Annotated in this window: 37 protein-coding genes and 1 tRNA gene; 24 read left to right on the top strand and 14 right to left on the bottom strand. The window is 44.0% G+C overall.

The window, feature by feature from the left end:
* From VIN08_RS03335 to VIN08_RS03355, 5 genes are all read left to right on the top strand, one after another.
* Window positions 1-834 (top strand): GMC family oxidoreductase (locus tag VIN08_RS03335; RefSeq protein WP_331960202.1); only part of this gene is annotated, 834 nt, incomplete at its 5' end.
* A gap of 53 nt (window positions 835-887) precedes the next feature.
* Entirely contained in the window at window positions 888-1,469 is a 582-nt protein-coding gene (locus tag VIN08_RS03340; protein ID WP_331960205.1) for a gluconate 2-dehydrogenase subunit 3 family protein, read from the top strand.
* A gap of 627 nt (window positions 1,470-2,096) precedes the next feature.
* Window positions 2,097-2,639, top strand: a complete 543-nt coding sequence (locus VIN08_RS03345) for a ferritin-like domain-containing protein (RefSeq protein WP_331960208.1) — start codon at window positions 2,097-2,099, stop codon at window positions 2,637-2,639.
* 25 nt (window positions 2,640-2,664) lie between these two features.
* Window positions 2,665-4,854 carry a catalase gene (locus VIN08_RS03350; RefSeq protein ID WP_331960211.1) on the top strand — a complete coding sequence of 730 codons (2,190 nt, stop codon included), beginning with the start codon at window positions 2,665-2,667 and terminating at the stop codon, window positions 4,852-4,854.
* 130 nt (window positions 4,855-4,984) lie between these two features.
* Complete coding sequence (locus tag VIN08_RS03355) at window positions 4,985-5,134, top strand: hypothetical protein (RefSeq protein ID WP_331960214.1); 150 nt, start codon at window positions 4,985-4,987, stop codon at window positions 5,132-5,134.
* Between the two features lie 3 nt (window positions 5,135-5,137).
* Here VIN08_RS03355 and VIN08_RS03360 read toward each other — a convergent pair whose 3' ends face one another.
* From VIN08_RS03360 to VIN08_RS03370, 3 genes are all read right to left on the bottom strand, one after another.
* The gene (locus VIN08_RS03360; protein ID WP_331960217.1) at window positions 5,138-5,527 is read right to left on the bottom strand and encodes a putative quinol monooxygenase; all 390 of its coding nucleotides are present in this window, start codon (window positions 5,525-5,527) and stop codon (window positions 5,138-5,140) included.
* 194 nt (window positions 5,528-5,721) lie between these two features.
* Entirely contained in the window at window positions 5,722-7,185 is a 1,464-nt protein-coding gene (locus VIN08_RS03365; RefSeq protein ID WP_331960220.1) for an alpha-L-fucosidase, read from the bottom strand.
* A 259-nt stretch (window positions 7,186-7,444) separates the two neighbouring features.
* The gene (locus VIN08_RS03370; RefSeq protein WP_331960223.1) at window positions 7,445-9,310 is read right to left on the bottom strand and encodes a gamma-glutamyltransferase family protein; all 1,866 of its coding nucleotides are present in this window, start codon (window positions 9,308-9,310) and stop codon (window positions 7,445-7,447) included.
* A gap of 206 nt (window positions 9,311-9,516) precedes the next feature.
* Here VIN08_RS03370 and VIN08_RS03375 point away from each other — a divergent pair, with 206 nt between their 5' ends.
* The 5 genes from VIN08_RS03375 (at window position 9,517) to VIN08_RS03395 (ending at window position 12,761) form a co-directional block, all read left to right on the top strand.
* Window positions 9,517-9,939 (top strand): hypothetical protein, encoded by a 423-nt coding sequence (locus VIN08_RS03375; protein WP_331960226.1) that lies wholly within the window; start codon window positions 9,517-9,519, stop codon window positions 9,937-9,939.
* Between the two features lie 86 nt (window positions 9,940-10,025).
* Complete coding sequence (locus VIN08_RS03380) at window positions 10,026-10,379, top strand: hypothetical protein (protein ID WP_331960229.1); 354 nt, start codon at window positions 10,026-10,028, stop codon at window positions 10,377-10,379.
* Between the two features lie 23 nt (window positions 10,380-10,402).
* Window positions 10,403-11,245 carry a sulfurtransferase gene (locus VIN08_RS03385; protein WP_331960232.1) on the top strand — a complete coding sequence of 281 codons (843 nt, stop codon included), beginning with the start codon at window positions 10,403-10,405 and terminating at the stop codon, window positions 11,243-11,245.
* 363 nt (window positions 11,246-11,608) lie between these two features.
* Window positions 11,609-12,118, top strand: a complete 510-nt coding sequence (locus tag VIN08_RS03390; protein ID WP_331960235.1) for a hypothetical protein — start codon at window positions 11,609-11,611, stop codon at window positions 12,116-12,118.
* Window positions 12,119-12,413: 295 nt separating this feature from the next.
* The gene (locus VIN08_RS03395; RefSeq protein ID WP_331960237.1) at window positions 12,414-12,761 is read left to right on the top strand and encodes a DUF1801 domain-containing protein; all 348 of its coding nucleotides are present in this window, start codon (window positions 12,414-12,416) and stop codon (window positions 12,759-12,761) included.
* A gap of 49 nt (window positions 12,762-12,810) precedes the next feature.
* Here the strand turns inward: VIN08_RS03395 and VIN08_RS03400 are convergent, their stop codons facing one another.
* Window positions 12,811-15,120 (bottom strand): family 20 glycosylhydrolase, encoded by a 2,310-nt coding sequence (locus VIN08_RS03400; RefSeq protein WP_331960240.1) that lies wholly within the window; start codon window positions 15,118-15,120, stop codon window positions 12,811-12,813.
* Window positions 15,121-15,569: 449 nt separating this feature from the next.
* On the opposite strand from VIN08_RS03400, the gene VIN08_RS03405 reads away from it, so the two are divergent.
* Window positions 15,570-16,799, top strand: a complete 1,230-nt coding sequence (locus VIN08_RS03405; RefSeq protein ID WP_331960243.1) for an ectonucleotide pyrophosphatase/phosphodiesterase — start codon at window positions 15,570-15,572, stop codon at window positions 16,797-16,799.
* 11 nt (window positions 16,800-16,810) lie between these two features.
* On the opposite strand, the gene VIN08_RS03410 is transcribed toward VIN08_RS03405, so the two are convergent.
* The 5 genes from VIN08_RS03410 to VIN08_RS03430 all read right to left on the bottom strand — a co-directional run bounded on the left by VIN08_RS03410 (window position 16,811) and on the right by VIN08_RS03430 (window position 20,769).
* Window positions 16,811-16,999 (bottom strand): hypothetical protein, encoded by a 189-nt coding sequence (locus tag VIN08_RS03410; RefSeq protein WP_331960246.1) that lies wholly within the window; start codon window positions 16,997-16,999, stop codon window positions 16,811-16,813.
* Between the two features lie 69 nt (window positions 17,000-17,068).
* Complete coding sequence (locus VIN08_RS03415; protein ID WP_331960249.1) at window positions 17,069-17,962, bottom strand: aldo/keto reductase; 894 nt, start codon at window positions 17,960-17,962, stop codon at window positions 17,069-17,071.
* 46 nt (window positions 17,963-18,008) lie between these two features.
* The gene (locus VIN08_RS03420; RefSeq protein WP_331960251.1) at window positions 18,009-19,376 is read right to left on the bottom strand and encodes an amidohydrolase family protein; all 1,368 of its coding nucleotides are present in this window, start codon (window positions 19,374-19,376) and stop codon (window positions 18,009-18,011) included.
* Window positions 19,377-19,432: 56 nt separating this feature from the next.
* Window positions 19,433-19,825 carry a thioesterase family protein gene (locus tag VIN08_RS03425; RefSeq protein ID WP_331960254.1) on the bottom strand — a complete coding sequence of 131 codons (393 nt, stop codon included), beginning with the start codon at window positions 19,823-19,825 and terminating at the stop codon, window positions 19,433-19,435.
* Window positions 19,826-19,917: 92 nt separating this feature from the next.
* Window positions 19,918-20,769 carry a DUF2911 domain-containing protein gene (locus VIN08_RS03430; RefSeq protein WP_331960257.1) on the bottom strand — a complete coding sequence of 284 codons (852 nt, stop codon included), beginning with the start codon at window positions 20,767-20,769 and terminating at the stop codon, window positions 19,918-19,920.
* 123 nt (window positions 20,770-20,892) lie between these two features.
* Here VIN08_RS03430 and VIN08_RS03435 point away from each other — a divergent pair, with 123 nt between their 5' ends.
* From VIN08_RS03435 to VIN08_RS03455, 5 genes are all read left to right on the top strand, one after another.
* Window positions 20,893-21,483 carry a DNA-3-methyladenine glycosylase gene (locus VIN08_RS03435; RefSeq protein WP_331960260.1) on the top strand — a complete coding sequence of 197 codons (591 nt, stop codon included), beginning with the start codon at window positions 20,893-20,895 and terminating at the stop codon, window positions 21,481-21,483.
* 89 nt (window positions 21,484-21,572) lie between these two features.
* On the top strand, window positions 21,573-23,162 hold the full coding sequence (locus tag VIN08_RS03440) for an OmpA family protein (protein WP_331960263.1): 1,590 nt from the start codon (window positions 21,573-21,575) through the stop codon (window positions 23,160-23,162).
* A 261-nt stretch (window positions 23,163-23,423) separates the two neighbouring features.
* Complete coding sequence (locus VIN08_RS03445; RefSeq protein WP_331960266.1) at window positions 23,424-25,157, top strand: CHASE3 domain-containing protein; 1,734 nt, start codon at window positions 23,424-23,426, stop codon at window positions 25,155-25,157.
* Window positions 25,154-25,573 carry a response regulator gene (locus VIN08_RS03450; RefSeq protein ID WP_331960269.1) on the top strand — a complete coding sequence of 140 codons (420 nt, stop codon included), beginning with the start codon at window positions 25,154-25,156 and terminating at the stop codon, window positions 25,571-25,573. Before VIN08_RS03445 ends, VIN08_RS03450 begins: the two co-directional genes overlap by 4 nt.
* A gap of 21 nt (window positions 25,574-25,594) precedes the next feature.
* Window positions 25,595-26,743 carry an ATP-binding protein gene (locus VIN08_RS03455; RefSeq protein WP_331960272.1) on the top strand — a complete coding sequence of 383 codons (1,149 nt, stop codon included), beginning with the start codon at window positions 25,595-25,597 and terminating at the stop codon, window positions 26,741-26,743.
* On the opposite strand, the gene VIN08_RS03460 is transcribed toward VIN08_RS03455, so the two are convergent.
* From VIN08_RS03460 to ggt, 3 genes are all read right to left on the bottom strand, one after another.
* Complete coding sequence (locus VIN08_RS03460; protein ID WP_331960275.1) at window positions 26,731-27,435, bottom strand: LytTR family DNA-binding domain-containing protein; 705 nt, start codon at window positions 27,433-27,435, stop codon at window positions 26,731-26,733. The genes VIN08_RS03455 and VIN08_RS03460 overlap by 13 nt on opposite strands.
* A gap of 23 nt (window positions 27,436-27,458) precedes the next feature.
* Window positions 27,459-28,508 (bottom strand): sensor histidine kinase, encoded by a 1,050-nt coding sequence (locus tag VIN08_RS03465; RefSeq protein WP_331960278.1) that lies wholly within the window; start codon window positions 28,506-28,508, stop codon window positions 27,459-27,461.
* Between the two features lie 187 nt (window positions 28,509-28,695).
* Complete coding sequence (ggt, locus tag VIN08_RS03470; RefSeq protein ID WP_331960281.1) at window positions 28,696-30,387, bottom strand: gamma-glutamyltransferase; 1,692 nt, start codon at window positions 30,385-30,387, stop codon at window positions 28,696-28,698.
* A gap of 98 nt (window positions 30,388-30,485) precedes the next feature.
* Here ggt and VIN08_RS03475 point away from each other — a divergent pair, with 98 nt between their 5' ends.
* Complete coding sequence (locus VIN08_RS03475) at window positions 30,486-31,115, top strand: TetR/AcrR family transcriptional regulator (protein ID WP_331960284.1); 630 nt, start codon at window positions 30,486-30,488, stop codon at window positions 31,113-31,115.
* 270 nt (window positions 31,116-31,385) lie between these two features.
* On the opposite strand, the gene VIN08_RS03480 is transcribed toward VIN08_RS03475, so the two are convergent.
* The gene (locus VIN08_RS03480; protein WP_331960287.1) at window positions 31,386-31,556 is read right to left on the bottom strand and encodes a hypothetical protein; all 171 of its coding nucleotides are present in this window, start codon (window positions 31,554-31,556) and stop codon (window positions 31,386-31,388) included.
* Window positions 31,557-31,665: 109 nt separating this feature from the next.
* Here VIN08_RS03480 and VIN08_RS03485 point away from each other — a divergent pair, with 109 nt between their 5' ends.
* From VIN08_RS03485 to VIN08_RS03510, 6 genes are all read left to right on the top strand, one after another.
* Window positions 31,666-33,123: a caspase family protein gene (locus VIN08_RS03485; RefSeq protein ID WP_331960290.1), complete on the top strand. Its 1,458-nt coding sequence runs from the start codon at window positions 31,666-31,668 to the stop codon at window positions 33,121-33,123.
* Between the two features lie 79 nt (window positions 33,124-33,202).
* Entirely contained in the window at window positions 33,203-34,108 is a 906-nt protein-coding gene (locus tag VIN08_RS03490) for a hypothetical protein (protein ID WP_331960293.1), read from the top strand.
* 35 nt (window positions 34,109-34,143) lie between these two features.
* Complete coding sequence (locus VIN08_RS03495; RefSeq protein ID WP_331960296.1) at window positions 34,144-35,532, top strand: caspase family protein; 1,389 nt, start codon at window positions 34,144-34,146, stop codon at window positions 35,530-35,532.
* An 83-nt stretch (window positions 35,533-35,615) separates the two neighbouring features.
* A complete protein-coding gene (locus VIN08_RS03500) occupies window positions 35,616-35,930 on the top strand; it encodes a phosphoribosylpyrophosphate synthetase (protein WP_331960299.1) in 315 nt (104 codons plus the stop codon).
* Window positions 35,931-36,019: 89 nt separating this feature from the next.
* Window positions 36,020-36,093, top strand: a tRNA-Asp gene (locus tag VIN08_RS03505).
* Window positions 36,094-36,271: 178 nt separating this feature from the next.
* Window positions 36,272-36,631, top strand: a complete 360-nt coding sequence (locus tag VIN08_RS03510; RefSeq protein WP_331960302.1) for a cupin domain-containing protein — start codon at window positions 36,272-36,274, stop codon at window positions 36,629-36,631.
* 36 nt (window positions 36,632-36,667) lie between these two features.
* On the opposite strand, the gene VIN08_RS03515 is transcribed toward VIN08_RS03510, so the two are convergent.
* Window positions 36,668-37,453 (bottom strand): porin family protein, encoded by a 786-nt coding sequence (locus VIN08_RS03515; protein ID WP_331960305.1) that lies wholly within the window; start codon window positions 37,451-37,453, stop codon window positions 36,668-36,670.
* Between the two features lie 286 nt (window positions 37,454-37,739).
* On the opposite strand from VIN08_RS03515, the gene VIN08_RS03520 reads away from it, so the two are divergent.
* On the top strand, window positions 37,740-40,931 hold a 3,192-nt coding region (locus tag VIN08_RS03520; RefSeq protein WP_331960308.1), incomplete at its 3' end, for a VCBS repeat-containing protein.

The raw sequence follows: 40,931 nt of genomic DNA on the forward strand, positions 1-40,931 counted from the left end.
GGTGAACAGGTAGAGTTCTATGCGAAAGTTATATTCCTCTGTGCTTCAACATTTGGTTCTGCCTTTATTATGTTGAACTCGATCTCCAGCCGTTTCCCGAATGGTTTTGGGAATGACAGCGGAGAGCTTGGTCGTAACATCATGGATCACCACCTGAGTGTAGGTGCTCATGCACAAGTAGATGGTTTTGAAGACAAATACTACTTCGGAAGAAGAGCGAATGGTTTCTATATACCTCGTTATCGTAACGTGGGTAGCGACAAGCGCGATTATCTCCGCGGATTTGGTTACCAGGGGGGCGCGAGCCGTCAGGGATGGTCAAGCCTGGTAGCAGAGTTAAGCCTCGGATCTGAATTGAAAGATGCTGTAGGTAAACCAGGAGGCTGGACGATCGGTATGGGAGGCTTTGGTGAAATTCTTCCGTATCACGATAACAAAGTAACGCTCAATAAAGAGAAGAAAGATAAATACGGTTTACCAACACTTACGTTCGATGCCGTATTGCGCGATAACGAATTCAAGATGCGTAAAGACATGGCCAACGATGCAGCAGAGATGCTCGAAGCTGCCGGGTATAAAAATGTCGGCACGTACGATAACAAGATCGGTATAGGTTTAGGGATACATGAGATGGGTACAGCCCGCATGGGTAAAGATCCGAAGACCTCGGTGCTGAACAAGTTCAACCAGGTGCATGCCTGCAAGAATGTATATGTAACAGACGGATCGGCTATGGCCTCTTCTGCATGTCAGAACCCTTCACTTACTTATATGGCGTTAACAGCCCGCGCGGTTGATCACGCTGTGAATGAGCTGAAGAAGCAAAACCTGTAACCGGTATATATACTTAAAGGAATTTATCACAGATCAAAAAACTATAAAATAGTATGGATCGCAGAGAAGCATTAAGACGCGCAGCCTGGATCATGGGTGGAGCAATTTCCGCTCCCGCTGTCATGGGTATATTAAAAGGTTGCGCTGCTAAACCTACCATCGATTGGAAACCGGCTTTCCTCACCGAAGAGCAAGGTATACTTGTAACCCAAGTGGCTGATATCATTATTCCGAAGACCGATACTCCGGGTGCTAAAGAAGTTGGCGTTCCCGGCTTTATCGACCTGATGCTGAAAGATGTATATACCAAAGAAGATCAGGAAAAGTATATCAACAGCCTGAAAGCATTTGATGAAGAAGCGAAGAAAGAACACGGTGATCCGTTCATCGAGCTTTCTCCGCAAGATCAAACTGCCTTTGTGAAAAAACTGCACGATGCTGTTGTAAAAGATAAGAGCGAAAATGCACCGGCATATCGTTCGTTCATCATGACTACAAAAGAACTCACGATGCTTGGCTTCTTTACATCAGAAGTAGGAGCAACCAAAGTTCTGCAATATGTAGCAGTGCCAGGTTCTTACAAGGGATGTATACCTTTGTCTGAAGCCGGCAATGGCAAAACCTGGGCAACCTAGGCGCTAGACGATTTTTTTATAAGTTAACCGTTAATAGTGATTTACTGTTAACGGTTATTTTTTTGTGGTGATGGATATGAATAACGGACGGCCGAATTGAATATAGAACAGGGAACATCGATTAATGAATGTTGAAGTATGTAGTATTCGTCAGTTGTTCCCAACTGACATACTGAAAAAGGAAAACTATATTTCTTAGTATAAGGTGAGAACGTCTTACTACACCTTAGCAAAGAACACCTTAGCAAAAATATACCGACTCTAGTCCTGCTTCCATTAGCACCACTAATGCCGTGTGTAGGGCACCTTAACCCATTACGCATATAGCTTTGAACTCAGCTGCGAATGATACACTTTCTGAGACGCTGTAGCCCAACCGTTATGGCATTCTGAAGTGCGACTAATCTGTGTTGTAAATGAGTCAACCAGAATTCTATTCATGAGGAATTAATTGCCGCTAGGCGAAGACGGTGTGGGTTATTCACCTCAGATACCTTGCCTGATAATTCTTCGCATACAAACCGCCTGTTATGGAATGGCCGTCTTCTGTCAATAGCATTGATCGGCATGCTTTTTACCCTGTCCGCTTACTGTAAATCCATGAAGACTATGAAAAAATCTGAAAAAATGAGTTCTACCAAATCTGTCCCAACGCTACCCACAGGAGAAATACAGTCCGCGTTGTTGGAACTGTTTACTAGTGAGATCAAGGACATCTATTGGGCTGAAAAGCATCTCACACAAGCGTTACCCAAAATGCAATCCGCGGCATCGTCAACAGAACTGCAGGATGCATTTGCTACCCATCTGAGTCAAACAGAAGAACATATTACACGTCTCGAGCAAATATTTGAGCTCTTGAGCAAAAAGCCTCAGGCAAAGAAATGTGATGCCATGGAAGGTTTAGTTCAGGAAGGTGAAGCCATCATTGAAGATACCACAGAAGGCACTGCCACCAGGGATGTAGGGTTAATCCTGGCAGCACAGAAGGTGGAGCATTACGAAATTGCTGCCTATGGAGGATTAGCACAGCTGGCCAAAACATTGGGTCGCAAGGATATAGCCGATATTCTGAGTTTGACGCTGTCGGAAGAAAAGGAAACGGACGAGCTTCTCACAGAGATCGCTCTACACGATATTAACTATCAGTCATCCGAGGAAGAGGCGTAAAAATTCTCGCATATCCCCCTATATCATGGCTAAAAATACAAAAACCAAAGCCGCTGAAAGCCCGGCAGAAACATCCAAATCAAAAGATTTAGAAGTTAACATTGAAGAAAGTACCGGTCAGTTTCTCACCACGAATCAAGGCGTGAAGGTCAACGATGACCAGAATTCGCTAACGGCAGGAGAACGTGGTCCTACACTGCTGGAAGATTTTATTCTCAGGGAAAAGATTACGCACTTTGACCATGAGCGAATACCTGAACGTGTGGTACACGCACGCGGTTCGGCAGCGCACGGTGTTTTTAAAGTTTATGAATCGTTGAGCGCTTACACGCGCGCTGATTTCCTTCAGAATCCATCGAAGGAAACACCCGTATTTGTACGCTTCTCTACAGTTGCTGGCTCCCGAGGTTCTACCGACCTTGCCCGCGATGTTCGCGGATTTGCTGTCAAGTTTTATACTCAGGAAGGAATCTTCGACTTGGTGGGTAATAATATGCCAGTCTTCTTTATTCAGGATGCCATTAAATTCCCTGATTTGATCCACGCTGTAAAACCGGAACCCGATAATGAAATACCACAGGCTGCATCAGCACATGATACCTTCTGGGATTTCATATCTCTGATGCCAGAGTCAGCGCATATGATCATGTGGGTAATGAGCGACCGCGCGATACCCAGAAGCTACCGGATGATGGAAGGCTTTGGTGTACACACCTTTCGCCTGGTGAACCAGAAGAATGAAAGTCATTTTGTAAAATTCCATTGGAAGCCTTTGCTGGGCGTACACTCGGTGGCGTGGGATGAAGCACAAAATATTTCCGGCAAAGACCCGGACTTTCATCGCCGTGATTTATGGGACGCCATTGCCTCCGGAAATTTTCCCGAGTGGGAACTCGGCATACAGATCATCCCGGAAGCCGATGAACACAAATTCGAATTTGATTTGCTGGATCCGACCAAGATCGTTCCCGAAGAACTTGTTCCCGTGCAACGCATTGGAAAATTGACACTCAACAGGAATCCCGATAACTTCTTTGCCGAAACCGAACAAGTAGCCTTCCACGTAGGCAACGTTGTGCCTGGTATAGATTTCACAAACGATCCACTCATGCAAGGACGTTTATTCTCCTACACCGATACACAGCTTATTCGCCTGGGTGGACCTAATTTTCACGAAATTCCTATTAACCGCTCGATTGCCCCCATACACAACAACCAACGCGATGGTCATATGCGACAGACCATTAACAAGGGAAAATCAAGCTACCATCCCAATAGTCTGGGTGGTGGATGTCCCTTTCAGGCAAAGGCCATGGAAGGAGGTTTTGTCTCTCATGCCGAGCGGATCGATGCGAAAAAAATAAGGGCAAGAAGTGCAAGCTTTCTTGACCACTTCAGCCAGGCAAGGCTTTTTTATAACAGTCAATCCGAACCAGAAAAGAATCACATCATTGACGCGCTCCGGTTCGAACTTGGAAAGGTAAAAACAGTGGCTATCCGTGAGCGGATGCTTGTTGTACTAGCTAATATAGACAAAGGTTTAGCAAATGAAGTGGCTTATGGATTAAGTTTATCAATTCCCAAAGAACTGGATACCACCCTCAATCAAAGCATTCCGGCTGACGCAAGACCGCAAGATTATGAATCGGTAAATAAGGAATCCGGTTTAGCCAAGTCAGCCGCTTTAAGTATGGCTAATACTGTCAAAGGATCAATTGCAACGCGTAAGATTGCATTCCTGGCCGCAGATGGCGTAGATGAGGTGTCTGTTAGCAGCGTGCGCGATGCCCTTGAAAAGAATGGTGCGCTGGTGGAGATCATTGCGCCTAAACAGGGATTCATCACGAGCTCTGATGGTAACTCCATTAACGTTCATCATAGCTTACTCACGGCAGCATCTGTTTTTTACGATGCGGTATATGTACCCGGAGGAATAAACAGCACAGCAACGTTGGCGGCTGAAGCCAATGCCATACATTTTCTCAACGAGGCTTTCAAGCATTGTAAGGCTATTGCCTGTGATCAGGCATCAAAGCAGGTACTCGAAGAAACATATTTCAATAAGAAGCTGCCGGCCGATGCAAAAGAGGAAACGGTCATGCGAGAAGGTATCGTGATGAGCGATGATCTTGATGCATTAGGCGAACGATTTATCAAGGCCATCGGTCAGCACCGGTTCTGGGAACGTGAGAAACCGCGCAGGGTTCCTGCCTGATAGGCTAAAAGGCCTGTTAAAATATAGGCCTTTAGCAATAGCCCGTTAGACCAGGCACAAAAAGAATCTTAATAAGCACATATAATACTTTATTAGCTGAGAATTAGAAATGAATCAAATGGTTTTACTCATGGCTAAAGACAATAATAAAAAGCTGGAGCCGCCTCAAACAACACAGGATGATCAGGCGCCACAAGATGAAAACCCAATGGCTACACCACAGCAGTCAAAGAAAAAGAAGGATTCAGAAAAGACGTTGAATCAACGGAACAAAAAGTAACGCCTACTTTGTACGCAATTCTATTGCGCTTACATCAATTAATTCTAAAGACTTCACCATGTGTGCTGTTTCTGTTTTATACTTTTTGAAATGAGCTGTTTGGAGATGTGACTGATAAGCTGCCGTATCAGCATATATTTCAAAAACGGTTATGTTCGTAGGCACTTCTTTATCATTGACAGCGTATAGCGTTAGCACACCAGGTTCAACGCGCACTGCAGTTTCAATCTGTTCCTTAACGGCTATTCTATAGGCTTCCAAATAAGTCGGTTCTATTTTGATTTTTGCAATGCGTATGATGCGCTTGTCTTGAGCAGAAGTCCCACTGGTAAATATCAATAAACAAAATATAGTAACTATATAAACAACGTGCGAATGTTTTTTCATTTCCATACTGAGTTTAATATTAGTTCCTTAAACAATACCCTTACAGTAATTTAGATAATTGATCTGCGACAGTCAAGACGATACACCCCCTTATAGTCTATTTCATTTTCTAACTGGCCAGAGCCGTATGAGCTGCGTATACCGGCTGCTAGATATCCAATAAAGCCTACCGTAATTACGAATTACTACAGAGGCGTTATTTACTTCATTACTGGTTGTTTGTATATTCCAAATGTATGTATAGCAGCACTGGCGCGGCCTTCGGTGATACGTAGTCGAACATATTTTGCCTGTACAGGTTTAAACTTGACAAGCCATTTATATCCTATAGATTGTTTATTGGTTGCTTCAGGAATAGACGTCCACTGTTTGCCATTGACAGAGTAATCAACGGACCAACCCGTGGTACGATGACCGAGTTCAATTACTTCCTGTAACATAAGCACGTCAAATACCTGTGTTGAGCCGAGATTGAATGTTAATGTATCTGTTGAAAAACCTTCTGCTGAAGCATAATATGTATTTTCAGCGCCATCGATAAGATTGGCGGGTTTATATGTATCTCCTCGCGGATGCATAGCTTTGATACTCGCCTTGCGGGCGAGATTATTTTGAAAGGTAGCATTAATAAAATACCGCAGACTGTCTGTACGCTGTGCATCGATTATGGGGATCAGTCCTTCCTTGTTCGGAGCATAGTTTAGAAGTAAAGCACTGTTTCGTCCCACCGAGTTAAAGTATATATCCCATAGTTCAGCAACAGTCTTTACACGCTTGTCTTCTTCCGGGTGATAGAACCAACTGGGCCGGATCGATACATCTACTTCGGCCGGTATATATGCCTGGCCATTTATTTCTCCATGATTCAAATCTTGTATATGGCTGGATTCATCACGTATGGAAAACGGATTTATAGTCGACCAGCAGGGATCGCCCGAGAACCCCGATTCATTTCCAACCCACCGGCAGTCGGCAAAAAGATATGAGTTCTTGGTTCCGAATATAACACACTGTGGTTGATATCTTCGAACCGTATCAGCCCAGCGTGTATAGTATGATGTAGTCAGTTTATCAGCGCCCGCACCATCCCACCAGATTTCCCATATAGGACCGTAATTCCGTAATAACTCGGATAACTGACTGGCATAGTAATCACTATAATCATCCGTACCATAACGTGAATCGTGACGATCGTGCGGTCCAAGATATATAGCTGCTTTTATACCTGATTTTTTACAAGCTTCCGTAAACTCTTTTACTACATCGCCCTTGCCGTCTTTCCACGAACTGTTTTTTACAGAGTAGTTAGAATGCTTCGTGGGCCAGTTACAAAAGCCATCAGCATGCTTTGCTACCAGTATACCGGTTGTTATACCGGCTCGTTTCAAAACATTTGTCCATTGGTTGCAATCCAGTGCCGTAGGATTAAATACTTCCGGGTCTGCGGTGCCATCACCTTCGTTATCGTTGGTAAACGTGTTCATACCAAAATGGAAGAACGCAATAATTTCACGATGATACCACTCGATCTGTCGTGCATTTGGTACGGGGCCGACTGGTTGGGGAGGCGCTTGTGCAGAAGCTATGATTGGAGTGGCGGCCAGGCAGCCAGCCAGATATATACATGCGATGGTCCGGACGCTGGAGACTAGTATTATGTGCATGGGATAATGGGTTCGTCATAATTAATACAACCGACCAGCGAATTACCCTGACAGCTAACATTAGTTTAATCCATTTATGAATTGACCACGCGCAATCTTCTACTCTATAAGTAATGTATCTAAATCTGAGATTTCAAAACAAAAACCAAGCTTTCACCACTGAAGTTAGGCCAGTTATTTAAGATGCTAAATTGAAGTGAAAGGTATATTACTACACCTTTCACCATTAACATATAACGATTAACGAATAACTAATTTTTCACCATCCTATACCATAGTCTTCTCCATGGTTGCTCGATCCTCCCCAGAATGTTCCATGTTCCCAATCGAAATATATAGCATTTATAGGGCCGGCGGTGCGTTCATCCAATCCTATACTATATCCCATCTGGCGTAATTCTTTCATTACATAGTTAGGTGTTTCGGTGTTGAGCATCACAGCACCCGGTTTACTGTCATGATTACCGAACGAAGAACGCATCTGGTAGCTTACTATATTGGCAGCTTCAACAGATTCCTGTATCGTCATACCAAACTCAACAACATTTAAAAAGCACTGTAGTAAATCCTGATCCTGACTATCGCCACCTTGCACAGCAAAGGATAAAAATGGTTTGCCATTCTTTAACGCCATGCCTGGTGTAAGTGTAACACGTGGGCGTTTACCGGGCTCAAGTACATTGAACGGATTTTGTTTAGCATCCAGCACGAACGACTGCATACGCTGACTCATACCTACACCGGTTTTGCCGGCAATGCAGGCTGGCACCCATCCACCGCTGGGTGTGATCGATACAACCCATCCATCTTTATCAGCAGCTTCCACTGATGTTGTTCCCATTTTAAAGTCGCTCAGGTACTTCTCATCAAGTAAATTATTTTTCTCTATGCGACTTGCCTGACTCCAGTTCTTCATCAGATCTGCAAACGGATTTACTTTCCCTTCGTACGGGTAAGGATCACCCGGAGCCGCTTTCGCGTTGTTGCGTTCCCAGTTGATTTCTTTAGCACGTGCCTTCGCATAGTCTTTGGAGAGTAAACCCTTAATAGGTTCTTCCGGAGCAAAGGCAGGATCACCATAATAAAAATCACGATCCGCGAAGGCGAGATTCATCGCCTGGTAGAGAGTATGTATATATTTCGCGGAATTATAGCCCATCGCCTTGAGGTCGAAGTTCTCCAGTATATTCAATGCCTGCAGCATGGCAGGACCTTGTGTCCACTGCTGTAGTTTATATACTTCAATGCCTTTATAGTTGGTTGATGCAGGCTCTTCGATCTTTACTTTCCAGGTGGCGAGATCCTGTTCGGTAATAAGTCCGCCCTGTTCCTGGCAGCCACGTGCAAATTCTTTCGCTATATCTCCTTTGTAAAAACGATCGTATGCAGCATATATAGCTTCTTTACGACTCTTGCCTTTCTTGAGAGCCTGTTGTTCAGCATCTACCAGTTTTTGTAATGTCTGTAACAGGTCTGCTTGTCTGAATATTTCTCCGGCTACAGGAGCTTCGCGATCTTTTCCGAGGTGAGGTAAAAATACAGCTTTCGAGTACGGCCACTGCTTGATCATTTCTTTACCCCGTTCTATACTGTTTGCAGTTTGTGCTTCTATAGCATATCCATCGGCCATCTGCATAGCAGGAGCAAGTACTTCTTTCAAACTCAATGTTCCGTATTCAGCGAGTATAGTACAAAGTCCACCGGGTGTACCAGGAGTAACGGCAGCCAGCGGACCATACTCTGGCGGAAACTGCATGCCTTTACTTTTATAAAATTCAGGCGTGGCTCCGGTAGGTGCAACGCCCAGCGCATTGATCGCTATAACTTTACCGGTTTTCGGGTTGTAGATCAACGCTTGTGTTTCGCCACCCCAGCTAAGCACGTCCCACATGGTGCACGTTGCTGCGAGCATAGCACAGGCTGCATCAACAGCGTTGCCACCTTTTTGAAAAGTCATGGCACCGGCAGTTGCCGCCAGCGGTTTACCCGTAACAGCCATCCAGTGTCGACCGTGAAGCGGAGGTTTTTGTGTGCCCTGCGGTCGGGCGTTAAAGGATTGCGCATGACTATGCAAGACAATCAACGATAAAAATGTAGTAGTAAGGAGTAAGGTTAACCTTTTCATAGGTGCGTTATTTTCTTGAAGTTCAAGTTAATCGAATCGCTTCAATGAAGCAGGCAAGATTACATGGAGGGCATCATAAAGAGGTTTAATTGCAGGATGACCGTAAGGAAGGACATTTAAACTTTGTACCTTTTACTTAGGTTCTATTCCGTTCATCGATTTACCTTCTTCCTGTTTCGTGGTATGTATGCACATTTGATTCAAGTATGAAGAAGTTTGTAAATGGAAAGGTTGTGCTGCGCTACCTGTACGACCAACTGACCGGTAATTTTGCCGGGTTCCTGATCGGTATGTCAGCCTCCAGCCTGGTGTCGAAATTTTTTGAGACACGCAGTATTAAAAATCTCTGGGGACTAACCGCCAAGAAGACTGTTGTTGATAAAGCAACTTTCAGTAACCTGGAGTGGATACTTTCTATTGTGATCGGTTTTATAGTGTTTGAGATCTTCACGAAGGTGATCAAAGAAAAGATCGATAAGAATTTTCCGCGCTATAAGATCAGGGTTATGCGTTGGATGATCGTGAATCATATACCCGAAAAAGCATCTGCTATAGGATTAAAACTCAATCAACAACGTATAGCACTCTTTGCTGCCGTGCATCAGGCCGTTGTGAAGACAAAGAAATAGGTTTAATGTTCAGGGTTCAATGTTCAAGGTTAAGACAATCTTTAACATTGAACTTTTATGTACTTTCGTAAAAAGATAACCTCAAAATGGAGAGTGCTCTACTCGCTTTAGCCGGTACAATTGTAGGCGGAATTGTAACAACAATAACATCATACTTCTTGCAGAAGCAACGCTTTGATCAGGAAGTAAAACTCAAGCAGGAAGACTATAAAACGGAGTTTATGGCAGAGACTACAGCTCGCCATTTCCTCAATCACAGATCATTTACCGATCGATCATTCGAAACACTCCGCAATCACCTTGGAGGATTTGAAGATGATGAGTTGAGAAAAATATTGGTACGTGCCGGAGCCATTCGCATTATGCGCGATGATGGTACTGAATGGTGGCGACTGCTATCGCGCATGGATGAGTATATAGAAAAGAAAAGAAGTGATTAACTTCGGGCGTAAATTTATCGGCTATGTATATACTGAGTCCCGCAGATGTTCCATCCTTCCGAAAAAAATATAGTCCCATTGTTATAGATGCGCGTGGAGGTCCCGATGCATACTCACGCTACGTAGCACAGCACCTGGAAGGAGCGCAATTTGTCGATCTTGAAACACAGCTTTCGCAAAAGACACAGAACCCTGCCAGAGGAGGTCGCCATCCTTTACCGGACCTAAAGACTTTGAGTCAACTATTGGGAAAGCTCGGCATAACGCCCGGGGTACACGTTTTGATCTATGACGATAAAGCCGGTGCCAACGCAGCTGCTCGCTTCTGGTGGATGTTGAAGACAATAGGACACAAACATATACAAGTTGTAAGCGGAGGGCTTGACGCGATGATAAAAGCCGGTATACCTGTTACAACGGTTATACCTCCCGGTGTATCTGTTGATCCTTATCCTATACATACAAACGAATTACCGGTGGTAGATGTGAGTATAGTGATGGATGCTGTGAAGAATCCGGATGCGTTGGTGATCGATGTACGTGAAGCATATCGTTATCGTGGTGAGAGTGAGCCGATTGACCTTATAGCAGGACATATACCGGGCGCGATTAATGTTCCGTTTGTAACCAACCTTGGAAGTGACGGACAGTTTCTTCCTACAGAACAACTCTTAGAGAAGTATAAAGATGTGATCGGTTCCCGCGATCCTCAAAATGTTATAGTACACTGTGGCTCAGGCGTTACGGCTTGTCATACACTTTTAGCTATGGAAGAAGCGGGTATACCGGACGCTAAATTATATGTTGGATCATGGAGTGAGTGGTCACGGAATGATTATCCCATCGCTACAGGAGAGAATCCATAGCATGAACCTGTCGAGGTCAACTATTTCACGGTGTAATACAAAGGAAGCGTATTGCACTTTACTATAGCTATGGTATACACCTCATGGTAAGCTTTTTACTTTGATCTCACCGGTATAGAAATAAATATATACCTCTGTTCAGCTAAGTAGGTAACTCGACAGCTACTTTCTTATTCCTATCGACAAAATTGAATATATAGGGTTACCGGCAACAATTTGCCCGGTCCGTTTCCTTCATTTTATGCCTTTTTCATACATCTGCAAGTCGCGGGAGGATAGTGAATTTAGGATGTGCACTATACCACCAATCTTTGTCTCTAATTTAAATAGAACATACCAGACTTAACTTTACCCGAACCTACCATGAAACGAGCCATTGACTTCTTGCGATCAGAAGTATTTATATTCCTGACGCTCTTACTGGTAATAACATCCCAGATCATACATACGATGTACTTGTTCGAAACCGTTCGGGTATTCGACCTCAGCTTTGAAATAGCTTCTTATAAAGTAACCGTTGCCAACTGGGTACACGCATTCATCTTCGCACTCGCCATCGAGTCGGCTATCCTGATGTTTATACTCAACGGTAAGCCTACACCTTCCAAGGTATATGCTGTAGCATCTTTCGCGACCAACTTGTTATACTATAAAATTTGGATGGTACCACTTCCAACTATCTTTGCCAGTGTATTGATCAGCTCCATGCTGGCTGGTTCTATCTGGTTCTTCTCAGACCTGCTCGCTGAAAAGATTAACATTAACACCGCTGCAACATCAAAGGAAGAGGATGAACTCAAGAAGATACTCGTAGCCAATGACGAAGTAAAGAAAATCAACTTCAAGACTACCATGCCGATGAACGGCCGGTAATTCTGATTGAGTTATAGATATACATAAGAGCGTGGAGGGTTTCCTTCACGCTTTTTTGTTTTCTCGAATGCAAAAAATCTCCCACAGAACTCACAGATTTTACGGAAGAATGGCGAAAGGAATATCGAACAAGGAACACTGATTAACGAATGTTGAAGTATTAAATACACACCGCTCCATTTTTCTTGCGCTTGCTTTCATCTGCGTCTGTCTGCGGGAAAGAAATGGCCTTTGTTCTGTGTGAATCTGTGAGGTCTGCGGGAGATAATTTTTCTATCTTTAGTAAACTCTCTCCATGGAAAAAGCTATCGATACGTACTTCCTGCAGAAGGAAGAACCTGTTAAAAGTTACCTGCAGGCATTGCGTTCTATCATTCTGAAATTTGATCGCAACATTACCGAAACCTGGAAATACAGTATGCCAGTCTATTGTTATAATGGGAAGATGTTTTGCTACCTGTGGGTACACAAAAAATACAAGCAGCCTTATATTGGTATAGTAGAAGGAAAGAAGATAGATCACCCACAACTTATCCAGGAGAAACGCGCCCGTATGAAGATCATGTTGTTTGATCCTGCCAAAGATATACCACTCAGAACGCTCAATACGATTTTGAAGACAGCGCTGGCATTATATAAATAACCGTGAGAAGAGTATAGAAATCACTTCTCTCACGGTTATCGCTATATGTTTATAGTTTCACTTTCCACCAGCTGTCAGGAACAGGAGCGGGCTTGCTGCCGTCCACACTATACATCAGGTTGAGTGTAAAGCCGCCACCGCCTTCAATAAAATCAAGTTCAAAGGGTTGTGCACCTTTATCTAACGCTATGCTGCCACTTTTCTCAAGTGGGGCATGTAAGCCATCGTTGTCAACAACCAACCGGTTGGCTATGCGCAACACACCGCCATCATCGCAGGTGAAGTAAAAATGATAGATGCCTCGCGCGGGCACATTCAGGTAACCACGATACTTCAGTCCGAAACTTCCTTTGGCAATTTTCTCCGGTACTATTATGGCGGGTACCCGTAGCGTTGTATCAGCCTTGGCCTTGATATTCGCTGTCAATTTGAATAAACCTTTATACCACGACAGATCTAATCCGTTTTGAAGAGTCGATGCCGAATCACCAGGGGAGTATGTCTGCTTGTCGTATTCAAGTGTATAAACATCACCTCGTCTGCCAGCTTGTGTAAAAGCCGCCAGCCGTACCGTTAGCGGTTTATCAATGGTTACAGGAGCTTTCAGTTCTGTTGAGTGATTGTCAGGAAGACTTCCATCCATAGTATAGCGAAGGATTAATCCTGCTATAGGAGGTTTTACATCCAGCACAGCCTTATCCACAAAAGCATTCTTCTGAGTGAATCCTTTTAACTCCGGCAAGCGATAATTTACATTCAGGCGATCCAATCTTTCATAGTGATTGTTGAGTCGCTCCAGGTAGTTAGTATAATTCTGACGATGCGTCCACAATACTTCACTCAGGGCCGTCATGCGCGGCATGATCATATAGTCGGCTCTGGTTTCGGTAGGTATATATTCTGTCCATGTGTTGGCTTGTGCACCAATAATATTTTTGGCGGATATAGAGTCAAGTCCTTTAGGCACCGGTTCAAAATGATATACATTCGGAATAGATTGATCATCGGGTTGTGCATCGAAATATAGCGGGTTGCCCGGAGTCATAATTACCAGGTTGCCATTCTTCGCAGCTTTCACAGGAGCATCGGGCACCCAGGTTCTCCAATACATTACCATGGCCGATGAGCTTACGCCACCTTCCAGTATCTCATCCCATCCGATCAGTTTTTTGCCATGGGCCTGAAAGAACTTTTTCATGCGTTGAACAAAATAGCTTTGCAGCTCATTGAGGTCTTTCAGATGCTGTTTTTTCATCAGTGCTTTGCAAGCGTCAGATTTACTCCAGCTTGTCTTCTCCACTTCATCAGCACCGAGGTGTATATAGGGTGATGGGAACAATGCAAAGATTTCCGTAAATATATCTTCTGCGAAACGATACGTCTCTTCGTTGCAAGGACATATAGGAGTGGAGAATAATTTTCCCCAGGCAGCTCCATCACCATTGCAGGCGAGCGATGGGATCTCGCGTATAGCTGCCATCATGTGGCCCGGCATATCGATCTCCGGAATGATCGTGATATGTCTGGCAGATGCAAAGGCAATGATCTGGCGCATTTCATCCTGCGTATAAAAGCCACCGTACAGCGTCTTGCCATCCCGTTGTATGATGTGTTTCGGATCAATAACGAAGTCAGGATTTTCAACTGATCGCTTTATACAAACTGAGTCCTGGTTGTTGAACTCGCGCCACGCTCCGTGCTCGGTAAGTGCCGGATATTTTTTAATTTCAATTCGCCAGCCCTGATCATCTGTAAGATGTAAATGCAGCGTGTTGAATTTATATAGTGCTAACAGGTCAATGAATTTTTTCAGATATTCTGTTGAAAAGAAATGACGCGACACGTCCAGGTGCATACCGCGCCATTGATAAGCAGGGTAGTCAGTAATCTGTGTTGCCGGTAATTTTATCTCGCGCTGTGCTTCTGCTTTACTTTCTGTTTCTGCAGGCAGCAGTTGACGTATGGTTTCAATAGCACGAAATATACCGGCTCCCGATTTTGCTTTGACTGTTACTTTATCCGAAGAGATCGTCAGCGTATAGCCCTCTTCGTGCTGCACAGTGGTATCTTGTAAGAACTCGATGAAGTTACTTCCTGTGCCGATTTCTGCTGCAGGCAGGCGTGAGCCTGTAGCCTGACTTAACAACGCCTGCAACAGTTCTGTTTCGTTCGCAAATGTATTGTGATGAATGATGCGTGTTTCTGGTGTTACAGAAAAGAAGCCCTCGTGTTCTTCCAGTTGCTGTGGGTAAGGGATCAGCGCATAGCGCGATGCAGGCGAGGGTTGTTCCGGGTGTTGTGTGCTACAGGCAATCAGTAGAAAGTAAAGCAGCCCCGCTGCGATTATTCTGGCGTTCATTCGAAATATTTAAACTTTAAATATATAGGTTTGTCATCAATCCGGGCAGTGGTTTGTGTTAACCGGCTGCGTTGTGAAAACATTTCACGATGATAAACGGCTACATGCCTGTTTCTAATACTACATCGGGAAAAATCTTCCGGACTTTTTTATCAAAGGCATCAAAATAAATTGACGGTATATATCTGTCCATAGTAGTCATCGTGTATAATGCTAAAAGGACTTCTGTGTAAAGCAGCAAAGTGTGAAGCGTGAATTTCTTTATCGATTGAACTCCCCATACTGCGGCTAGTGCCAACGAAAGCCGGTAACCATGATATTTATTCAGGAAGGGGAGGTTTGTGTTATGGCAGCATGATCATTGCATAACCGGTCTGCTAATTTTTTCGGGCGGTATCTCATTTAAGGTAAAACCGCTTACATTCGCGACTGAATTTTACTTTGCTTTCATGAAGAGAATCCTTTTGGTCTGTTTCTGCCTGCTTGTGTGGACGGCAGATCATGCACAGCAGAAGCAGCGTACGCCATACGTTATATTGGTTTCGTTTGATGGATTTCGATACGACTATGTCGCTAAATTCAATCCACCGAATTTTAAAGACTTCATTAAGAAAGGTGCAGCAGCACAAGGGTTGATACCATCGTTCCCCAGCAAAACTTTTCCGAATCATTATACACTGGTAACAGGACTTTACCCGGGGCATCACGGTTTGGTGGATAACCAGTTCTATGATCCGGCACTGCGCAAGCCGTATGGCATGAAAGATAAAACGGCTGTAGGCGATACGGCATTTTATGGTGGCATACCGCTGTGGCAACTTGCTCAGCAAAATGGTGTTCATGCTGCATCGTTCTTCTGGGTAGGATCTGAAGCTGCTGTTAAAGGAATAATGCCCGATTATTCTATTCCGTATGATGAAGCGGTGCCGAACAACAAGCGTGTAGACCAGACGATAACGTGGCTGAAGCTTCGTGAAAACAAACGCCCGCATTTTATATCGCTATACTTTTCGCTGGTAGATTCGGAAGGACATCGTTCAGGAACAAACTCAGCAGAGTTAAAGAACACGGTGTTGAAAGCTGATAGCGTGCTGGGATACCTGATGCAGCAATTGAAAACAGTGAAGGTACCGGTGAATGTGATACTCGTTTCGGATCATGGTATGTATGAATTGAAACAGGATGAAGCCACCTTTATACCGCTTTATAAATTATATAATATTGCTGACCCTAAAATTGTAACAGCGAACGGTGGTACGCAGGCGCACATCTATACCGGTAATGCCGGTAGAACGGATTCGCTATATACTGTACTTAAAAAGGAAGAGAAACATTTCAAAGTATATAAGCGCGAAGAAACCCCTGTAGCCTGGCATTATGATCTGCCGCGCATAGGCGACCTGCTGGTTGTAGCAGAACCCGGTTACTATATTCAGGACAAGCCGCGTGCTTTTGGCAACTGGCAGTCTACGGCTTTTGGTGTGCACGGATATGATCCGAGTGTTGTAAAGGAAATGCAGGGTATATTTTATGCTATAGGCCCTAACGTGAAGGCCGGTGTAACGATTACGCCCTTTGAAAATATACATGTATATCCCTTCATAGCGAAGATACTGGGCTTGCCTATACCTGCTATAGATGGCGACTTCAATGTATTAAAGCCTATTTACAAGAAATAGCCGCGAGAGCCTTATCGCTTGCCTTTACGCTCTTGATGTTTACCCGTTGATTTACCGGGAGGAGTTTTACCATCAGCAGCTTTCTTCTGTTCCAGTTCCTGTTGCGAGTTGGGGTGCATGATTTGCGGAGGATCGGGTGTATAGACAGAAGAAGACGTATCTTCTTTATCTTTTTTATCTTTTGCAGTTTTCGGTTTCATAGTCTTTATCTTTTCGTGTAGAGATAAAAAACAATGCCCGAATATTCTATAGATATAATGCGTATAGATTTACCGGTGCTGCTCGTACCGGTTAGGCTCCATAGCATTTTTCAACAAGTTTATTTCAGACATGGTTAGTGGAGGAGAAGTTGCCGCGGCTACACTCTCCTGCAGTTGCTGTTGTGTGCGTATACCTACTACAGCGCTCGCTACCGCCGGATGATACAGCACATATTGAATGGCTGCGGATGCTGGTATGCGCGTTGTGCCTGCTATAGATTTGATAGCCTCTGCTGCGTTCGATACCTGCAAGGAAGTATAATTCAGAAAAGGCTCAGGTGTTTTGCCGAGTAACAACCCCTTGGCTACACTGCCGCGGGCCAGCACGCTGATGTTGTTTTGATGAAGCAGGTCGAGACATTCTTCTTCCGGCCTGCGATCGAGCAAGCTATACTGCATCATCACGCTTGCTATGTTGGAGCGTTTGATATACTCACGAATTACATTGGGCCGGATGGAAGATATACCATACGCCCGTATTTTGCCTTGTTGCTTCAGCAGTTCAAAAGCTTCTATCGTTTCATCGATCGGGTCTTGTATAGTGCCGCCATGTAACTGGTATAGATCGATGTAGTCGGTTTGCAGGCGGACGAGACTTTTCTCTACGGCCTGCAGTATATATTTTTTAGAAGCATCCCAATCAAGGCCGCCATCCTGTCTCGGGCGATTGCCGGCTTTGGTGGCGAGTATAATTTTAGAACGCATGGACTTAAATGCGCGCCCTACAGTTTCTTCGTTATAGCCGTTCTGGTATATATCGGCCGTGTCAAAGTAATTTATACCGGCATCCAGTGCCAGCTTCAGAAGCGAAGTGTTGGAAGCATCATCGTTTCCCAACGACATACAACCAAAACTTACAGTACTCACTATCAGATCAGAATTTCCCAGTTTTCTATATTCCATGCAATCAATAACGTTCTGTATATATTTCTATAAGTAAAAGAAAAATTTACTTCACCAGTTTTTGTAATGAATCTGCTATATATTCTTTCGATAACCATTTTCCATCCAGCATAACGCCTTCTATTTTTTTCGTCTGACTGATATCATTTAGCGGATTGCCATCAATAAGAACGAGGTCTGCTATAGCACCAGCTTTTATTATACCGGCATCGGGTTTATTGAGGTAACGCGCTACATTTACAGTGCCCGCCTGCAATGCCTGATACGGTGTGAGCCCCGATCGTACCATAAACTGTAGTTCATTGTGCGTAGAGAATCCCGGAACGTTAAACACCTGAGGTGCATCGCAGCCGAGTAATAACCCTACACCTGCCTGCAGACAGGATGCGATCAACTTTCTGCGAAGCCTGATAAAATTTTCTGCCATCGCTGTATTATACTGTGGATTGTTGAGCAGGTTCTTCTTTGTCTCGGCCCATTGATTTACGGTTTCAGCCTTCATATACTTTGTCTCGGGTTCTGTCAGAAAAACATCGGGAGTAAAGTTCGGAGCAAACCAGCGCTCGGCCAGCGATTGTGTAGGAACCACCCATATATGTTTATCGTGTAGTGCTTTTGTCAGTGCAGGTATCCTGGCAGTATCGGCCTGGCTGGCAACGTACATACCAAACAAACCGGTTTGTTGTTCGTTCATGGTTTCTATACCGGGCACAATACCTTCAATAAAACCATCGAGGTGATCGATGGAAGAGTAACCGGCATCTATAGCATGCCATACACCAACGCCAAATGATACGTGACCTACGAAGGGAATTCCGACTTCTTTCGCAGTAGCTGCTATAGCATCAAACTTGGCACGCGTTAGCCCGGGGTGAAGTTTCAGGTAATCATAACCTGCTGCCTTTTGTTTTCGCACCATTTCGGCACCTGCTTCGGGTGAAGTAACACTCATACCATTGAAGGATGGACCGGTAGTGTATAAATGCGGCCCCAGAATTTCTCCCTGCTGAATTTTACTGCGTAGCTCCAGATGCTTGGGGTGTCCTAGCATACCGCGTATCGTAGTTATACCATTGGCCGCAAACAATGCGAGTACTTCTTTCATCGGCTCGATGTCGTCAATAGGAGGGACGTGTGCGTGCATTTCGGCTAATCCGGGTATCAGGTATTTTCCCGGTGCATTTATTATGAGTGCTCCCTTGCTATATTTAGCCTGCTTGCTTACAGAAATAATCTTACCGTCTTTCACTACTACGGTCTGGTCCTGCAATACCTGTTCTTTATCCATCGGTATAACATTCACGTGAGTGATCACGATCTCGCGTTGTCGGGAGTTAACAATATCCTGCGCAAGTACTGTTATATACTGTACAACCAGGAGTATAAAAATGGAAGAAGCAAGAAGACGTTTCATAATCGGGGGATTTAGTAGATGGAAGTTACAATATCCCCGGTATCAGCCGAAGCCGTTTATAAAATACCGAGTATATCTTCGCCTATACGAACAGGCCGCATACTTTTGCTGTCGAGTAAACACCACATCGTTTTTGATTCTACCAATACTTTCTGATCGGCCGCGCGCACCAGTTTTACAAAGCGCTCGAACCGTGCACCGTGATGTTCGCCAACCCATGTTGTACCGATAATTTTATCGTGCAGAAAAGCAGGATTTTTATAGTCGATCTCGTGTCGCAGCACAACCCACAGGTAAGCAGCTTTCAATACTTCCGATGCCGTGTTGTTCCAATGGGCTGCAGCCACTTCCTGTATATAACGTACATATACCACATTGTTTACATGGCCGAGTTCATCAATGTCGCTGGCAGAGGCAATGATCCGATGTTCGAAAGGTGTGCTCTTCATACCGGGCTAACTTACGGTAAATATTCCATATACTATATAATAAAGAAAAAGCCACTGCAATGCAGTGGCCTTTCATATTGGGTGGAATTAAATTATTTCAGAGACTTCAACAGTTCTTCGTTCATCATCTGGTAATCGCGGTTGCCGGCTTCTTTCGATTTTACGAGTGAAGCGTTGGCAGTTTCAGCAGCACCTTTCTTATCGCCCAGTGCTTTCTGGATTCTGGCTTTTTGATACAATACATAAAAAGGACCTTTCATTTCATCAACAGCTTTGTTGATCCATACTAATGCCTGATTCATATCTCTTTTTGTATCAAGATAGTATACAGCAGCTGAGAAGTAGTCGTCAGGATCTACTTTTGTATAGGTCTCGATCGACTCCATTACTTTTGCATCGAAGTCAACCACTACTGTAAATTTCACCGAAGTATTTTCCCAGGCGAGTTGAACTTTAGCGCTCTTGCTGTCGTCTGCTATATCACCAATGTTAATGGTAAACGTTTCTACTTTTTCCGTAAGTTTTTCGGGCTTCACGGTAAAGCGGGCAGCGTCATTGGCTTTGTCATATTTAGCCGTGTTGCCTCCCAAGGTAACATCTTTGGATAATACAATGGTCCACTCGGTAGCACCGGGCCATGTCAGCAACAGGTATTCACCTTTAGGAACAGCAACGCCTTCTACTTTAACATCATCAGAAAATACGACTTTGGTTCCGCTGTTGGCACCGGTTCTCCATATCTGGCCGAAGGGTACAACAACAGAGGCTTCTGATCCAAAGATCTTTCTGCCTTTCGCGCGCGGACGGAAATAGTTTATCTTGATGTCGGTCAAACCTACAGTAGCAGAGACAGAACCTGCCGGGCTGGCGATGGGTGTCTTCACCTGCGCGAACAGCGCCAGGTTGAAATTGAGTAGTAAAACAATCAGCAATAATTTTTTCATGGTGGTATATTTTGAGTTGTTTTGAAAATTAGCGGCCAAAGATAACCAAGGTTTTGAATCAGCATTCATCTGCGAATGTTAAAAAAGAGTTAATCAGTAAGAGAAGACACGAGGGTAAATGTTATGAGACTTGACGAAGATTTTTACAGGCGGACGGATGTGGTAAAAGTAGCGCGCGAGCTGCTTGGTAAAGAGTTGTTTACCAATGTCAATGGTATTGTTACCAGCGGTATAATTGTAGAGACAGAAGCATACTCGTGGAAGGAGCGGGGCAGCCATGCGTATGGTGCCCGTAAAACACAACGCAATGCTATTATGTTTGAAGAGGGTGGTTATGCCTATGTATACCTGTGTTATGGTATGCACAATATGTTTAATGTAGTGACCAACCGACAGGGTGTTGCCGATGCTATTCTGGTACGTGCTATTGAACCGGTGACCGGGCTGCCCGAGATGAAAATACGAAGAGGAGCAATAGCCAATGATCTTCAACTAACCTCTGGTCCGGGTAAACTAACCAAAGCTTTGGGCATTGACAGAAAGTTGAATGGAAAATTGCTATTCGACAACGAAGTTTGGATAGAGGATGCCGGCACCAAGATCACATCGCGTAGCATCGATGTATCGGCTCGCATTGGTATAGATTATGCCGGTGAAGATGCCAAGCTACCCTGGCGTTTTACGATTAAAGGAAACAAGTGGGTAAGTAAGTGACATGCAGTAATTTGTTACGCAACAACATCGCCTGCATCCCGGAAATCTGGTATTGAAATAGTATATTTGAGGTTTAGTCACAGTGATGTATGCGGATTTATAGCTTAGTTTCGCTCCTGCTTTTTACATTTATATCTATCGGACAACCGTTAAGTACTCCCGTAACGGATTCATTCGATCTGCTCAATTCTCCTTACGATGAACTGAATCCTGTATTAAGCCCGGATGGTAAAACATTATACGTAACGATTGCTAACCACCCGGATAACATAGGAGGTAAAAAAGATCCGGGAGATATATGGTATGCTGTGCTTACTGAAAACAATCAGTGGTCGGCACCGATTCACGGAGGTAAATTATTGAACAACCGTGGCTTCAACGGTGTGGCTGGGTTCTCGACAGCCAATGGTAACATGTACCTGTTAAGTCATTACGATGCCTCGGGGAGTCCTCGCACACAAGGTATAGCTGTTGCCAAACGCTCAGGCAATGGCTGGTCTGCTCCTGAAAATATATCGATACCATACTTTCAGAATAAATCGGAAACACTGGGTGGTTATATAACACCGGATGAAAGTGTCTTCGTTTTTTCAGCCGAGACCTACGGCACCCGCGGAGTAGAAGATCTCTATGTAACGGTAAAGGGTAATGATGGAAAATGGATGGAACCTAAGAATCTGGGAGCAGTAATCAATACACAGTTCCAGGAATTATACCCATCGTTAAGCGATGACGGCCGCACGCTATATTTCTCCAGCAACGGCCGCAAAGGCTTTGGAAGCTTTGATATTTATGCTTCGTCACGCCTCGATGATACGTGGACAAACTGGTCGGAGCCGGTAAATATGGGGCCGACTATAAATACCGAAGGACGTGACCTGTTTTACCGCGATTATCATGCACAGGATTTTGCACTATATACCAGCACCAAGAACAGCGATGGCTATGGTGATGTGAAATTATATCGCAGAAATAATCCTCCGGCTAATCCAACTGATACTGCGACCACTACCGCCTCCGTTGGCAATGTTATACCGGTGCAGCCGGTAACGGAAACACCGGTGCCCGATAAGAGTGTACGTATATATGGTAAAGTACTCAATGCGAAGACCAATGAATTTATACCGGCAAAAATTACATTTGTTCATGCATCCGATAACCAGGCCACTACTTCAACAACCCATGCCGGGTATACAGTAACGGTGCCCTCTATTCACGATTATATAGTAAAGATTGAAGCAACAGGCTATATAAGCTCACTGGAGAAACTCTCGATCACCACCTACGAAATGAAAGAACTTGAAATGAATTTCAAGTTACAGCCGGTAGAGATTGGCACTACCGTAAATCTGAAAAATGTACTGTTCGAGCAAGGCAAGACCAACCTGTTGCCGGAGTCATTTGATGAACTGGATATGGTGATTTCTTTCCTCAAATCGAACCCCAATGTGAAGATAGAACTTGCCGGTCACACCGATAACCGGGGTATACCCACACAGAATGTAAAGCTTTCGCAGGCCCGTGTCGATAAAGTAAAAGATTACCTGACGGGTAAAGGCATCGATAAGAAGCGTATATCGGGTAAAGGTTATGGTGGTGCTATACCTATAGCCAGCAACGATAATGAAGAGACACGTCAGTTGAACAGACGTGTGGAGTTTATCATCAAAAAACTCTGATACAGTCTATACTTTTAGGAAAAAGCATTAAAAAAGGCACCTCTTTTTTAGAGGAGTGTATTTGTTTGTCTGTTTGTTTTCTGCTATAATTACTTGTTACCTGTATAATATTTTTGAAATCTTAAATGATTATTACATCTCTATGTTGTGTGCAACTCTTGTTTCCTATAAAATAACTTCTATTTTCTTTAATTATTAAATAAGTTTAGATACTCCGGTAGCGGTTAAATCTATTGTGTACCTTTTACATATTAAGGTTGAATGAAGTTGTATTTCCAACAACGTGTTATTGCTGGCTTTCTGGTGGCGATAGTTATTATATCTGCGCTGGCGGTATATTCATACCTGAACAACAGGCGTTCCGTTCAGAAAAGTCTTTCAGTTGCACACTCTAACGAAGTACTGTATCATACCGAGCAGGTCTGGTCGCTCATAGCAAACCAGGAGTCTGCACAACGCGGATATTCTATTACCGGTGATGATGTATACCTGAAACCCTACAGGCGAACCTCCGAAATAATTTATGAACACCTGGCGGGATTGCGCAACCTGATCAGTGATAATGTTTACCAGCAAAGACGCGCACATTTGCTCGAGGAACTTATAGATCGTAAATTGAAATTTAATCAACAGTTGCTCCGCGCAAGGCAATCAGGCTTTGAAGAAGCAAGAGTTCTTCACGCTTCGCTGATCGGGAAGAAACTGATGGATGATATCTATAACGTTGTGCGCGATATGCAGAATTATGAAAAGGCGTTGCTGAAGCTTCGCACGGATCAGCAGGCGGGCGAGATCCGGAGCTTTAATTATACCTATGCTGCGTTGCTCTCGGCAACGGCCCTGCTACTGGTTTTTGTTTTCATTACCATTAACCGGAATTTGCGGGCACGCTTCTTTGCAGAGGCATCGTCCAAAACGGCTGCCAGACGAATACAGGATATATATGATAATGCACCCTGCGGGTATCATTCACTGGATGCCAACGGTGTATTTATAGAGATCAACAAAACGTGGCTGGACTGGCTTCGCTATGATCGTGAAGAAGTGGTGAACAAACTTCGTTTCTCGGATATACTATCGCCCGAGAATGCTGCCACTTTTCAAAACATATTCGGTGCATTCAAAGATAAAGGTATCATACGCAACGCTGAATTTGATATCGTCAGAAAAGATAATACAACGTTCCCTATACTGCTCAATGCGGCTGCGTTATACGATGATGATGGCAATTTTTTGAAGAGTCGTTCTACCGTGATCGATTACTCCGAGCGAAGAGAAGCGAATGAAAAGATCCTGGCGTTGAATCGCGAGCTCGAGGCATTCACCTATTCTGTTTCCCACGACCTGCGTGCTCCGTTGCGCTCCATCGATGGTTATGCACGTATACTCGATGAAGACTATGCTGCCAAGCTGGATGATGAAGGCAGACGCGTGTTAAATGTAGTCATGAACAATGCCCGAAGAATGGGGCAACTCATCGATGATCTCCTTGATTTTTCGCGTATAGGGCGCAAGGAAATTGTGCGGGGCACCGTTGATATGCTTCAGTTGGTTCAATCTGTTTCTGATGAAATGCTCGCGCACGAGGAAGGCCGGAGTATTGATGTGGAGTTTGGAGCGCTGGAGCCCGCTATAGCAGATCTACACTTACTCAAGCAGGTGTGGGTCAATTTGTTATCCAATGCGATGAAATATACCGGTAAAAAGGAACGCGCCTTTATACAGATCGCTTCGCATAAGAACGGCACCGAAATTATATATAGTGTTCGCGATAATGGTGCGGGTTTCGATATGCAGTATGTCCACAAATTATTTGGTGTTTTTCAACGATTACACCGGGCACAAGATTTTCAGGGTACCGGTGTGGGGTTGGCAATTGTACACCGCATCATCGCACGCCATGGAGGCCGCGTGTGGGCAGAAGGAAAGGTAAATGAAGGTGCCACTTTTTATTTCACATTGCCAAAAGACACAACCAGTAAACTACCCTTATGAACAATATTGTCGAGATTCTGTTAGTGGAAGATAATCCAGACGATGCAGAACTAACCATCCGTGCGCTTAAGAAACATAACCTTGCCAATAATCTTTTACATCTGCAGGATGGAGAAGAGGCACTCAATTTTATATTCTCGTCAGATATCAGTGCGATGCCCAAGATCATTTTACTCGATATAAAAATGCCGAAGGTAGATGGGATCGAAGTGCTTCGTAAGATCAAAAGTGACGAACAACGGAAAATTATACCAGTCGTAGTATTAACCTCTTCCAAAGAGGAACGAGACATCATCGAAACGTATAAATTGGGCGTAAACGCATACATCGTGAAACCGGTGGCATTCGAAAAATTTGTAAGTGCTGTATCCGAGATTGGATTTTTTTGGCTGATACTGAATCAGCCTCCTAAGTAAAGAGGATGAAAGTTGTAGCGTATGGAGAAAAAGCTAAAGATTTTAATGCTGGAAGATCGGGAGGAAGATGCCGGCCTGATCAACCGAATGTTGATGAAGGATGGTATAGAATTTACCAGCCATAACGTTGATACGCGTGATGAATTTGTAAAAGCATTGGATGCTTTTGTACCGGATGTAATCTTGTCGGATCATGCCTTGCCGCAATTCAATTCGCTCGAAGCGTTAAAGATCTGTCAGCAGTCAGGCTTTAAAGGACCATTTATACTCGTTACCGGAACAGTATCCGAAGAGTTTGCCGTAAGTTGTTTGAAGCAAGGTGCCGATGATTATGTGTTGAAGTCTAACCTCGCGCGACTTCCATCGGCTATTCTTAATTCACTTCGCCAGCGCCAGATGGAATTGAAGCGAAGAAAAGCAGAGTCTGCTTTACGCAAGCAGAACCATGAACTCGTGAAGATCAATAAAGAGCTCGACAGTTTTGTATATAGTGTATCGCACAACCTGCGTGCTCCGCTGATGTCGGTATTAGGATTGGTACAACTCGCCAAGATGAACGACAACAATGGCGAAGCAATCTATGATACGTACTTTGACAAGATCGAACAAAGTATACATCGGCTGGATAATACACTGAAGGAGATATTGGATTACTCGCGTAATGCGCGCAGTGAAGTAAAGATCGAACGGGTATATCTGAAGAAGCTGATCGAAGATATGTTCGAGCGTTTACACTATATGGAGGGCTCGGACAAGATCGAGAAGATCGTTTCGGTAGAAGAACACATTCCGTTCTATTCTGATCCGCAGCGGTTGAGTGTGATCTTCAATAACCTGATCTCGAATGCCATCAAGTATAGATCGTCACGCGAAGCTAATCAGTATATCCGCATTGTTGTTACTGTTGATGAAACGGAGGCGAGAGTAAATTTTGAAGACAACGGCATCGGTATACCACAGGAGTTACAGACCCGTATCTTTGATATGTTCTTTCGCGCTACAGAATTAAGCGAAGGCGCAGGGTTAGGACTATATATCGTAAAGGAAGCGATCGATAAGCTGCATGGTGTGATTAACGTTGAATCGGCTTCACGCAGGGGAACGGCTTTTCATCTCACTATTCCCAATCATCAGGAAGTAAAGGAGACTGAGCCGGCTCAGAAGGCGTGACGTGCCAGTATCTTCATTACATCATTTTTATAGTTGCGGCCAATAGGTACAAAGTGCTTTCCGATCTCTACATCTGTAGCGGAGTAAGCATCGATCTGCTCTACATTCACAATGAAGGAGCGGTGGATGCGCAGGAACTGCTCGCTCGGTAAACTCTCTTCCAGGTAGCTGATCTTTTGTTGGGTGATAATTTCTTTCTCCGATGTCTTTACCTTTACATAGTCCTTTATACTTTCAATATATAGTATATCGGCCATTTTGGTTTTGATCATCTTCTTATCAACCTTAAAGTATACAAAGCTGTCACCTGTGCTTTCAGCTTTCGCGGCAGCAGGCAGTGGCGCAGGTTGATGCAACACTTTGGCTACAGCTTTCAGAAACCGTTCGAAAGGTATAGGCTTCAATAGGTAATCCACTACTTCCAGTTCAAAACCATCCAGCGCATAATCGCGGAAAGCTGTTGTGAAAATTACCTTCGGAGGATTTTTCAGCGAGCGCAGAAAATCAATTCCCGAAAGCTTGGGCATTTGTATATCCAGAAAGATCAGGTCTACCGGGTGTTGCTGTATAAAAGCAAATGCAGACACGGCATTGCGAAATGTACCTGCAATTTCAAGCTGATCGATCTTGTTTACATACGACTCAAGGATTTCGATTGCCAGGGGTTCATCATCTACCAATATACATTTCATACAAACAAAATTTAGTTGTCAAATCAGGCTGCTACCTGTTGATTAATCGTGAGTACTACCAAAAAGGTTTCTTCTCCATTCATGATCTTCAATTCGTATTGATCAGGATATAGAAGATCGAGTCTGCGTTTTACATTTTGTATACCAATGCCTTCTTTGCGTACATGGCCATTGCCGTTGGATTTGTTGTTTTCTACTTTGATGAGGATAACATGAGGCTGTGCATCGATGGTTACTTTTACCCACGATTGCTGCAGCTCTTCACTGGCGCCATGTTTAAAGCAATTCTCCACAAAGGGTAAAAGTATAAGCGGGGCAATCTTCCGGTCGTTTGCTTCTCCTGCTACGCGAAGCTCCATATCGAGTTTGTCGCCATAGCGCATCTTTTCAATATCAATATAGTTGCGTATAAATTTTATCTCTTTGCTGAGAGGCACTTCATCGCTAGTGCATTCGTATAGCATATAGTTTATGAGTTCCGAAAGTTTCAACACCATGTCGGGAGCGCGATCTGACTTTTTGAGTGTAAGCGCATACAGATTATTCAACGTGTTGAACAGAAAGTGTGGATGTATCTGTGTTTTCAGAAACTTAAGTTCGGCCTGCAGTTTTTCTTCTTTCAATACCTGTTGTGCTTTCTGGTTGGTATACCAGAACTTGAGCAGTTTGATAGTAGAAGCTGTAAACGTAACGGGATATATAGATACGAACATCTTTACGATCTTGGGAAAGTAGAAGAACGGATCGCGCAGATATTCCGGATAGTATAGCGGGTAGTGAATGTTATAGGCTATATATCGCTGAAATATACCGGCTATAAATGATGATACGAGAAACCAGAGCGCAAATGTGCCATACCTGCCAGGCAATAAAAATCGTGGCAGCAGAAAATACATGGTGAAATAAGTAAAGGCAATTTTTCCCGGTAAGTATATCAGCTCTTCAAAAAATGTCTGCCGGTAATTTTCTTCAAAGCTGCCGTATAGCACAGCATAGAACACGAGGTGAGCCAGCCAGAAAAAAACGTGTTGAAAAATCCGGTTATATAAAAAGGAGGGAAGGAGACGCTTCATGGCTGATGGTTATGGCAGTCAGCATTGCGCACAGGAAAGATGGGATCGCTGCTCCTGGTGCCCAATGCCCTTGCCTTATTTTAATCCTATAAGAACGAAGGTACGGCAATTGGCTGTAATATAGTATATATCGGCCCGAATGCATGCTTCACAGTCCCAACAGCCAATTGAAGCTGACGAATGAAAATCAAAAACCGGCTGCTGTATCATCACCGCGCGGATCGGCACCACCTTCCAATGTACTATCGGCACGAACGAGTATGGCATCTACACGGCAGAATGAACTTACGGGATAAAATGTATGACCCATAGCCACGAGCTTCAGACTATCATCGGCTATAAAAGCATTGAACTCATTGCTGATTCTATCGGGCATCCATTGATGATGAAAACGTCTGGCAGCTACAGCTTCCTGCATCGTCATTTTATGTTCCAGCACATTGAGTATAGTCTGGAACACACTGGTAATGATCTTCGAGCCTCCGGGTGTACCCACTACCATGAATAACTTTCCGTCTTTCTCCAATATAGTAGGCGTCATGGAGCTGAGCATGCGTTTGCCGGGTTCTATCTTGTTTGCTTCACCGCCAATGACACCATACATGTTGGGTGAGCCGGGCTTGGCACTGAAGTCGTCCATCTCATCGTTGAGTAAAAATCCGGAGCCTGCTACAATTACTTTTGCACCATATGCATCATTGAGTGTAGTGGTAACAGACACCGCGTTTCCTTCAGCATCTACTACCGAGAGGTGTGTAGTTTGTGGCGATTCGTATGCTGCCAGCAAACCTTCTTTTATACTCTGGCTTGGTGTTGCTTTGTCGGGATTGAAAGAGCGCATGCGCTCGGCCGTATATAGTTTATCGGTAAGTTGCTTTACCGGTACATGTACAAAATCCGGGTCGCCCAGGTACGCTGCACGATCGGCATAGGCTCTTCGTTCGGCTTCGGCCAGTAGGTGTACCGTTGGCGCGGTGTTCCAACCCCACGTACTGATCGGATAATTCTCTACCGAGTGGAGCAACTGCAGTAAAGCAACGCCCCCGCTGGACGGTGGCGCCATAGAGATGATTTTGTATTCTTTATACTGCCCGATGATCGGATCACGCCACACGGCTTTATAGTTCTTCAGGTCTTCGTGCGTAATCAGTCCGTGGCCGCGTTTCATTTCGGCTACTATATCATCGGCCGTTTTACCTTCGTAAAAACCGGCAGCGCCATGATCGCGAATGCGTTCCAGTGTATGACCCAGATCAGTCCAGCGGATACTGTCGCCAGCTTTCCATTCATCTTTCAGTAAAAATTCAGGGAGTATAGTATTCTCGCGGATCAATAGAGTGCGCAGTTCATTCAACCCATGGGCCTCCCGTTGTGTGAGGGTAAATCCCTGCAGTGCTAAGGTTACAGCGGGTTGTACAAGATCTTTCCACGGAAGTTTACCCCTACGTGCATGCGCTTCTGCCATGCCTGCTATAGAGCCCGGAACACCACTTGAGAGGTGACCGTCCTGACTCAATGAATCGATCACCGTTCCGGTAGAATCCAGGTACATCGTGGTAGAGGCAGCGGCCGGAGCTTTCTCGCGGTAATCCAGCGTGGCGATTGTTCCGTCATGCATGCGGCACACCATAAAACCACCGCCTCCTATATTTCCGGCACTCGGGTATACCACCGCCAATGCGAGTTGCGTGGCAATGGCAGCATCTATAGCGTTACCACCTTTGCGCATAATCTCAACACCAACACGTGATGCCAGCGGGTGGGCAGAAACTACCATAGCCGAGTCGGCAATCAGTCCCGTTACACGCTCCTGTTGCTTTCTGCTGTTACAGGCAACTACACTTACGACAAGTAAAAGCAGAATAAAGCGTTTTGTCATGTTGGTTATTGGTTTAGTCAGGTTAAAAGTATTAATTCCCAAGCTGTTTTAGAAGTATTTAAGGATGAGTGGTGATTAACATCTTTACTCCATAGAGCATGAGTCTGAGAAAAGAAAAGGCCGCGCGCCTGAAGGCGCATGTACTGGATACAACCCTTAAACTGGTCGGCAAAAGACCATTCGAAGATTTGTATGTAGACGACATCTGTGAGAAAGTTAAGATCTCGAAAGTAACATTGTTTAAGTACTTTCCACAGAAAGAAGATATACTGCTATACTATTTTCGGGTGTGGTGCCTGGGGCGGTCGGCCGACCTTGTGTTAAAACCCCGTGAAGGTGTGAATGGTATATATTTCCTCTTCGATAAATTAAGTGAGGCATTTGAAGAACATCCCGGTTTGTTGCTCAGCCTGATCGGATATTTCTCCGATTTCAGAAGACCTCCTAAACCTTTCCCGCTAAAACCCGAAGAGAAAAAGATACTCTTTCCGGAAATTGAAAACATCATCAACATAGAGATACTTTCACTCGATCAGATGCTGGAGAAATTTATACTCGAAGCGATCTTCCGCAAGGAAATCACCAAGACTATATCTACCCGCGACATCGCCAATCTGGTAACGTCAATCTTTATAGGAGGTGTAGTAACCGCGCACTTGAATCAACTCACACCTGCCAAGATATTCTTCCGCAGAAATCTTGACCTGATGTTGAAGGGATTGCAGTAGAGAAATAGTTGCTGGCTTCAGGCGGCTGGAGGTGTGGAGTGTGGATTAGTATATGTCTTTATACTTCGGCATTTGCTGATCGCTGTTCCTTGTTCGATATTCAAACAAGCTGTGAGTTGCTAGTTACGAGCTGCCAGACTGTGTGGGTGGGAATAGAGTGTGCATTTTACTTCGACATTCGTTGATCGATGTTCCTTGTTCGATATTCAATTTCCGTTATTCGTTAATGGTTAGTGGAAATCGAAAGAGACATTCTCAAAGGCTTGTAGCTTAATTACGCACGCGCACAGTCTTCGTTCTTCTTGTCTTGCGGTCTTTTTTACGGTCGTACCAGCGGTGGTGATATTTGGGCTTTACAACGGAAATAGTAGAGCCGGATTTTTTGCTGCACGCAGGCAAAAGGAGGGATACAAGGATCAGGTAAAAAAATATTCTTCTCATGCAGTGGGCCAAAAATAACATTTTTTGGGTTCAGCGACTGATACTCTTCAAAACGGTTCATTATTTTTTACCGTATACGTATCTTTGATAATATTCTCTAACCCTCTTTATGAAACAGTCTATACTTGGTTTGTGTCTGCTGGCGCTTGTTTCTACACTCTCGGTTGCCCAGGACTATAAGACTTACGATGAAGGTATCGCTAAATTCAGGGCACAAGATTATGATGGTGTGATTGACCTGTTCTCCGGCATGCTCGCGAGTCCGGAGCGTAATAAACGCTACGATGAAGACCTTTACTTTTACCGCGGACAATCCTATTACTTTAAAGATAAAACAGAAGATGCCTTATCCGACCTCGACAAAGCGCTTGAACTCAAACACTTTAATAAGGCAGTGATCACGTGGTTCAAAGCCCGTTGTTACGATAAGAAGGGAAACACTGGTCAGGCTGAATCGTATTATAAAGAGGCGGTGGGCTATGCTGAAAACAATAAAAAAGTATCAGCCCAGATACTGGCTGATCGCGCACAATTTTATGCCCGCCAGGGAAACCAGGAAGCTGCCAACAACGATCTTGCACTAGCCAAGTCGTTGGATCCTGCCAATGCAGATTTAGCGAAGGCTACAGTGAGTACCTCTAAATCTACAACAACCCGCGGTGCTGGTGATGATAAAAAATCTACGCAGGTAATTGTAAAGAGCAATCAGAAAGAAACCAAAAAAGAGCCAGCCGCCAACACCAATACGGCTACAACAACAAAGCCTAATCAACAACAGACAACTCCTCCTGTGCAGCAACAGCAGCAAGCTACAGAGCAATCTACGGCCAATACAGCCATGATCTCTTCGCTTGTGTCTACCTATAAAGATGAGAAACGGTATGCATTGGTAATCGGTAACAGCAGCTATGGTAATGCTGTAGGTATATTAAAAAATCCGGTGAACGATGCTACTGATGTTTCTACCGAGCTTCGTAAATCCAATTTCGAAGTACAGCTTCTTACCAATGCCACGTATGTGCAGATGCGTGAAGCAATGCGCAAGTTTCAGGAGAAACTGGTGAATGGTCCGAAAGATCAGACTGTAGGCTTGTTCTACTATGCTGGTCATGGTGTACAATACGGAGATGAAAATTACCTCGTGCCAGTAGACGCCAATGTGCAGTTTGAAGATGACATCGTGCGCATGTGTTTCCCGGTGCAAAAAATGGTGCTCGCCAATATGGAGCGCTCCAACTCACGTATGAACATAGTGATACTCGATGCCTGCAGAAACAATCCTTTCCCTGCTGCAACACGTTCCGTATCGCAGGGATTGGTAGAGATGAAGCGTGCAAGAGGTTCGTTCATAGCCTATGCTACAGCGCCTGGTTCTGTAGCATCCGATGGTGCCGGACGCAATGGTCTCTATACGCAGGAATTACTCAAGGCACTGCGCAAACCCGGACTCACCATCGAACAGGTATTTAAAGATGTGCGGATGAATGTTCTGAGACTCTCCGGTGAAAAACAATTTACCTGGGACAGCTCGAATATAGTAGGGGAGTTCTATTTCAAGTTTCAATAGCAGCCACATGAAAATGTAGGCCGCTCGTGGTATAGTATATCTTGTTGTATCTTTCTGGTTGACTTAACTCTCTCTCACGATGAAAAGATCTCTAACCCTTGCAGGTTTATGCCTGGCATTTCTTACTGCGTCTGCTCAGGACGAAGGTACCATTGTTAAAAAAGAACGTATCGATAAAAGTAAAGGTATATTTCTGGGTATAGGGCCTTCCTTTACATTCGGTAAAAATATAGGAGACTATAAAACCGGTTTCAATGCCGAACTTGGTTTTATGAAACGCGTTAATCGCGTGCTCTCTATCGGCCCTTCCATTTCTTACGTCAGCTTTCAATACGATCCGGAAGTTACTACAGCCAAGAGCGGCAATGCCTATGTAGGAACGGGCGATCCGAATGATTGGGCTACTAAATATGATTTTAGCAATCTGTCGTATTACTATGGCTATGTGTTAGAGCTGGAGGGTGGCGATTTAAGTCTCACTTCACTTGCAGTCAATATCAAATTAAATCTCGTGCCGGTGAAAGATAATTCTATATTCTCTGCGTATGTTTTTGCCAAGCCATTTGTAACCGTAGCTGAGCGCAAGGAAGTGAGCGGTTCTGGTGAGCGCTATACCTACGAGATATACGAAGATGATAACAATACCGCCACCACCAACGATGATATTCTACACTATAATCTCGACAATGGACAACTATATGCTGATGGCTATAAAGAAACATGGGGAGCCGATACGTATGATGCCCTGAAAAAAGATACACAGGTTACAGGTGGTATATTTATAGGGCCCGGTGTAGAGTTTATGCCTGCAAAGAAATTTTCGTTTTACCTGCAGGCCGCCATTGGATATACCTTCCCGGTAACTTTTGTAAGTACAGAGTCGTACGAAAAAACGATCGATTCATACGTGAATGAAAAATTTCCGATGGTGAAGAAAGGTTTTCCATCCCTGAATATACAGGTGGGGGCATCCTTCAACTTTTGATTCTTGTAACAGTAGTGCAAGTGTATATATAGTGTATGTGGAAGTGTGGAGCATTTATACTTTTATTGGGCTTGGCAAGCCTGACGTGTGAGGCACAGTTTAAACTGTATGAAAAGGGACACGACAGCTATACGGCTGGCAAGTACGAAGATGCCATCAGGAATTTTTCGGAGTATCTTACCAAATATACCCGCGATAAATCGCTCGATGTAGAGGTATATTATTTACGCGCGCTGGCATATTACAAAAGCAATAACTTTAAAGATGCTGTGCCGGATTTTGAAGAATCGTTGTTGCTCGGCCATGCCAACACCGGAAATATATACTGGTTTAAAGCCAAGTGTCAGGCAAAGAATGGTCTGGATAAAGAAGCGATCAGCGATTACTCTATTGCTATTCGTGAGTTGGGAGAGGATAAGACGGCAAAATCAAAATTACTCTACGAGCGCGGACTCCTCTATAGCAAAACCGGCAACCTGGTTGCTGCGAAAGAAGATTTTCAAAATGGTTTGCTTATCAATCCCGATAACGAGGATCTGAAACGAGAGTTCGGTAAGCTTGGCAACGTAACCATTACTGCCAGAAGCACCACCGAAACACCTTCGTCCACCAGCCAGTCCGTTGTAAAGAAGGAAGATATCAAAACAAAGAAAGAAGAGCCAGTTGTAGCGAATAGTACACCACCACCGGTTTCTGTGGAGCCTACGATGGCTGAATTTTATAAAGACGAAAAGCGCTATGCGCTGGTAATTGGAAACGCAGCGTATCCTAAAAATATAGGTTCTTTAAAGAACCCGGTGAATGATGCTACCGACATGGCAAGAGAACTGGAGAACTCAAACTTTCAAGTTGATTTACTGATCAACGCTACCTACGGTCAGATGCGGGCAGCCTTGTTGAAGTTTAAAGATCGTATTGAAGCAAGTGATCCGGAGAAGACAGTAGCATTGTTTTATTTTGCCGGTCATGGCCTGCAACATGAACAGGAAAATTATCTTGTACCGATCGATGCAGCCGTAGAATTTGAAGACGATATCAGTCGCTATTGTTTTCCTGCTCAGCGTATGGTGCTCGCCAATATGGAGCGATCCAATGTACGCATGAACATTTTGATATTGGATGCCTGCCGGAACAATCCCTTCCCAGCGTTGAACCGTTCCATAGACCAGGGGTTGGGAGAAATGCGCAGAGCGCGCGGATCATTTATAGCCTATGCTACAGCTCCCGGATCGGTTGCTTCCGATGGTAACGGACGCAACGGTCTCTATACGCAGGAGCTGATCAAATCCATGCGTAAACCTGGGCTTACTATTGAACAGGTATTTAAGGATGTGAGAGCTAATGTACTTCGCTTATCGGGCGATCGTCAGAATACCTGGGATAGCTCAAATATCATTGGAGAATTTTACTTCAAGTTCAAGTAAAGAAGGAGTACTTCTTCCTTTTTTCTCGCATACTCATCGCGATTAGATCGTATCTTTATTGTAGAATCAAAATCTTAAGAGTTATGCAATCATTCGAGACACTTTCTGAAGCCATTAACTACTTAAAAAGTAAAGGCTATACTAATGATTTCAATCTTCATCCGGATTGGATCGAATGCGCTCCGTTAAATATAAAAATTCATCCACAGGAATTTCACGTTGATGCCGTACACCGTTTTGAAGGCATGACGAACCCTGATGATAGTACGGTGCTCTTTGCAATCTCTTCAACATCAGGAGTTAAAGGACTATTAGTTGATGCATACGGTGCCTATACAGAGTCATTAAGTTCATTGATGGTGGATAAACTTCGTGTAGATAGAAGTACATATAAATAATTTTTTTTCGATCAGGTTTTGGAGAATTTAAACCCAACACTATCTTTGCACTCCCATTTGACACGTAGTTCAAAAAAGGGAAAGAAAATGGTCCGGTAGTTCAGCTGGTTAGAATGCCTGCCTGTCACGCAGGAGGTCGCGGGTTCGAGTCCCGTCCGGACCGCAGAGAATGAAAAGCCGCTTAGACGTATAGTTTAAGCGGCTTTTTCTTTTTTAATCAATCGTACAGATTACTCGACTATACAGACCTCATCACGCTGCTATACGTCACCGATATAACGAACATCGGAATTTGTGGTGATAGATTTTCGTACCTTTCAATGAGCAATCTCTCTAACCCTATGAGCAAAGTAAATATTGTTGAAAAGTTGTCATTGTTTCATGACTACTGGAACCCCAGAATTGTAGGGGCGCTGAACGGACAGCATGTAAAGCTCGTGAAGTTTAAAGGAGAGTTTGTGTGGCATAAGCACGACCATGAAGATGAATTGTTCTATGTGTTGAAAGGTAAAATGCGAATCGAATTTCGTGAGAAGACCGTTGTTCTGCACGAGAATGAATTTCTTATTGTTCCGAAAGGTGTTGAGCATAAACCCGTAGCCGATGAGGAAGTATCGGTTATGCTCTTTGAACCGGATTCAACATTAAACACGGGCGATACACGAGGCGAACTTACCCGCGATACCCTGGAAAGAATTTAATCCCTCTGCAGTCAGCTATAGGATATACTATATTCCCTATTTGAATTTCTTCCGCGTGCTCTTTCCTTTATTGCGCTCTTTCTTGCTGATATTATACTCCAGCAAGTACATAACCGATAATCGTAGCGACCTGTTTCTGAAGCGAAGGTTGTCGTTATAGTCGTGAGGAATAATATAATCGGCATTCTGTTTTCCGAACAAGGTCTGATCAAAAGTATAGCGCAGGTCAACCATGATCTTTTGTTTGGGCGAAGGTTCCAGCAAAATTCCGGCCCCCAGGTTTATACCAAACTGTAGTCGGTTCAGGTTGGTATAATATATCTGGTCGTTATGATCGCGATCTTCTCGGGTTCCGAATTTTATCTTATAGTCGAGCGAGGAAATATTGTTTTCGAGTAACTCACTGGATTTTATAGTGCCATGTCCTCCCAATAGATAGGCAATGTTAGGACCCGCCCCGGCATACCATTTAAAGTTCCTGCTATCGTTCCATTGTCCTTTGAAGTACATGCAGAATAAAATGGGTACTTCGAAGTAACTGTAGGTCACCTTATCTTTCAAATACGGATCAATTTTACCAGATACAGTTTTACTTTTTGTTGAATAAATGTATTCCGTATGCAAAAAGTACCTGTTCTTTACTTTGAATGCGAGTACCAAACCAGCGTTGAAACCTGCTCCCGGACGAAGTGATGCAGTGTCTCTGAAATGTTTATCATCCATACGAACCCAATCGAGTTGACCACCGAGTTTAACTCCTGCACGAACGATCTGAGCTTCGGATTTCTGAAGAGTAGTAATGGATAATAGAAATATAAGCATGAACATGCAGTTGAGGGATAACGGCCTGTTCCAACGAATAGCAAGTATAGTTTTCGCAAACATCATGTTTGGTAAGTCGGGAATACGAATATAAAGCTTGTGCAATTTTTTTCTAAAAAAGTGTAAAACAGCTTTTAATTATTACGTCATACTAAACATGGGCGATGTTGTAAATTTTTAAATACCCAAAGCGAATACCTTTCTGGGGTATTTGTAACTTGAGAGTGAGATCAATCCCACGTTGACTTTATCTCTGGTTTTTGTTTATAGTCTTTGATCTGATCCTATGAAAAAACTGTTGTTGGCACTATTGCTAGCGTTAAACGTTTACGCCTACGCACAAGAGAATAATTGTGGCGATGGTATAGATAATGACGGTGATGGTTTTGTTGACTGCTTTGATGGAGATTGCGCCAAAAATTCCCTTTGTAAAGATTTCTATATAGGTCAGGATAAAGCCTGCCAGGTGCCACCTACAGGAACACTGGCTTTCGCTATGAAACTGGAGTCTTCTTCTCCGGATCGCATGACCTATACGTCTGGCAGGATGGCTGTTGGTGACCTCGATGGCGATGGTATACCTGAAGTTGTAACACTTCATCCTGACGATAAGAAGCTCTATATATTAAACGGCCAGAATTTATCGATCAAATATACCGGTACCATCTCCGGTACAGCCGAATATTACGATCATGCTATTGGCGATGTGAATAATGATGGATGTGCCGACATCTTCATCGCAGAGAAATCAGGTAGCGATTACTACATTACTTCTTACGACTGTAAAGGCAATAAGCAATGGAGTACAAAAGCGTTTGGTCAGCCCATAACCCTGGGGTTGGCTGATTTTGGAAGTGACGGTAAAGTGGAAATATACTATCGCAACGAAATCCTGGATGCATCTAACGGTACACGTCTTGTAAAAGGCAGTGGTACATGGACGGCTATCGATGCAGGACCTGTAGCTGTAGATATACTCAGCACTACCGACTGTGCTTCCTGCTCCGGACTGGAACTTGTATTAGGAGGAACTATATATTCCGTAAACCTGGGAGCCAGAACTGCTGATGCCGGTTCACTCACATTGGTAAAGAGTATACCTGCGGGAGCAAATTATTACCCGAAGAAATCAAGCTTCGGATATATTACCAGCTTAACCAGTGTGGCCGACTATAACCAGGATGGATCGCTCGATGTACTTACCAGTGGTTCACTCAACTCCACGACAGGAACCACCGCAGCTTTCTTTTGGGATGTTAAAAACAGCACATACAAAGTATATAAAACGAGTAACAACTGGGCGGAAGGTACCGGTCGTTTGAATATATCGGATATAGATGGTGATGGTAAACTGAATACGACTTTCGTTTCGGGGAGCAAGTTGTTTGCGTTGGAAAGTGATTTTACATTGAAGTGGTCGATCAACATTTCAGAAGGTACTTCCGGATATACCGGTGCTACCGTGTTTGACTTTAATAATGATAAGTCGAATGAGATTGTATACCGCGATGAAGCCTATCTCTACATTATTAATGGAAAGACCGGTAACATCTTTACACAAACAATATGTCGCTCGCGTACAGCGAACGATTATCCTATAGTAGTGGATGTAGATGGAGATGGATCGACTGAGATATGCGTGACGTGTGCTACCAATAACAACGACAACATCAATGACTTTACCCGTGCTCCTTACGGACAGATTCGTACCTATACTTCTGACCTGGAAGCATGGGTTCCTTCCCGAAGAGTGTGGAATCAGCATGCATACTTTAATGTGAACGTGAATGATGACCTGACGATTCCGAAGGTACAGCAGAAGCATCATCTTATATTTTCATCCGGGTCGCCTTGTAATCCTGGTGATAACAGACCACTTAACTCATTCCTGAACCAGTCGCCATTTCTTGATTCAAAAGGATGTCCTACCTATGCGGCACCGGATCTGAATTTTGATTCCAACTCTACTATAACTGTTGATGCTCCGACTTGTCCTGATAAAAACTTTACAGTTTCATTTACGATCAAGAACTCCGGTAATCTCGGACTCTCGGGTTCGCTGCCGGTAACATTCTATAGTGGTGATCCGCGTGTAGCCGGAGCTACCAAACTGAATACGCAATACCTCAACGTCAGCAACTTAAATATAGGGGATACCTTTGTTGCCAATAATATAACGGTGCAAGGCACGGGCGGTAATTTTACCTTATATATAGTTCTGAATGATAACGGAAGTACAAAGCCCTTAACATTCCCCAATACAAATTTTGCTGAGTGTAATTATACCAACAACCTCGCCTCATATAGCGTTAGTCCGAAGCCATTTACCATTGAGACAGCACTAATCTCTGATAACATCAAATGTGCCACGACCACGACCACTCCATCGGGTGCCGTGGAAGCCTATAGATTAGTGAACGGAGTAAAGGAAACTGCGAATTATACTTTCTACTGGTTTAACAGTGCTACTGCTGGCGATACAACCGCTGCTAATTTTAAGGGTGCCGTATATAGCGGACTGTCGGAAGGAACGTATTCCGTATATGCCATACATAAAGGTCTGCGCTGCGGATCGGATACCAAGACTATAAATGTAGGAGTGCAGTCGCGCACATTGAACGTAACAATCATAGAAGACTCGCCCTATACCAGTTGTAAAAATCCTGACGGTAAAATGCACGCCATTGTAAACGGTGGTGACCCCGTGGGTAATTTTACATACGAGTGGTATGCAGGTTCTGTGGTGTTAACGGGTCCGATTTTATCCAAGAGCCACGTTATTACCAATGTAGATGCTACAACGTATTCTATCCTGGTAACAGAAAAATCAACCGGATGTACTTCGACACAGTCATTCCAGGTTACCGATAAAACAGTTAAACCCTCCGTTACAGCTACCCCTACTGACGCTAACTGTAATCCTGCAAATTCTGGTAGCGCCAAGGCAACTGTTGCCGGTGCTACTGCAGGGTATACTTTTAACTGGTATAACGGATCGAGTCTGAAACCATCACCGGATTATACGGGTGATACATATTCAAGTCTTACAGCCGGGTCGTATTTAATTACTGCCACTGATAAGAATACCGGATGTATCTCGCCAAGTGTACTGGTAACAGTAAAGTCTAAAGCGATACAACAGGTGACGGCTTCTGTTACTGCACAACAGACTTCTTGTACAACACCTAACGGTAAGGCTACTGCTAATATTAATGGAGTAACAGCGGGCTATACCTGGAAATGGTTTAAAGGGAATAACACATTGCCTGCAAACCAGGTTGGTACCGCAGCGGCTGTATCAGGATTGGCGGCCGGTGTATATACTGTAGAAGCAACAGATGCTGCAGGATGTACCGATACAGAGACAGTCACGATCGTGGATAACATTGTTATACCTACCGTATCTGCTTCTGTTGTTAGCCACCAGACTAATTGTTCTCCGATAAATGGTTCTGTAACCGCTACGGCTGCCGGATCA

Source organism: Ohtaekwangia sp. (assembly GCF_036568665.1).
Taxonomy (GTDB): domain Bacteria; phylum Bacteroidota; class Bacteroidia; order Cytophagales; family Cyclobacteriaceae; genus Ohtaekwangia.

Excerpts from the sequence above, each read along its gene's own strand:
- VIN08_RS03375 (WP_331960226.1), top strand. The coding sequence starts at position 9,517 with ATGAAGAAGTTTGTAAATGGAAAGGTTGTGCTGCGCTACCTGTACGAC.
- VIN08_RS03380 (WP_331960229.1), top strand. The coding sequence starts at position 10,026 with ATGGAGAGTGCTCTACTCGCTTTAGCCGGTACAATTGTAGGCGGAATT.
- VIN08_RS03455 (WP_331960272.1), top strand. The coding sequence starts at position 25,595 with ATGGAGAAAAAGCTAAAGATTTTAATGCTGGAAGATCGGGAGGAAGAT.
- ggt (WP_331960281.1), bottom strand. The coding sequence starts at position 30,387 with ATGACAAAACGCTTTATTCTGCTTTTACTTGTCGTAAGTGTAGTTGCC.
- VIN08_RS03410 (WP_331960246.1), bottom strand. The coding sequence starts at position 16,999 with ATGAAACCGAAAACTGCAAAAGATAAAAAAGATAAAGAAGATACGTCT.
- VIN08_RS03355 (WP_331960214.1), top strand. The coding sequence starts at position 4,985 with ATGGCTAAAGACAATAATAAAAAGCTGGAGCCGCCTCAAACAACACAG.
- VIN08_RS03445 (WP_331960266.1), top strand. The coding sequence starts at position 23,424 with ATGAAGTTGTATTTCCAACAACGTGTTATTGCTGGCTTTCTGGTGGCG.
- VIN08_RS03395 (WP_331960237.1), top strand. The coding sequence starts at position 12,414 with ATGGAAAAAGCTATCGATACGTACTTCCTGCAGAAGGAAGAACCTGTT.
- VIN08_RS03400 (WP_331960240.1), bottom strand. The coding sequence starts at position 15,120 with ATGAACGCCAGAATAATCGCAGCGGGGCTGCTTTACTTTCTACTGATT.
- VIN08_RS03340 (WP_331960205.1), top strand. The coding sequence starts at position 888 with ATGGATCGCAGAGAAGCATTAAGACGCGCAGCCTGGATCATGGGTGGA.
- VIN08_RS03430 (WP_331960257.1), bottom strand. The coding sequence starts at position 20,769 with ATGAAAAAATTATTGCTGATTGTTTTACTACTCAATTTCAACCTGGCG.
- VIN08_RS03480 (WP_331960287.1), bottom strand. The coding sequence starts at position 31,556 with ATGAGAAGAATATTTTTTTACCTGATCCTTGTATCCCTCCTTTTGCCT.
- VIN08_RS03365 (WP_331960220.1), bottom strand. The coding sequence starts at position 7,185 with ATGCACATAATACTAGTCTCCAGCGTCCGGACCATCGCATGTATATAT.
- VIN08_RS03450 (WP_331960269.1), top strand. The coding sequence starts at position 25,154 with ATGAACAATATTGTCGAGATTCTGTTAGTGGAAGATAATCCAGACGAT.
- VIN08_RS03515 (WP_331960305.1), bottom strand. The coding sequence starts at position 37,453 with ATGCTTATATTTCTATTATCCATTACTACTCTTCAGAAATCCGAAGCT.
- VIN08_RS03360 (WP_331960217.1), bottom strand. The coding sequence starts at position 5,527 with ATGGAAATGAAAAAACATTCGCACGTTGTTTATATAGTTACTATATTT.
- VIN08_RS03345 (WP_331960208.1), top strand. The coding sequence starts at position 2,097 with ATGAGTTCTACCAAATCTGTCCCAACGCTACCCACAGGAGAAATACAG.
- VIN08_RS03435 (WP_331960260.1), top strand. The coding sequence starts at position 20,893 with ATGAGACTTGACGAAGATTTTTACAGGCGGACGGATGTGGTAAAAGTA.
- VIN08_RS03440 (WP_331960263.1), top strand. The coding sequence starts at position 21,573 with ATGCGGATTTATAGCTTAGTTTCGCTCCTGCTTTTTACATTTATATCT.
- VIN08_RS03415 (WP_331960249.1), bottom strand. The coding sequence starts at position 17,962 with ATGGAATATAGAAAACTGGGAAATTCTGATCTGATAGTGAGTACTGTA.
- VIN08_RS03405 (WP_331960243.1), top strand. The coding sequence starts at position 15,570 with ATGAAGAGAATCCTTTTGGTCTGTTTCTGCCTGCTTGTGTGGACGGCA.
- VIN08_RS03500 (WP_331960299.1), top strand. The coding sequence starts at position 35,616 with ATGCAATCATTCGAGACACTTTCTGAAGCCATTAACTACTTAAAAAGT.
- VIN08_RS03370 (WP_331960223.1), bottom strand. The coding sequence starts at position 9,310 with ATGAAAAGGTTAACCTTACTCCTTACTACTACATTTTTATCGTTGATT.
- VIN08_RS03510 (WP_331960302.1), top strand. The coding sequence starts at position 36,272 with ATGAGCAAAGTAAATATTGTTGAAAAGTTGTCATTGTTTCATGACTAC.
- VIN08_RS03425 (WP_331960254.1), bottom strand. The coding sequence starts at position 19,825 with ATGAAGAGCACACCTTTCGAACATCGGATCATTGCCTCTGCCAGCGAC.
- VIN08_RS03485 (WP_331960290.1), top strand. The coding sequence starts at position 31,666 with ATGAAACAGTCTATACTTGGTTTGTGTCTGCTGGCGCTTGTTTCTACA.
- VIN08_RS03390 (WP_331960235.1), top strand. The coding sequence starts at position 11,609 with ATGAAACGAGCCATTGACTTCTTGCGATCAGAAGTATTTATATTCCTG.
- VIN08_RS03460 (WP_331960275.1), bottom strand. The coding sequence starts at position 27,435 with ATGAAATGTATATTGGTAGATGATGAACCCCTGGCAATCGAAATCCTT.
- VIN08_RS03385 (WP_331960232.1), top strand. The coding sequence starts at position 10,403 with ATGTATATACTGAGTCCCGCAGATGTTCCATCCTTCCGAAAAAAATAT.
- VIN08_RS03475 (WP_331960284.1), top strand. The coding sequence starts at position 30,486 with ATGAGTCTGAGAAAAGAAAAGGCCGCGCGCCTGAAGGCGCATGTACTG.
- VIN08_RS03465 (WP_331960278.1), bottom strand. The coding sequence starts at position 28,508 with ATGAAGCGTCTCCTTCCCTCCTTTTTATATAACCGGATTTTTCAACAC.
- VIN08_RS03490 (WP_331960293.1), top strand. The coding sequence starts at position 33,203 with ATGAAAAGATCTCTAACCCTTGCAGGTTTATGCCTGGCATTTCTTACT.
- VIN08_RS03350 (WP_331960211.1), top strand. The coding sequence starts at position 2,665 with ATGGCTAAAAATACAAAAACCAAAGCCGCTGAAAGCCCGGCAGAAACA.
- VIN08_RS03420 (WP_331960251.1), bottom strand. The coding sequence starts at position 19,376 with ATGAAACGTCTTCTTGCTTCTTCCATTTTTATACTCCTGGTTGTACAG.
- VIN08_RS03495 (WP_331960296.1), top strand. The coding sequence starts at position 34,144 with ATGTGGAAGTGTGGAGCATTTATACTTTTATTGGGCTTGGCAAGCCTG.